This window comes from Flavonifractor sp. DFI.6.63, assembly GCF_024462255.1.
GTDB classification, from domain to species: Bacteria; Bacillota; Clostridia; order Oscillospirales; family Oscillospiraceae; genus Lawsonibacter_A; species Lawsonibacter_A hominis.
In genome coordinates this window covers 1-57,671 of the sequence record NZ_JANGBE010000019.1, presented here as the reverse complement: position 1 = coordinate 57,671, position 57,671 = coordinate 1, and the positions used below count along the sequence as shown (strand labels likewise).

Genomic DNA, 57,671 nt, shown 5'->3' with positions numbered 1-57,671 from the left:
TAGCCGTACACCGGGAACGCGCCGACGAAATCGCCGTTGCGCCGCTTCACATCCAGCGAGGAACGGGTTTTGATGGAAATATCCCGGCAGTAGGCTTCATTCATAATGTTCTTGACCGATACGGTCAGATCATCGCCGCTGTCGTGGGCGGTGTCGATGCTGTCGGTGATGGCGATGAAGCGCACCCCGTAGGCCGGGAATACCCGGCGCAGATACCGGCCGGTTTCAATGTACTCGCGCCCTAAGCGGGAGAGGTCTTTTACGATGACGCAGTTGATGTTGCCATCGGTGACATCCTGCATCATTTTCTTGAATGCGGGACGGTCGAAGATGATGCCGCTGTATCCATCGTCGATCTTTTCGGAAATGACCTCAATATCCGGGTTGTGCTCCACAAAGTTTTCAATGAGCTTGCGCTGATTGGAAACGCTGTCGCTTTCGCTGGAATGATCGTCGGTGTAGGACAGGCGGATGTAAGCGGTAGCTTTGTATTTAGGCATGAAAAAGCACTCCTTTCTCCCGGACTGCTCCCGCATGAAAAGAGTGGTTATCTGGCTATTAGGTTTTCATCCTTTTCCACACCGATCATAGCACTCTCTGCGGGAAAAAGCGAGGATGCCGCTCAGCGCAAAATGCCTTGCAGACATTCCTCTAACGTAACACCGTTCCCGGCAAAGCAGGCGTTTACCACGAAATCGCCGCAGCGGAAGCGGTAGGGATTTTTGATCTGGCGGATAAAGGCGGCGATGCGTTCTTCCTTGGGAAGATTTTTGTCAACAGATACTTCCCGGATGTCCACCAGTTCATCCGTGTGGATTTGGGTTTCGTTTGGCGTCGGCTGCATCATGGCAATCTCCTTTCTCGGTTTGGTGGTTTTCCTCAAGGTCACATGAATGCGCTGACGGGAAAGCCCGTCAGCGCATGGTATCTGACATTGAGAGGCGGCTGCGCGGGCAGAATTGGAGCCACATAACATAATGGTGAATACCGGCGCAGCCGCTCTGCTTGTCTATTTGAGAAGATCCATCCTATTTGCCACGCACCCCGGATAGAGGGCATGATGCAGGCCGCCCTTGGCAGGGCTGTCATAACTCCACGATACCGCTGCCTCAAAGGGCTGGCGCATACCGCAGGGTTCCCCCTCAAGTCTGTGGGAGGGCGTGAGCAAGTTTCATTATCCGCCGCGCTGTCATCGCGCCCGATTTGCCGAATCGGGTCTAAGGCTGCGTAGATCGCTCGGATGGCTTTTCCGGAAGCACCTCCTTGAAGCCATCGTTTTGGCGGCGCGCCTTATGCCGCTATCACGCGGGTTTTGTGCCTGCATCATGGTCTATTCAGTTTTCAACGTTCAACGAAAGGCTTCGTGGAGAATGTCCCTTCACCTATCATCTTTTTTAGGGCATTTTTGCACCCTGTTTTTGAGCTTACGGGGAAAATTTTTTGATTTTCTTCATTGCGGAGCCGATGCTTTTGGAAATGTTCTGGTGTCTGATGCCCTCAATCCGCCCAATTTCATCAACGGTCATTCCGCCAACGTAGTACATCCAAAGTCTGCGGAACTGTGTTTCCGTCAGCTTGTCCCTGATCTGAGAAACCATCGCGGAAGCCACTCTGCGTCGCTCGGATTTCTCGTGCTGGCGCTCCATAACCACATCAATGGCAGGAATGGAAAGTGCGGCTTCGGACAGGTCATCAATGGACGTATTGTGTTTCCCCTCTACCACATCCTGATTGTCCTCAGTGTGGTAGTTTCCATCCGACCAAGATTTCCATTTCAGAAATTCTTCCTCGCTGGCAAAGTCCTCGCGAGTCAGGCGGATGATGACTTCATTGGCATCCATATAAACGATGGCATCGGGGTCTTTCTTATTCAGCGCATAGATGCTTTTTCTATTAAACATTTTGTTCCTCCGTTCAGATCCGAGTGGGTAAAAAGGTCTGAACGAAGGGCGGCGGGGAGCGGCAGCCCACGGCGAAAAAGTGCCGGGAACGACAAAAAGCGCCCACACAGGCATAAAAGCCTGTATGGGCGCTTCGGTGCGGTTCAGTATGGTAGTTGTCGGTAGCTGCCGAAGGGCATAGGTATCCTACTGTGTCTGGGTATCGTCCGGCTATGCTCCCGGCGCGGCTCGTCGCCGCAGCATTAGCGGCACCTCCTGTGCTCTCCTGTCATACGCATAGGTCCCTTTCATCTGAAAAATGTTGGGACAGCAAAAACAACGGCCGCCCCGTACAGAGCAGCCGCCGTTTTCCCTATGCCATACGCTGCTTTTCAGTACCGCAAGGATGGGTATTTCATCATATCTTGTTTCAGGGCATTTCTGGCTTCTTCACCGGCTTGACGGTAAATGCCTGTTCCGTGGCACCCTCCGGCAGCAGCTTTGCCATGACCACAAGCCGCTGATTACCGCTGTTGGCCTTGTCATACTTCCGGCAGCAGGTGGAGAGGGTCAGGAAGGTATCCCCCTCGGAGAAGGTCACACCGTCAATATCCAGCCAGTTTTTCTTCTCCACGGTCTGGAAGAACTCGGTGAGCTTGCTTCCCATGGGATTGGGATTGATATAGTCGAACTCAATATCCGTAATGAACAGGGTGGTGATCTGGAAAATCAGGTCGTCCCCGTCCACGGAGAGGTAGATGTAGGGGTTCTCCTTCACGAAGTCCGCGTCCATATAGCGGTGCAGCTTGGTAAACCGCACACCGTCCGGGTCGCAGTCATTGGAGGAGTGGCCATAGATAACGGTGTTGGTATCCAGAGCCTCCCGGCTACTCAAGTGATCCCGGCAGTCGGCGTAGTAGCAGCCCCATGTGCTGTACTCCCGCAGCTCGTCACGGTTCAGGTAATAACCGTTGTCCTCCGCCTGCATCACGGGGTCGTCCACCTCCGCGCCGGGGATATACAACCACGCCACGGCGTCGGGATTCTTGCTTTTGGCATCGGCAAGCTCCGCCTGCCGGTTGACGGTGGGGATTGCCTTGCCTGCGGGGGTAGAGGTGGGATCCGTCTGTTGTTCGGAGGTGCCGGAGGGTGTTTTGCCGGGAATGTCAACGGTGTCAGGGTCTTTCTGATAGCAGCCCATGACCGCAGTGGTCATGGCAAAGAGGATAACTGCCATACAGAGCATGAAACGGATGCTTTTTCTGATTCTTTTCATAATGCTGTCTCCTGCCGCGCTGGAATAGCGGCACGGCTCAAAGTGTTGTGTGTTCGGGTAATTTGTTTCGTATGGCGAAAAAGGGACAGCGCAGCTTCGGGGCGAATGCCCGTCCGCTGCGCTGTCCGATGTTCGCTTATGGGTTTTTGCCAGCGGCTTTGCTATTCAGCCATGTGGGTCATTGGGTTTTCCTTTACTCCGCCAGTGCGCGCCAGATAAAGGTGACAATCTGTGCGCGGGTGCAGTTGTCATCGGGGCTGAACGTGGTGGCGGTGGTGCCCTTGGTGACGTCCTCCTTGACGGCCCACAGCACCGCGTCAGCGTAGTAGGCGTCAGACTTCACGTCGGTAAAGGGATTGACCGTACCGGCTGCCGGGGATTTCTCGGAGCGCCACAGGAAGGTGACGATCTGAGCGCGGGAGCAATTCTGATCCGGGCTGAATGTGGTCGCGCTGGTGCCCTTGGTGATGCCGTTCTCCACGGCCCACAGCACCGCGTCATAGTAGTAGCTGCCAGCCTTCACATCGGCAAAGGGCATGGCGCTGGACTTTGCGGCGGGGCTGCCGGCTGCGCGCCACAGGAAGGTCACAGCCTGCGCGCGGGTGCAGATGCCGTCCGGGGTGAAGTGGGTCGCATCGGTTCCGGTGGTGATGCCCTTGTCAACCGCCCAGTTGACAGCTTCCTCATAGTAGCTGCCCTCCGGCACATCCACGAACACGCCGGTCTGGGGGTTGCCGTTGGCTTTCATAAAGACGACCTCGATGGTGTGGGATTTCTTAACATTCTCGAAGGTGTAGGACTTCACCGCGCCCACGTTCTTGCTGTCGATCAGCACCTTGGCGACGGCGTAGCCCTTATCCGGGGTGATGGTGAAGGTCTGATCCCTGCCCTCGCGGACGCTGACGTTGCCGGTGGGAGAGATGGAGCCGTTCACGCCTGCGGTGGCCTTGATGGTGTAGTAGGTGTAACCACCACCGCCGCTGCTGCCGTTATAGGTCCAGTTAGCCTTGACGATCACATCCTTATCCGGCATGACGAAGCTGGCGTTCTTGCTGCTGGCACTGAGGATAGTCACATCGTCGGAGGTCCAGCCGTTGAAGGTGTAGCCGGACTTGGTTCCTGCGTAGATATTGACCGTGGTTCCTGCGGCATGGCTGCCAGCTCCGGTTGCGTTGGTGCCCGCGCCGGTCAGGGTGACGTTGTGATACTTTGCAGTTTCCGCGTCGGCGATCTTGATGGTAAGCTCCTTCGTGTCAGAGCCGCCGCCGTTGGTGGCCTTGACAGTGAACTTGAACTCGCCAGCCTTGGAGGGCGTACCCTTGATGGTGTCGCCCACCAGCGTCAGGCCGTCAGGCAGAGCGCCGGTCTCGATGCTCCAAGTGATGGGGTTGGTGCCGGTGGCAGCCAAGGTCTGGTTGTACGCCTCACCCACCTTGCCGTCCGGCAGGGTCGTGGTGGTGATGGAATTGGTGTCGAGTGCCTTTTCGGGAATATAGGAGGCCATGATGACCACGTTGCTCTCCGGCATGGTGAAGGTGTTGTCGCTGTTGATGGTCACGCTGCCGCTGACCACGACCCACTCCTTGAACTTCATGCCATCAGCGGGTTTGTCAGCAGTCAGGGTGACGGTAGTTCCCTTGGTGGCGGAGGCGGGAGTGGCGCTGCCGTCGATGACGGTGACGGTGTAAGTTTTTTCGGAACGGTCATAGCCGCAGGTATCGCAGATATTATCACCGCCGAAGTCGTGGGCCTCCGCAGCCGCCTTGGGCTTGCCGCAGTTCTGGCAGAACGCCCGGTGGGTATCAGCGGTGATCTCCCACACATTAGCGCCGCTGTGGTTGTCGGGGGCCAGTTCTCCGTATGCCTCACCGCAGTCCTCGCAGATCGCCTGATGGGTGCAGGTGGCGGTGCCGCCGGAATGGTCCTCCCAAATCTCAGCAATACAGATTCCTTCAGAGTATCCCGTTTGTTCGGCCTCCGTGGGCATGGTGAAGCTGACGGAGCCGTCTGCGTTCTCAGTCAGACCGACAACGTAATAGCCCGCGCCGTTCCAGGATTCCCAGCCGGCAAAGTGCTTACCTTTCAGCAGATTCAGAGTACCGGTCAGGCCGTTTTCGCGACAGATGTCCAGATCAGTAGGAGTCAGGGTAACGTTGGTGCCCTCCGGCACGCCGCCGATGGGGCTTTCATTTTTCAGTTCTCCGTCAATGGAGTAGCCGCCAGAGAAATGAATATACGTTACAGATGCAGGAGATGCCTTGCACTCAAGGGTCGCAATATATTTGCGAACGCCGTTGGGGCGGATGCTGGCTTTGCTGTAGGAGATGCTGCAGCCAGCGCTTGCGGACAGAACATAGCCATCCTTGATGGAGAAGGGAACTTCAAACTTGTACTTGTCGTCGGCGTTGGCTTCCAAGGTGCCGGTCACTTCCGTCCAGGTGGCTCCGTCGTTGGTGCTGTAATACCAGACTCCGTTTGCGCTGTTCACCTCAATGCCAGCGGTCTCCGACTTGGCACCGGCAGCGGAAAGCGCAACGCCAACTTTGGGAAGGGTGACCTCGGTGATCTTAACAGTGGAAATCACCTTATCCCAGTGGGCGTAAAGGGTGGTGTTCGCCTCAAACTCGGCGTCCTGAGACTTTTGAATACCGCCGTTTGCTTTGGTATACCAGCCGATGAACTGATAGCCCTCCTTAGTGGGGTTGGTGGGCCAGCTGGTGACCTTGTTGGTGGTGGTATCGACCGTTTTCTTGGCGATGGTATTCTCACCATCCATGAAGGTGACAGCCTTGCTGTATACGGCCTCCATCTTCAGGTTCGCACCGGGCATGACGTACTGGAGGGCGAACTGGGTCGCGCCATCCACAACAGTCGGTTCTCCGTCGCCCACGGTCACCACCCACTTGGAGAGTACGCCGCCGTCTCCATACGTGTCGCTGGGGGAGACAAAGGTGAGCTTCGTGCCAGCGGTGGCCGTGGTCTTATCGTTCAACACGCGGCAGTTGACACAAGTGATGTTATACGCGGTCGTCTCCGCCTCATTGGGGACGGTGAAGGGGACTACATAAGACCGTTTGCCGTCCACGGTGGCCGAGGTGTAAACAGCAGTGTTGCCGTCCACGGTGGCGGTTGCGTTGGTGCTGATGAGGTTGCCGTCCACGGGGACGATCATCACCTCGGCGAAGTAGGTTTCCCCGGCCTCAAACGTGTTGCTTGTGGTCATCACGGAATAGCCCTGTCTGTCGCCCAGCGTGGTCTTGCGCAGCCAGCCCGTAAAGGTGGCGGTGTAGCCGGGATCAGTGACGGTCAGAGGCACATTCACTACCCCTTCACCCTTCGTCCCGGCCTCAGGCAGAGTCGGCAGGCCCGTGGCGCTGAGGGAGGTGATCAGGCTCTTGTTGCAGGTCAGCGCCACGCGGTAGTTACCTGCGCCGGTGATTCCGTCCCGATAAAAGGCTTTGTCGGTGGATACGCCGTTGATGGTCACGGTGCAGCCATTACGAATAACATAACCGCTATCCTTGGTGGGCTTCACACGAACGTCTACGATGTAGGTCTGTCCGGCCTCAAATGTGTCACTGGAAGTCATTTTGGTCCCGGGATTATCCACGGTGCCGCCGTTGTACCAGGTGATCTTATCCACGGTGTAGGTACTGCCGCCCACCGTGAAAGATGTAGTATTGGGCGCCTGACCGCTCATGGGGTCGGTGACCGTGACGGTGGCCGCGTCGATGAACTGCGTGAAGCTCATCTTCACGTTCGTGCCCTCCAGGATGCTGACAGGCTGAGTACGATCTGACTGCTCCACCCACTCACTTCCGGACATGGTATAAACTCTTGAACCGACAAAATAAGCACTTCCGCTAATGGTCAGTGTATTCGGAACAACCACGATGCCCGCTTCAAGAATCTCGCCCTCGCGGAGATTGACTTGTCCGATGGTGTTGAGATAGAGCGCGCTTTCGCACTGCTTATCTTCTTCTCTCGTGGTGGAAATATAGCCGCCGTTGACGATGAGATTGGCGTGGCCGGTGATGCTCACAGCGCTGGTAAAAATCTTATCCGCATCCGTGGTCAGGGCATCCTCACCGTAGAGGATTCCGCCGTTGATGATCACAGTGCTGTTGCTTTTGGCGTAAATCGCTCTGCCATGGGTGTTGCCCACCTCTGCAAAGCCTCTCAGACGCACACCGTCCTCTACCGTAAGCTTGGCGCTATCTCCCTCCAGATTCACCACCGCGCTTTCCACGTGGAAATAATGAGGACAATAAGCCAGAGTGCCGTTGCCGGTGATCGTCAGCCCATTATTAACAGACAGGTTGATCAGGCTGTTGCAGGTGGGCGGTCCTTCAAATTTCGTGTTGCCCTCCAGAATCAGGACCTTGTTTCGGCCGTCGCACAGCACGGCGTCCCGGAGCACGCCATCTTCGGTGACGGGGATCGTGTCTTTCTTGTAGAAGCCGGGGGTGCTATCGCCCACCAGCTTCACATACTGAATGCTGGGGTTCTCCATGGCGGCTTTGAAACCGGCAAAAGTAGAGCAGACCGCCGGGTCGTTATAGGTGCCGGTGCCGCTGTACATCTTCGACGAACAGATAAAGCCCACGCGGTAGTAAACCGCGCCGGTGCTACCCTGAGAGCCGCAGAAAACAGCATCCAAGCCGTTGATGGTCACACTTCTGTCGGAACGAATGAGGTATCCCTCTTTCGGCGTGAAGATTACTTCAACAACATAGGGATTTCCGGCAATAAATGTGTCGCTGGCGCTCATGGTATTCGAAATATTGGGGTTATTAGCTGTTCCGCCGTTATACCATTTATTGACTGTCACCGTATAGCTGTCATCTCCGGCGGTCGCGGAAAACACCGGAGAAGCGCCGTCCGCAGGCTTGGTAACCGTCGCGGAGAGGTTTCTGATGCTGGCGATATTCGAAACCTCGACGTTCTGACCTCTCAGGGCTTCAGTGCTTTCGGACGCTGCGATCACACTGCCGTTGACACTGATCTCTTTTGCTTCATTGAAGTAACCGCAGGTCTCAATGGTTTTCCCGGTTGCACGAATGTCAATGCCCTGACTGAATGTTCCCGCTTTGATGCGGATATTCCCTGTTGCGGTCTTAAGAATGGCTAAGCCATGCGCTTCCTTGCTTCCAGTAGCATCGTAGAATGAAGCGGAAAAATTGCCGCCGTTGATCGTTACTTTTGCAGAATAATCAATTATGACTGCATCGGTATCGGTATAGTCGTTATTGAGCGCACTATAACCAATAAAACTGCCGCCATTAATCACAGTAGTTCCGGCGTGGGCAGCAATTGCACGGCCATGGGCTGTACCATTAGCGCCGCCCTCAAGCGTCACATTGCCGTCAATGGTAAGTAAATTATCTGAAGACATATTGATAACCGCACCCATGCCGCCGGTATTTCCATGCTCATATTTCAGCGTACCGGTGCCGTTAATGGTCAATTCGCTTTTCGGCCAGATCAGGCAGTCATTGTTGCCGTTTAAGGGAGACCAAAACTTATTCTCACCCTCAATGGTCAGTACCTTGTATGTTGTATTGCTGATTGCGGCGCCGAGAGTTTCCCGTGACGGCATAGCGCCGCTGGCACCGGTCAGCTTGACACAAATGATTTCTGTGTTTTCCATGGCCGCTTTGAACTCGGCAAATGTGTCGCAGACAACGGGATCCTCCACCGTACCTGTGCCGGTGGTACCTTCGATATCGCCCGCGGTGTACGCAAACGCCGTAGTCGGCATCAGTCCCAAAACCATGACCAGACAGAGCAAGAGACTCAGCAGTCTTTTGGATGATTTCATTTTTTGACTCATAATAGGTTCACCTCGTTTTCTTATTTTTTCGCCTTTTTGATTGGCGGAATGACCGGCGGCTCGTTTCCGCATCTTGGGAAATCGTCCACTCTGGGCGGTAGTTTGATTTTCGGCGGCTCATTTCCGCAACCGTGATTAGGATCAAAGGCCGCTGTGCCGTTCAGCCTGTCTTTCTGTTTGATTTCCACTGACGAGACTGCGGCTTCTTTTTTCAGCTTCTCTTTTTTCCCGATTTCAGGTTTTTCTGCCATACTCTTTTCCTCCTCTCCGTCAGATAATGTTCGGTGCGATTTCCTGTTTGAGAATGGGGAATCATTCGGTTTTTACAGTGTATCCATCAGCGCCACAAGGTAGCTGGCACTGATAGAGCCGTAAATGAACTGGTCGATCCTCCCGGCTTTTTTCGCCCGTCGCACCTCCTCGGCTACTTTTTTCTCCGAGTTTTCGTCCACGACAAGAACGATCTTGCAGTCGGGATTGACCTTCTTCACGGCGTCGCGGATCTTCAGCCGTTCCTCCAGCACATAGGGCGGATAACCGTTGACCTCCATCAGCACGGCATACGGATCGCACGTCACGCCGTACTCCAGCGCTTCTTCCGAAGTGGTTGTCGGGACCACATAAAACTCACCCTGCTCATCAGCCCGTAATGTATTTGCCACAGCATCCGCAAAAATGCGATCCTTCATGTTCAGGATTACTCTACGCACATGTCATCACCTTCTTTCTGGTCTAACTCGATGGCACTTTTCATACTCCCAAATATAATTATAAGGATTTTTCAGAAAAGCACCCTATCAGAAATGATAGTTTTTCGGAGAAAATGAAAAAATCCGCACCCGATTTTTGAAATCCGGGTGCGGATCGTGGGAAGAACATTATTCTGTTACAGACCGGGGACAACAAAATCCTTATTGATTAAATCTGAAATCAACTGGACGCGGTTATCATAGCCCGTCTTTTGCAAAAGCTGCGTCACATGATAGCGCACGGCAGGCAGGCTCATGTGCAGCGTTTCGGCAACGGCGGCGTCGGTGCTGCCATTTGCCACCAGACGCAGCACCTCCAGCTCCCTTTCGGATATTTCGGTGGAGGGCATATTGCCGAAATGCACCAGCGGCGTTTTGTCGGGGTAAATATGCTCCCCGTTCATGGTGCGATCCATCACATCCAAAAGCTCGTCGCCCTCGATTTCCTTATACCAAAAGCTGTCTGCTTTTGCTGCTCTTGCCCGGTCGATCAGGTCAATGGTCGTCATGCCGGTGACGATAATGACCTTGATATTCGGGAAATGCCGCTTGATGGCGGCGGTGGCCTCGATGCCGTCCTCGTTATTCGCCGTGCAGACATCCATGAGGATTAAATCAATTTTGTTCTGCATACACAGTATTTCAGCCATGCCCGCGTTTTGGGTATGCGCCGCAAGCTGATAGCGGTCAGAGCTTTTTATATAGCCGGTCATGCAGTCCCGCGACATTTTTCTGTCCTCTACAAGCAATACATTGATCATACTGTATTCCCCCTTTCAGGCAGCGTGATGTTGAGCCGGAATACCGGCGCACTTTCCACCGCCATCGTTCCTCCGGCGCTTTCGATCCGGCGGCGCAGAGCGCCAAGCCCGCCGCCCTCGGTTACTTCTTGCTCCGGCTGCTTGCCGTTATTGGTGATAGACGCGCAAACATAGCCGTCTGCATCGGAAATATCCACCGTCATTTCGCTGCCCTCCGCGTGACGCACCGTATTGGTGGCGCACTCCCGGATGGCAACAGTCAGCAGATAGGCAAGATTGCCGCTTTGGGGCAGCTCGCCCCGCACGGTCAGCTTTACGCCGATACCGGCAATGACGCTTGCCAGCTCACCCAGCGCCGCGTCCGAAAGTCCTGCGCCGCTTTCGCCCGCCTCCTGTTCGGCAATGCCCAGCGTTTCGCTGACGCGGCTCCATGCTTTGCCCAGCTCCCGCATAGCCGCAAGATCGTCCTCCTGCTGCTTAAACAGCTTGCGCGACAGGGAGAGCAGTAGCCCCACTTCATCGTGAACATGGGTCTTTACGGCAAAGTTTTCTTCCTCCCGCACGATTTTATCCAGCTCCGTATAGAGCTTTTTGGCACGGGCATTGGCCTCGTTCAGCGCACGGTTTTTCTCTTGCAGCTCGGCTTCCTTTTCATAGAGCGCAGTTACCTCCGCAGCCTGCATCTGTGTATAGGCCGCCCCCTCCGCGTCAGTAATGGCGGTTTCTGAAAACTGCCATGCCGCGCCGTTTGGGAAACGATAGATCAACGCCTCGGCGTCGATGGGGATAATCTCTTTGCAGGGATTTTTGAGTGCGCCCCGCAATTCGGAAATGTGCTGCAAGTCCATTCCCATCAGCGCATGGCAAAGCCGGTGCATTTGCCGGTTGCAGAGAATGATCGTGCCGTTTTGGTCGGCAAAGCAGATGCCGGAGGGCAGATTGTCCAAGCCCTCTTTGATCGACGCTCTGCCTATTTTCTCTTTATGGAATACGCTCATAGCCGCGCACCTCCCTCCGGGATCGACAGCTCACAGTACCAAACGCCGTCCTCCTGCGTGACGGACGCATGGGAAAACTGCGCTGTAAGCCGCGCCATATCGGTATCGCATTGGAGGATCATGCTCAAACGGAACATGGCGGCCTCATGCCGGATAAACGCCGTAAAGCCGGTGAGCGTATCAAAGGCAACCTCAACGGCGGCTTCGTAAAAATCGTACAGCACACCGGCGGCGTAGGCGCTCATATCGTCCTCAAAATCAAATCGGACGGCACAGGTGATCCCGTTCATGCGCAGATTGGACACGGTTTCCTTTAGGCACAAATCCAGCTCCGCAGACGGAATGCTGCCCGTGCTGTCGGCAAGGATAATCAGATTGCTGCGCCGTTTCAGATAAGCGCCGATGACCGCAATTTTGCCCAGCAGCCTTTTAGCGTCGGCGCTTGACGGCGCTGCTTGCAGTTCACGGGAAAGCGCGGAGAGCAGCGCAAGGTGCGGCGCAGTCTTTTCCTGCACGGCGTTATAAAGGCGTTGCTGTTCCTCAAACTTTTTGCGGCGCTTCTTCTGCTTGTTTTCTTCGTCCAAAAGGGAATGGTAGTCCTCCAGCTCCGCCTGTATGCCGGAAAGCTCACTTAAGACGGAGAGCAGCTTTGACACATCCTCCCGCCAAAAGATATACCCGCTGTGAATCGGTGCGCAGGAAAGACGGGTACCGCCGTCCAGCATGACCGGCGCGACCTCGGCCTCATGCAGCACTTCGGCAGAAACCGGCTGCGCGGCGTCAGAGGACAGGCAGACCGCATAATCCTTGTCCGTGATCTGCGCGGCAAGCGTGGTAGCCTTGAACAATTCGGCATAACGGCTGTTGGATTGGATCAGCCCGCACCCGATACAGCTTTCAAAAATCAGCACGATCAAAACGCAATAAACCGACGTCATATCTCCGGCGAAGGGAGCAATCACCGAATGTGCCGTAATGTAGAGGAGCCCATATACGATCATCAGCGCAAACGGGATTACCGGAAGCCACAGGAATGTTCGGCTGCGCGGAATACGGCACTTATACAGGATCATGCCAAGCGCAAGGAGTGTGTTTATCACAAACCACGCAAACACGATCCAGTACATGCCCCCGTAGCTGTAATGGTCGTCTGTCCAGGGCGTATTCTCTGCAGGGAAGGAAAACACCGTCTGATGAAGGTCGTTTGTCAGAACGGTCAAGGTAAGAAGCACTGTCGGTATCCACAGCAGCCGCAAAGGAAGCGGAGTTCGGTATTGCTCCGGCTTTCCCAGCGACACGGTGGCAAACAGCGCAAGCACAGGGAGCATAAGCATCGGAATATAGTAGGCGTACCAAATATATCGGGTAACGTCGGGCAGGGCTTCTGCCGGAATGAGGTGGTGTTTCCATGTTCGCAGCAGAAACCAGAACACCATTACTCCCGAAATGCCGATCATATACCGGCGAATCTGCGTCTGTATGATCCTCCTGTCAATCAAAACGCCCCATGCGACAATCAGGAAAATGTAAATGCCCGAACGGACAAGCCCCAGCGCCTTTGGATAAAAGCCGTTGTTACCGAGCATGCGACAGGTAACGGCAAGTGCAATTAACACCGCAGCAATAATCGCTGCCTGTTTGCCTTGTTTATTCAGCTTTGTCATTTTGCCGCACCTCCCGCCATAATTTGTGCGCAGGCAGGCGAGCCGCTTCTGAGCACAGATATACAAAATAAATTGTACTACAAATTCATTCAGAAGTCCACAGACGAAATGTAAATCGCCTGCATCTTATTTCTGAACGGAACGTTCTGAAATGTAAGAAAATCCCCCCGAACAAAACATTTCTCCGAAAATCTGGCCAAAACGCCCCTTTCGGATTGTAGTATGGGTAGAGGGGAAAACGGGGGTACGAACGGGAGCAAGAAAGCGGCAAGCAATGCAAAGCGGTACCCACTTTGCGAAAACAAGCGGATTCCGTTTACACGGAACCCGTCTGTTTCATGCTTGTTGGGGCGCTGCCCCAATCCCCGCAGAACACAAAAACTGTGTTCTGGAACGATGGATAAATCCATCGGCTGCGCGATTTTTCAAATCGCTTGTGGGCGGGCAGCTCAGCGCTGCTCCGCCTCTTTTTCCCGTCGTTCATTCGCTTCCTCCTGCTCCTTATCCAACTCCAGAATACGGTCGATATTGGCCTTGGCCGTCAGCAGCTCTTTCATTTCCTCACGGGCTTTTCGGTAGTCGGCGTAGGCCGCTTTCTTCTCCGCCAGCAGCTCGGCGTACTCGGTATTCAGCGCCTTGATGGTGGGTAGCTTCTTGAAGCCCAGTCCATCAAAATAGTCCTTTGCGGCCTTGTGGATCGTGATCTCGCTTTCATGCTCTGCAAGAAATTTCTTGGAGTACCCGGCCTTGCGATAGGCAACGTAGGTATCGCGGGTCTTGGCATAACCCACGATATGCTCCCGCAGCACGGCAATCTCGGCCATGCGTGTTTCCGCAGATTTGATCCTTGCGGAAAGCTCGTTGAAGTGAGCGGACGCTGCCGCCGCTTTCTCCGAGAGAATGGCGTAATCTAACAGCTCATGGTCTTGCAGATAGGCCACCGTCTGTGCCATCTGCTTCAAATTGAACAACGTCGCCCAACGCGCATAACCGGCACCTTTGCCAGCGCGTAATTTGGCCTGAATGTCCACCAGCAGATTCCCGCTGCTCTTTTGCGGTTTGACCGGTGCGGCGGCGCTCTTTCGCGGCGTATGCGCCTTTTCACCTGCAATCACCGCGCGGAGATCTGCGGGAGTATAGCCGTCACCGAGGGTATCCATGCGAATGGACTTTTTCTGTTCGCCGCCTAACAGGGACGGGACTTTCTTGCCCTTGACCTCATACCCGGCCTGCCGCAGCAGCTCCAGCAGCGTTTCAAAGCTATCGGGCTTTTGTGCCAGCGCATCGTCAATGGCCGCGCAGATTCGCTCCCGGTGGGAGGGCTTCTTTTTGTCGCCCAGCCACTTGTTGTAGCTCTTGCCGTGGCGCTTCGGATTCTCCACGATGGAGTAGCCGTTCTCGATGCAGATGGTATCGTTGAGCCGCCGCACGGCGCGGCTGCTACCCCAAAAGTTTCTGAATTTCCGGGTCTGGCTGAGTGCGGTGGAGTTCCAGATCACATGATTGTGAATATGGGCTTTGTCGATATGGGTGCAGACGATATAGGCGTGATTGCCCTTGGTGAAGCGCTTGGCCAGCTCACAGCCCAAACGGTTCGCTTCCTCCGCTGTGATCTCTCCGGGAACAAAGGATTGCCGCAGATGGTAGGCGATCACATCATCCTCGCCGCGCACTCTGCCGGTCTTTTGGGTGTATTGATTTTTGGCGAAAAGGAACTCGGCGTCGGCGATTCTGCTGTCGCACTGCCAGCTTGTAATCAGTCTGCCACCGTCCGTCTTTTGCGGATTTTCGGTGTAGTCGATGATGGCGCTGATGGCCTGCCCCACCGTGCGGCCTTTGCCGGTGTGCAGGGGCATCAGGCGTGTGGTTGCCATGTTGGACACCTCCTTGAAAAGTAAAACGGCCTGCCGTAGCAGACCGTTTGAAATGTGTTAATTTGCAAGAGGTAAAAGCAAACTGATAGTTCGACAAACTGGAATTTTCAAATTAGTCTTTGCAAATAACCTTTGAACCTTCACCATCAATTACAATTCCCTGACGGTTGTTAATTGGGCATAGATTCAAATCCGAAAACTCAGTCATTATTTTCTCGGTAACTTTCTTAAATGGTGCTGTAAGATAATGCGGAAGAACATAGAAATCAATTAAATCAAGCCCTGCATCATCTTCTTGTGAGTAGTCCTCCGGCTTTTCATCCATTTGCTCGATATATTGGATGCTTGGAGCGCATATAATCGCACCTGCCGATTCACCAATCATCAGTTTTCCCTTTGCCAATTCTTTCTTCAACAGCTCATCCGTTCCCGTTTTACGGAGCTGGTCTATAAGGAAAAAAGAATTTCCGCCGGTAAAATATATCACATCCGCATCTTCAAAAACAGACTGTATCGTTGAATAAGCCTCCGTTGAAATATCAATTTCAGTTACGATTGCTCCCAACTTTTTGAATAATTTTCGAGCCGAGCCGACATAACCGGTGTAGCCTTCACGCAGCGAAGCTGTTGGAATAAATGCGACTTTTTTATTTTCAATTTCTTCCTTTATCAGACTTCCTACACTTGAAAAGTGCGAACATAAAAACAGTTTCATCAATATTCTCCTTTATATATAAATTCCGATTTGCTGCTCTCTATTACTCCCGTGCCAGTTCATATAGGCTGCGGATGGATTCCATGACCGTATGCCACGACAGGTCGGCGGCATAGGAAAACTTCTTCTGATAAGCCCGCCACAGCTTTTCCATGTTTGGGTCGGCCTCAACTTCATCAAAGGCCGCAGGCGCGTCGGCAAGATACTTCTCTGTACCGCGTTTCCTGGCCGTTGCAATGAGCGCCGCACGGAGATCGGCTGGGACGATGCTCTGGCCGTGGAGCTGGCTCAGAATGTGCAGATCATAGAAATCTCTCATGCGGGTGTTGGTGGTGGCGCGGGACACGACAGTTTCCAGCTTCTCAGCCAGAACAGTTTCCAGATTGTACGCCAAAATTTCAATGGAACGATCCTCCAGCATCAGCTTGAAGCTGTAACGCACTTCGCGGGGCGTGATGGCGTCGCCGGTGGAAATGTCGATCTTGAGCGGCGTTATCACGCCGTCAAACTCCGTTTCCATGCTGACACGGATGCCCGGATACTCGGCCTCGTCCATGATCTCGGAAATGCGCTTCACCCGGAACCCCACGCCATCGTCCACCGGTACGGAGATGATGGAGGCAATCATGTTCTCCACGTCCTCGATGCCGACCGTCGCACCCTTTACGGTCGCGTCAATGTCCATCGTGGAGCGGGCGTCAAGGCCGACCATTGCAGCCACCAGCATCCCGCCTTTAAGGATGAACTTGTCCCGATATTCCGAAAGAGAAATGCGCTCCAGAAAGCGCTCCATCATGTAATTGCGCATCAGGATTTGCGCATCTGCGGATTTGTCCTTGGAGAGATTGCGTATCAGGTCTTTGAGCTGCCGTGCAGTCTTAATCATAAGAGTACCTCCAAATACTGCCGAAGCAGTTTTTCAACACGGAACATCTGCGCATAGCGCATCAGCTTCCGCAAGTCCTTGTCTTTTCGTTTTGCGTATTGCTTGAGTGCATCCTGAAAGGTCTGCATCTCGATTCCACTACGGCTGCGGATCAGATCGCAGATGGTACGCTCCATATCATAGACGGGAACCGGGTTGCCAAAGGGCGTGTTCATCGTGACGATCCCCACATCATGCAATTCTTTCTTGATGGTGTAGACCTTGATGCCGTCTGCTTGCAGGCTGGCAGGATTGTAGCCGGTCTTGACCGTGATGGAATACGGATTCGGCTCCCGGTCGGTCAGGTCATGGAAAAACAGCGCGCTCTCATGGGAGAATACAGCCTGCGCACAACGAAGGTGTAGCAGGTACATGGCGTCCGTCCATGCATCTGGCGAAACATAAACGCCATGCGCGGCCTGCTCTACGCCGCGCTGCTTGGCGTAGGCGTAAAACGTGGACTTGGCAATACCGATTTCCAAAACCTGCGCGGTTTTGACGATCCCATTGTTTTGCTGAAAAAGCAGATCAAGCCGGTCGTAGGCGGTCATGTTATCACTTCCTTCTTGCTAATATTATATCCGAGATTAGCAAGAAAGTAAACAACGATTTTAGAAAAGCAAGCCGAGGCGTTCGCCCCGGCTTGCGCTTTAACTATGGATGAAGTTTTTCATGGCAGCGTTCACGTCTTGCAGCTTGCCAAGTCCCTGCACCGCCAGCAGCGGAAGTCCCATCGGGCTGATTAGAAACGCCAGCACAAGGAGGATAATGCCGTTTTTTACAGAGTAGGTAATCATCACGGCGATGGCCAACAGGGAGAGCAGGCCACTTGCCAGCTTGAACACGAAGCCGGAGCAAGACAGCAGCCCCGCGCACAGCCAGACGAACAGGGACAGGATAAGCGATAGCGGCACAAGGATAATTTTCAGAATAGACATTTGACGGCCTCCTTTTCAAAGACGTTATGCTTTTCTAATATCAGAATACCATGACAGCGCGCGCTTTGCAACGATGCGGGGCTTTTGCGCGGACAGGGGCGGCGGTTATTCCGCCGCCCCTGCGACTTATTTCAGCGCCGCCAGCGAGGAAACGATTTTCTCCGCCGCCGTCCATATCCGTTCCTGACTTTGCTGAATGTCCTCCAGATCGGCCTCATAGATACGTCCCGTCTCGTGAGCGCGGCGGGTAAGCTGGTTGAGGTTGTTGCTGGAATACCGAAGCAGGGACACCAGCTCCCGCAGCTCCGGAAGGTCGAGCTTCACCACATATCCGTCAATCGCCATCTTGCGGAGATACGCGGCCATGTTGGTGGTGCCGAACTGCGCCATCTTCGTTTCAATCATTTCCCGCTCCTGCGGCGTGACGCGGAATTTGAGCTGAATGTCCCGTTTGCGCTTTGCCATCGCTCAGCGCTCCGGGGCTTTGGACTTCGCCGAAATTTTCGGCGAAGTTGTTTCAGGCAGCTTTTTCAGCATATCCCGGACAGAGGTTTTCTGCCGCTCCTGCGCGTAGGCTTTGCGGGTCTGGCTGAGAAACAGATTGACCAGACCGGGATGACTGTTGACGGCCAGATAGCAGTTGCGGTCAGTACCCCATGCGTCAGGATTGGCGGGGATGGACATGGCGTTGGCCCAAGCCCTGTTGTCGGGAGAATAGCGCCTGTCCCAGTCCGCTTGACAGACGGTGATGGCGAGGATATAAAATGCGCGGTCATAGCCGAACTGCTGCACCACCTGATCGACCGCCGCTGCATCCAGCCGGTTATCCCGGTAGTGGTCACGGATGGCGGCTTCAATCGCTTCCTTGCAGGCCGTGTTCGCTTGATTGGAAGCGCGGTAGACTGCAAGCTCGTCATGCTCTCTGGCGTAGGCTGCCGGGTGCTTGTAAACGGGGAGATTTTTCATTATCGTGCCTCCATTTCTTTTTTGTGGGGCTTTTCCGGTGCGCCATGAACAGGCGGCGCTTTCAGCCTGTCCAGAACGGAAGGCCGCGTCGATTTTGCAATCGCCTGCTCAGGCTGCGGCTGTCCCTTGCCGTCCAGATTCAGCTCCATATCCAACTCAATCAGCCGCGCAGTTTTTGCGGCCAGCTCCTGCTCCTGCGGGAACGGCTTACCGACCTCGGCCTTTGCCGCCGCCTGCTGGTTATAGAGGTTTTCAAGCTGCTCCTGAACGCTGCGCAAACGCTCCGGCATTTTATCCAGCGCGTTCTCAATGCGGACAAGGTTGCCTCTGGCATCCGAACCGAGTTCAACGCGATGGGTCATTTGGCCTTTCAGCGTCAGCGTGTACGTTTTCCACATGGAATCAAAAGCAACGGACATGGCAAAGCCACGATAGCTGCCGATCTGTACCGGGTCTTTGCCCTTGACCTCCTTGCAGGTGTCCAGCAGCGCGGCACCGGCGTTTTCCTTATCAGTGAGCCGGTCGCCGCGAATCTCCATGCCGACAAAGCCCTCTGCCGGGAGCGGATGCGCCGCGAGGGTCTGCATATCCGCCTCCAGCCCACGAACAAAGCCCTTGTGTTCCTCTATCTTTTCCGGGAAGTATTTCAGCAGACTGTCCTCCAAGCGGAATTGCTTGCTGTTGTGGTCTGCTTTCATAATTTTGAGCTTGGACACCTCAATGTCCAAATCCATGCGCTCTTTGATGCGGGGATCACCGGCGCATAGCGCTTTGATCTCCGCAAAGGACAGCGCTGTAGCGTCCACGTCCTCACAGGAGCGAACCGGGGATTTTGAGGTCATGATCTGAGAGATGAATTTCTGCTTGTTCTCAACGGTCTGCCAGAGGTAGGCGTCAAACGTCCCTTCGGTCACATAGCGGCATACATGAACGATCTTGTTCTGATTGCCCTGACGCTCAATGCGGCCTTTTCGCTGCGTGAGATCACGGGGACGCCACGGGCAATCCAAATCGTGAAGTGCGACCAAACGATCCTGCACGTTGGTGCCCGCGCCCATCTTGGCCGTGCTGCCCATCAGGACGCGCACCTGACCGCTGCGTACCTTTGCGAACAGTTCCCGCTTTTTGACCTCCGTATTGGCATCGTGGATGAACGCGATCTGTTCCGGGGGCATACCGGCGTCAATGAGCTTTTGGCGCACATCCTCATAGACCGTGAACGGCGTTTCCGCGCTTTCCTCCAATGAAATCGCGCTCTCCAGCGCATGGATTTCCGGGCTGTCCAGCGTACCGGGGGAAGCCTTTGCCGCCCGCTGCGAGGGCGTGGCCTTTGGCGTAGAAATGTCGCAGAACACAAGCTGTGTCAGTTTTTCCTCCTCGCCGTCGCGCCAGTATTGGAGAATGTTCGCCACGCACTGATTGACCTTGGTGGTTTCCTCGTCGGGGAGCATGGGATTGATGATACGCTGGTCAAGCCCCAGCTTGCGGCCGTCCGAGGTGATTTTGAGCATATTGTCCACATCCGGGCTGACCGCACCGCTGTGTACCTTGGACGCTCGTTCCGAGAGGGCTGTCACCATGTCCTGCTGGATCTGTGTGGGTTTGGTGGCGATGGTGTGATACGCAACCTCCGGCGTGGGCAAGTGGAGCTGATCCGCCGTTTTGATGTCGGCAACCTCTTTGAACAGATTCATCAATTCGGGTAAGTTGAAAAACTTTGCAAAGCGTGTCCTTGCCCGGTAGCCTGTCCCCTCCGGGGCAAGCTCCAGCGCAGTGGTGGTTTCACCAAAGCGGCTTGCCCAGCAATCGAAGTGGCCCATACCCATCTCTTGCAGCCGGTCATGCTGCAAATAGCGCTGAATGGTGTAAAGCTCTGTCATGGAGTTGGAAACCGGGGTGCCGGTGGCAAACACCACGCCGCGCCCGCCGGTCAGCTCATCCATGTAGCGGCACTTTGAGAACATATCCGAGGATTTCTGCGCATCGGTGGTGGAAAGCCCTGCCACGTTGCGCATCTTCGTATAGAGGAAAAGGTTTTTGTAATTGTCCGACTCGTCCACGAACATCCTGTCTACGCCGAGCTGTTCAAAGTAAATCACATCATCCTTGCGGTCGCTGGCTTGCAGCTTTTTCAGCCGCGCCTCCAGCCCCTTTTTCGTGCGCTCCAAGCTCTTGATGGTAAAGCTATTGCCGCCTGCGAGCTTGGTATTCTGAATGCCATCGGTGATTTCCTCAATCTGCTGATGAAGGAGCCGCTCCTGCCGCTCCGGGCTGATGGGAATACGCTCAAACTGCGAGTGGCCGATGATAACAGCGTCATAGTCGCCGGTGGCGATACGGGCGCAGAATTTCTTGCGGTTGTGGGTTTCAAAGTCCTTCTTGGTAGTGACAAGGATGTTGGCCGAAGGGTAGAGCCGCAGAAACTCGGATGCCCACTGTTCCGTCAGATGGTTCGGCACGACAAAAATGGATTTCTGGCACAGTCCCAACCTCTTGGATTCCATCGCAGAGGCTACCATTTCAAAGGTTTTTCCCGCGCCAACTTCGTGTGCCAGCAGCGTATTCCCGCCGTACAGCACATGGGCGATGGCGTTTTTCTGATGCTCTCGGAGGGTAATTTCCGGGTTCATACCGGAGAAAACGATGTGGCTGCCGTCATACTCGCGGGGACGAGTGCTGTTCATTTCCTCGTTGTACTGCCGTACCAGCGTTTCGCGGCGCTCCGGGTCTTTCCAAATCCAGTCCTTGAACGCATCCCGGATAAGCTGCTGCTTCTGCGCGGCAAGGGTGGTTTCCTTGGCGTTGAGGACACGGCGCTCCCGTCCGTCTGCATCCTCAATGGTATCGTAGATACGAATGTCGCGGAGATTCAGCGCATCCTCCAGCAGCCGGTAGGCGCTGGCACGGTCTGTGCCGTAGGTGGTGAATGCCGCCACGTCGTTGTAGCGCACCATGCTCTTGCGGGAAACCTGCCATTCTGCGGTGTACGGGACATAGCTGATCTCGATCTGTCCGCGCAGATAGCGGGGCGTTTCAAAGGTTTCATACATGAATTGCTCGATGTACTTCTTGTCAAGCCATGTCGCACCCAGCCGCACCTCAATCTCGCTGGCTTCAAGGTCTTTCGGCTGTGCGGCAATCAGGGCATCCACATTTCCGGCAAAGAATGGGTCGTGCGCTGCCACGCGCTGCGCGGTGCGGAGCTTCTGCCGGACGTTGCCGGAGAGATATTCGTCCGCCGTCTGCCAGCCCTTCGCCCAATGCTCGCCGCCGTCCTGCAAGTCAAATGGGCCGCTGTTGGGTTCCTTGTAAATGACGCCCTTCAAATCCTCAACGATCTGCGGGATTTTCTCGCTGCCGCCCATGAGGGAGGCCATAAAGTCGAGATCGACGCAGGCTTTTTCTCCGATGCAGACAGCAAGAGCTTCGCTGGCGGTATCCACAGAATCTACGCTGCGCTGCTGCTTGATGGTGCGCTTGTGGAACATATCCGCCTTGCGCTCCAGCTTTCCGTCGTCGTCCAGCACTTCCAGTGAACACAGGAGATAGTATGAGGAATCGTCAGAGAACGCAAGACGGTTCGCACGGTCATTGATTAGGCCGTGTTTTGCGGAGAACGCATCATAGAGGCGGTTTAGCTCGGTCTGCGCTTCCTGAATCCGGCTTTCTGCGCTGTACTCGTCCATTTGCAGGGCAATCAGCTCATTCACGCAATCCCGCAGCGCGACCATGCCCTTGACACGCTCGGCGGCGGTGGCGTTCAGCTCCGGTTTGACCATGCGGCTGTTTTCCCGGTAGTACACCTCGCCGTCCACCACGGTGTAGGAGTAGTTTTTCACATTGGGGTCTGCGGGGATGGACGTGTCGATCTGTTCGCCCTCGCCCAGCTCTGGCAGTTCCGCCTCCTGATAGGTGCCGCGAATGTTTTTCACGGCGTCATGAAGCTGATCTGCAAGCGCCAGCCCCTCAATGGGGACAACGGTGAAATCCTGCTTGCCGTATTGGGTGCTTTCGGAGGTCTGCCTGCCTAAAATCATCTCCGGGTGGTCAACAAAATAGCGGTTGATGGCAAAGCCATCCTCGTTCTGGCCGAGGTGTACCCAATCCGGTTCGATCTCAATGGGACGGTCACGCTTTTGGAGAAAGAGAATGTCCGAAACCACATCCGTACCGGCGTTGGCGCGGAACGCATTGTTGGGCAGACGAATGGCACCCAGCAGCTCCGCCCGCTGCGCGATGTACCTGCGGACTTCGGGCGATTGCTTGTCCATCGTGTAACGGGAGGTCACAAACGCGATCACGCCGCCCGGACGCACTTGGTCGAGGGTTTTGGCAAAGAAGTAGTCGTGAATGGAAAAACCGAGCTTGTTATAAGCCCGGTCATCTACCTGATATTGTCCGAACGGGACGTTGCCCACGGCGAGGTCGTAAAAGTCTTTTCTGTCCGTTGTTTCAAAGCCCGCGATGGTAATGTCCGCCTTGGGATAAAGCTGCTTGGCAATACGTCCGGTGATGCTGTCCAGCTCCACGCCGTAGAGCTTGCTGCCCTGCATCTGCTCCGGCAGCAGGCCAAAAAAGTTGCCGACGCCCATAGACGGCTCCAGAATGTTACCGCTCTGGAAGCCCATATTGCCGACCGCTTCATAGATCGCCTTGATGACGGTGGGGCTGGTGTAGTGGGCGTTCAGCGTGGACGCTCTGGCCGCAGCGTATTCCTCCGGGGAGAGTGTGGCGTACAGCTCTGCAAACTCGTCCGACCAGTTTGGCTTATTCTCGTCGAAGGCATCCGCAAGACCGCCCCAGCCCACATAGTGGGAGAGGATTTCCTGCTGCTCCGGGCTGGCCTGTAAGCCCTCAAACTCCAGCTCTTGCAGGAGTTGGATAGCCGCCATATTTGCCCGAAACTTTGCTTTTGCGCCGCCGACGCCGAGGGCATCATCGGTGATGTGGAAATTCTGCGCGTCGCGGTGGCTTGCCGCCTTGAAGTCAGCGTAAGCGGCCTGCTCCGCAGCGGCAACGCTGTGAAAGTCCTGCCACTCGCCGTCAATGGGGATGGATACCGCAGGACGGTGTACGGGAGGCTCGTCGATCTCGGCCTGAGAGATGGCATCATCAAAATCAGGCACAAACTCGCCCATTTCCGAAAGCGCCGCGCGCCCTTCCTGCTCCAGAATCAGAGTTTCTTCCTCGCTCATGGCGGGCGGTTCAGGCTCGACAGGTTCCGCAGAGGGCGGGTCATGCTCCGGTTCCGGGATGTGCAGCGTTTGGATTTCTATGTCGTAGGGCAAGTGCGTTTTCTCGGCAGGATAGAACGCGACGGGTTTGGTGACAGGCTGCGGCTGCTCCCGTTCCTGCTCTTCAACAAACGAGCGTATAAACGCAATGTGTTCAGCGCGGAAGATGGGAAAGCCCTGCCTGTTTTGAAAAGTCACATCGCGCAGAGATACTTCATCCGTGCCGAAATTTACGCTGTCAATGACAAACTTCCGTCCGTCGATCTCCAGCTCCATGCCAATGGGGATATACTCCTTGGCATCTGCCTCGTTAAAAATTTCATAGCCGCCGGTTTCATCCGGCTGCGCAAGCACGAAGCTGTGCCCATGCTCCAGCAGCCGTTTCGCGGCGCTTGCCCATTGTCCAAAATCATAGCCGGTCACAGCGGTTTCGCCCATACCGGGAATATCGCGTTGCAGCAGGCGGCGATTCAAAGCGCTGGCGGCTCGCTCTGCGTCTGCGCCATAAAAAAGCAGCCGTTCTCCGACGCGGACACCGACGAGCTTTTCGGGATGTTCTGCACAAAGCGCCTGGTATGCCGAAACATTCGGCGCAAGCTCGCGCCCCTGATCTGTGATTCGTGTGAGGACAGCGGAAAGCGGCTCGGTTCTGTGTTCCGGCTCGTGATTGTTCTCGCTGGATGATGGAACGTTGCTGAGATGCGCGACAGTTTCATCTGCGGAATCAATAGTATAGAGCGTACCGTCAATTTCTACGCGCTGACCCACAAGGTTTTGAACCGCTTGCAGCGTCTCCGGGGTTGGCTGTTCTGTGTGCTGCGCCGCAATGACGCGCTGCGGCTCCGGTTCAGAAACCTCGAAATATCTGGTGTCGAGGTAGCGTTCAAAGGAATTGCGGTCGATGCTGACAGGTTCCTGTCCGGGTACGTTCGGTAACGTGTGCCAGACGTGATCTTCATCTACACGCGCGATAACGCCGACTGCTGCTATGTGGTCTAACTCTATGGATGAAATGCGATCTCCAATATGATAGGTATAGCCAAGCGGTGTTGTAAACGCCGGAGGGGATAGCTCAATTCCCATATCCCGTTTGATGCCATCCAAGTAAGCAATGGCGTTATTCTGTTCTGCAAAGCGGAGCGTTTGTTCCCCATCTCCGCAGAACCGTTCCAACACCTCATCCCAAATGCCGGTAATTCCGCCCTCGCCGGGATGCAGACGAATGGAGTATCGGTCAGGTGAAAATAACCGCAGTCGCTCATTCTCATCATAAAATTTATTCTCGCGGATGAGCTGTGCCAACCGCCGCTGTACCTGCGCCCATGTGAGCGTCACCGGCTCGGCGTTTCCTACATGGATATACATGGGGGTTTTGCTATCTTCCCAGCCATATTTTGCAGCCAGCCATGCGGCGGTGCTGCGTTCTCGCCCATGCGCCTGCATATATAGTGCGACTTCCTGCTTGCCCTTTAGGTTGTCGTGCCAATCCAGAAGCGCGTTGTCAATGTCCTCCTGTGTAATCTGATAGGGAGATGGTGCGACCGTCGCTGCCAGCGTGGGATACAGTTCCTCCAAAAGCTCCTGATGCAGCCGGTTATGGAACGCAGGCATATCAAAGTACAGGCGGACAAGCTGGAGATCATCAGATGCCGTGACAATACGACGGATAGCGTCCGCACCCTCCAGATAAGCGTTCTGGCGGTCTGAATTGCGGCAGGCATTGACAAAAGCCGTATCTTTGGAAAGCGCGCTGCCAACGGTCAGCTTGTACCCGTCAAACAGCTCTCGCGCGGTAGGCTGTGGTGGCAGCTCGGCGGCGGGGTCGCGGAACACCCGCGTCCCATCCGCGCCGAACTCCGCTTCATAGGCATTGATGGCCTGTTCTGCCTCGTGGTCGATGGACGGAAGCGTATATGCCGTGTGTTCATGGCTGGAATCGCCAATGCGCGAAATTGTTACATCATGCTTTTCCCGCAGCTTTTCAACGTATTTCTCCAAATCCTTTGCAGGGAAGCCGCACATGGTAACACGGCCTACTCCCTCCAAATTGCGGCGCGTCAGCTCAAGGCTGAGATCATCTGCAACTGCCCGCGCATCCTCGCCATACAGCTCGAAGAAGTCCCCAACCTGATACAGCACAATTTCATCGGGGTACGCCGCCTTTACGTCGTTATAGTCGTTATAAACCGCGTTCCGCATGGCGTCCTGCGCCATTTCCTTGTCATAGGCTGCCTGCTCATCCGGCGTAAGGTAGCGGTTCAACCGAACCAGCTCCGAGATGCGCGAAGCGACCTTGTTCCAATTCATCTGAACATCCGCGCAGCCCGCTTTTTTCAGCGTGATGCCTTTGCTGCCGTGATCTTCATAGCTGCCGCTTTCTCTGGATACGGCATGGGTATGCCCGCCGATGCCGTACTCCTTTTTCAGAAAATCGGCATTCTCCTTGGGGGTGTGCGAAGTCTGGAAAAACGCATAGATGCGGGTCTTTCCACCCTCAAAACTGCTCCCGTTTGCAAGAGAAGCCGCAATTTCATCTTCGGTGATAAACCTGCCGGTTGCTGGAATAGCCGCCATATCGGAACGGAATTCCTTTCGTGGAAGGGACAGATCTTCCAAACGTGTGAGAAGTGTCTGCGACTTGTGGTAATGGAAGCGCAGCAGCGCACGGTTTTCGCGGTAGGCGTCCATGAATACCTTGTATTCTGACAGGAGACTATCCCGGAACGCCGGATTCAGCAGATCGTCCGTCAGACGCTCCGTTTCCTCTGGAAAGCTGGTGCTATGGATATTACCCAAGCAGGACAGATACCCCAGCGACTTTGCTTCATCCGAGAAATCGTGATAAAGGTTCCAGACATCCACAGCAATACCCAGCCGCTCATAGCGCGGGGCTTCCGTGACCTCAAGATTGGTGGCAAATGCGCCGCCGTCCAGAAGTTCCTCAATACGCTCCGCCGCATCTGCCCAGCCTATCACTTGGGCAGAACGAAGATAGCGAGAGGTATCTCCGGTTGCAATATGGATACCATCGTCCCCGTACCATGCGGAAAACCTGCCGTTATCCGTAATCAGGCCGTTGCCGCCGTAGTAAAGAGCTTTCAGAAATGCCGCGCGATCCTCTAAAGGTTTTTGCTTGGAGAATTCCGCAGCAATTTTCATCCGCGCTGCATCCGCATTACCGCCCGCGCGCAGGATGTGGTCAATATCATCCTGAGAAATGAACATAGAAAAAGCGGAGGGTGTTACACTCTCCGCTTCTGCGATGGATTGAATTTGTTCTGCCTCTGAGGGAAAGAAGGACATCTGCGCCCCAGCAGGGGCATCGAACATATTTAGCTGAACACCAGTTCCGTGAGGATCGTTTCCTCGGCCTGCGCTTTCAGCGTGTTCATCAGCCCTACCCACTTCATCGGGTCGCTGGCTTTCAGCGATTCCGTCACGCCCGCCGACTTCATCAGCTCCGGCATCATCTGTTCCAGCCGGTTGTTCGCCGCCTCGTCGATCTCCCGCAGATGGGGGTACAGCTTCTCGGACAGCAGCAGGCTGTTCCACAGCACCGGACGATGCTCCTTCAGGTAATCCTTCCGCATCCTGCCGTACTTGCCCAGCGGGGCTTGCGGCTGCTCGGTCAGGCTCAGGTCGGGAATCAGATAATCCCCGCTGCGGGTGTAGGTCAGTTCGCTCATGGCTTTCGCTCCTTTCCGCGAGTTTCTCGCGCTCGTAATTCTTGATGGTGATTTCGATCTGCCGCAGCACCAGCTCGCTGGACTGGCTGATGGCCGTTCCAAGGGCGGAGACGGTCTGAGGGGTGTTGAAATCAAAGACGTTCAGAAAATCCTCATGCTCGAAGTAATCTCCCGGCTGCATCCCGCAGCGGGACAGCAACGCATAGGTGGTGCTGACAACGGCGGCGTTCCGAAAAGCGGCTCCGATGTTGAAATCATCATAACCTTCCAGAAAGGAACCGTCAACGATGCCGACAATATCGCGCCAGTTGTCGTGCCAGTATTCATCTACAAGCTGCGCCGCCACACGCTCCATCTGATCGGCAAGTCCGTTTTCACCGGAAACGTCAAAGCGCTGTTCCAGCGCCGCAGATACCACCTCACGATGCTCTTGCCGGTATTCCCAAAGATAAGGGCGGCGAGAGTTCTCGCCGCCGCTGGTGTCGGAAACATCAAATACATATCGGAGTTTGGGTTGGTCGCTGCTGGTATCCACAAGGGCGATGCCCTTGCTGCCTCGCCGCACATAGCGGCGCATCTGCTTATTCCAAAGGTCGTATTCCGCGCAGGCCGTGGCTTCCGGGCGCTGGGCGAAAATCATGAGCTGTTCATTGTAGGGGTACTTATACAGCCTTGCGGCGGTGGTCAGAAATGCCGTCCACTTCTGGTAGCTTCCCGTGATCTGCTCCGCCGTGCGGTCTGCCATCTGCGCATAGAGCTGTACTTTACTCGGCATCCATATCCTCCTTTTCAAAATCGGGGAACAGGTCGAGCGCGTCATATTCCGCGTCGCTCATCCTGCGCAGCTTTGCGATGGCGCTGTCCGTCAGCTCCCGCAGCTCCGTTTCATCCGCAGCGAGGTAGCCGCGCATTTCCTCCAGCGCCGCGATCAAGCCCGTGCGGGTGCCGGTGTTGTAGAGGCTCATAAGCTGGCGTTCTTCAAAGGTGATGTTCATATCAAAGCTCCTTTTCCGCGCTCTTTTTGGGCGCTGTTTTGTGTGGACGTTCTTGGGCCGGTTGGCTTTTGAGCTGCTCCAGCACAGATTTCTTCTTTTCCCGGTGTGCCGCCTCTGCCAAATCCATCAAGGAGATGGACATACCGGCCTTGACCTGTGCTTCAAGGTCGGCGACGGTGGGCTGTTTGGGGCCGTTGTTGATAATGCCGTCGATCATGCCGTAATCATCTTCCATCGACATCTCGGCGGCTTTCAGATAATTCTCCGGTTTCTGAAAGGCGGGCAGCTCCTGAAATCCCATGCTGTCACAGTAGTGATAGGATACCTTGCCGTCCTGTTTCAGCGCAACGATGTCACTGACGGAGAGGCTGTGTCCCACAAAATCGCCGGGGCGCTCGTCGTTAAAAATGTAGTAGAAGTTTTCAAGGATTCTGCCGGTATCATCGTCCGGGTACACCTCACGGGTATAGACAGCTTCATAGTTGGCAGGGTCAGGCGGCGCGGCCAGACTGCCGAGATTGGCAAAACGAAGCTCCACCGGCGCATCCCGGCGCAGTTGGTAGATCGCCATAGAATCGGTGGGACTGTTCAAAAAACGCTGCTCCACATCGCGGGGAGGAATATGGCCATTGACCGCATCCCAATCCGGTCTTGTGACGCCGAACATTCCGTCGTGCTTGATGATGTCCTCGGCTTCAAAGACCATTTCCTCGGCGTTGTCGGGATAGAGCATATAAACCGTGATGTCATGCTCCAGCAGCTCCATCGCCCGATCCTTGGAAAGCGGAAGCATATCGCCGTCCAGATACCCATAGCTGCGCATATCGTCCACCGTCAGCGTGGGGTCAGGCATCGGGACGGCCTGTTCCAGCTCCGGGAGCATATTATCTGCCGCATCGGTGGGAACAGCGACTGCTCCGGTGATCTGTTCCCCAGCACTGAGGGGCAGCTCGTTTGCCTCCTGCAAGTCTTTCAACAGCTCCAGCGACGCAAGGCGGATCGGCGCAGCACCGCCAATGTTGTGGAGCTTGCAAATTTCAAGAGCCGCTGTGGGCAGTTGCTGTTCGGTGCCGTCGAGTACGCCGCCATCCAACACTTTTGCGGAACCGGCGTCATAGATGGTGTAATCAATGCCTGTGTCGCTGCGCTGAACGTGAATGTATTTGTCGTTGTCCACCATGTAGAGCTTTTCCGCCTCTGGCGCTTCCACGCTTGGCTGCTCCGCAGCGGCCAAATTCTCCCGGTCTATGCCGCGCTCCTTGCAAATCTCCGCAAAGTGCCGGTCAATGTCCGTAATCAGCTCGGAAGCCGTCTTGTTGATGGTTTCCAGACTGGCGCGAAGCTCTTTCAGCTCCTTGCCCTTTGACCATGTGGCGATATAGCCGAAGCTGTTTTCGCCCGTTTCAATGCCGTAATACTGGCAGACCGCATAGGAGATGCTTTCGGCCTCGACCTCCTCGGTGTTGCGGCTCTTTTCGCCGGGGACAAGGATCGTCTCACCATCGTCCGCAAACTCCGTCATGTGTTCGTAGTCGTGGAGCTTGGCGTGGGCAATCTCATGGACGGCGGCGCATACCGTCTGCACCTCACTCATACCGGCGCGGATGGTGATGCTCTGCGCCTTAATGCTGAAAAAGCCGTCCGTATCCCGCGCAACGGGCTTTATCTCCATCGGAACGGGAGAAGCACGGCGCAGCGCCTCCATGAAAACCTCATACTGCTGCACATTGCCGCTCAGATCGGCGGCAAGCTGGGGCAAGGGCTTTCCCGCAGTCTGCGACACGTCAAAGACGGATACCACCTTGAACATGGGAATACGGATTTCCTTTTCCTCAATGATGGCCTTGCCGTCTGCATCCAGTATCGGCGCGTTGGTTTCCGGGTCGGTCTTGATTTCCTCGACCTTTTTCTTATAGGGAGTAGGAGCGATGATGCGGATGCCTTTTTCGCCTTTCAGGACGTTCCTGCCGAACTGATCGCGCCACTTGTTGAAGCCCGCCACATGGGTGGCGTCGGGGCGCTGCATATAGATGAGCATGGTATTATTGACCGAGTAGCGGTGAAAGCGGCTCATGGTGGCAAGGTACTTCCGGTACTTATCGCTCTCGAACAGCTCCTTGATGCCATTTTCGATGCTGTCAACGATCTCCCGCATCCGGTCTTTGTTGGTTTGTTTTTCAGCCATGATGATCTCCTTTCAGAAAAAATAGCGCCCCTGCGCAGAAGAAAACACATCCTGCACAGGGGCAATTCTCCGCAGATAGAGGCCGTTTTTGCGCTTGCGGATAGAATGACGCAGCCACTTGCAATCCGGCATGGAAAAAGCCTTGCGGCACGGGGCTTTCCCAGTCTCTATTTGCGGAGGTTCCAGTATTGTTTACGCTTCCGTTTGGCGTCCTGCTTTCGACGCTCTTGCTTGGCGCAGGCGGGGCAATATTTGGTGCGATTGGAGGAAGAATAGACCGGCTTACCGCAGACGGCGCAGCGCTTTCCCGGCCTTTCCCGCATCAAGTCGGCCAGCAGCTCATGGTCGGCGGGAAGTACCGCGTTTCGGAACCAGTTGCACAGCAGCGAGTAGGAAATACCCTGTACGCAGACGCAAGGCTCTCCATCATCCAGCGCGAGGCAGTTGCCGTGATCGTAATTACAGCAGAGCTTCCGAATGAGCTTCTTGGCGCGGCGGAGCTGCTTGTGATCCATACGCGGCGCATCAGCCATTGTCGAACACCAGCTTATAGCCCGCGCGTTGCCCATCATCCTCCAAAAGAACGCTGGCATCATAGGTTTTCCCTGTCTTTTCGGAGTAGCAGCCTTTCAGCGGGGCGCGGCCATTTTTCAAAAGCGCAGCGGCAAGAGATTTCGTCAGCACCTTTTTCTTGGCGGTGAAAAAGCGGCTGTTTTTCCAGAGAACAAAGGAACAGGTGCGGTTCTCACAGAAAAAGCCTTTCTGCGATTCCGTCACTTCGGCTCCGCAGCGGGGACACCTGCCGACTACCTCACGCCCGGAGGGGAACAGGACTTCCGTACCGGGGATGGGTTTGTAGGTCTGCACCAGCTCATGTAGCATGGCGGCGATCCCATCCATGAAGCTGTCCGGGGCGATTTCGCCGCGCTCGATCTCTTTCAGGCGGTGTTCCCATTCAGCGGTGAGCTGCGGAGACTGGAGCTGTTCGGGCAGAACGGTGATAAGCGCCGTGCCGGTGGAGGTGGGCAGCAGATTTGTGATCTTCTTGGACTTCCTGCGCTCCACAAAACCGGAGGACACCAGCTTTTCAATGATACCGGAACGGGTCGCCGGGGTGCCAATGCCCTTGCGCTCGGCATCATCTGGCATATCCTCCTTGCCCGCGTTCTCCATCGCAGCCAGCAGCGTATCCTCGGTGAAATGCTTGGGCGGCGTGGTTTTTCCGGTCTTGACCGATGCGGCAGATACGGAAAGCGTCTGTTGCTCCGTCACCACTGGCAGCGCGGGCGCTGCCTCTGCCTGCTCCTGCTCATAGCGCTTCCAGCCGGGAGCAAGGACGGTTTTGCCCTTGGCGGTGAAGCTCTGACCGGCACAGTCCACCGTAATGACCGTTTCTGCGTAGCGATGTGGTTCATCCACCGCACGAAGCAAGCCCCTTGCCGCCAGCTTCAGCACCTCGCGTTCGCCCAGCGGCAGAGAGGCTATATCTACCTTTTCCGCGCTGATGGTGGGAACAATGGCGTGGTGATCGGTGACTTTTTTACTGCTGCATACCTGCTTGGCGCAGATGGTCGGCGGCTTCTCCATGCCGCAGACAGCGGCAGCGGCGGCGACAAGGCCGGGGACGCTGCCCTCCATATCGTCGGTCAGATAGCGGCTGTCGGTGCGCGGGTAGGTACAGAGCTTCTTTTCATAGAGCGCTTGGAGATAGTCGAGGGTCTGCTGAGAGGTGTAGCCGAGAACGCGGTTGGCGTCGCGCTGGAGGGAGGTCAAATCGTAGAGCGCGGGCGCTTTCTCAGACTTTTCCTTGCGCTCCACGCTTTTGACGGTTACTGTCTTGCCCTTGCAGGCGTTGGCGATGGCGTCGGCGTCCTTCCTGTCCTTCATTCGGCCTGTCGTGGCGGGAAAGCCGCAATCGAGCTGAACGGTGTAGAACGGTTCTGCCACAAATGCGGAGATCTCCGCCACGCGCTGTACCAGCAGCGCCAGCGTGGGCGACATGACGCGCCCAATATTCAATGTGCGGCCATACGTCAGGGAGAAATACCGCGTGGCGTTGATACCAACCAGCCAATCGGCCTTGGCGCGGCACAGGGCGGATTGATGCAGGCCGTCATAGTCGCGCCCAGACTTAAGCTGCTGGAAGCCGCTGCGGATGGCATCATCCTCCATTGAAGAAATCCAAAGCCGCAGAATCGGCTTGGAGCATCCCGCAAGGCAGTAAACCGTGCGGAAGATCAGCTCACCCTCGCGCCCAGCGTCGCAGGCGTTGACCACCTCTGCCACATCCTCCCGGCGCATCAGCTCCCGCAGAATGTCAAACTGCTGCTGCTTTTCAGAGCGGACGATGAAGCGGAACGAGGTAGGAATGATGGGCAGCGCCGCCAGCGTCCATTTGGCATCATCGGCATTGTAAACGGCGGCGTCGGCCAGCTCTGCCAGATGCCCGAAACACCACGACACGATGTACCCGCCGCCCTCCAGATACCCGTCATGCCGTGATTTAGCACCCAGCACGGCGGCGATGCTCTGCGCCACGGAGGGTTTTTCGGCGATCACAAGGCGCATGGTGCAGCCTCCATTCTCTTTACGTCACGGTAGCAGGGGCGAACGCAGCTCTGTCCGAAACGCTTGCAGCCGTAGCAGAAGTGTTCCTTGGCAGCGTCGGGAGGGCTGTCCTCCCGCGCTGCTTTCGGCTTCTGCACCATCAGGCGTTCCAGCGGATTGTTGGTGAAATATCTCATGCGTCTGTGTCCTCCGTAGTATCCTGTTCCGGTTCGTCCTCATACGGCTCAAACTCGTATTCGTCCTCATCCTCACCGTAGTCATAATCGTCCAGATCGGCGCTGCCCTTGGTCTGCGGCTTGGCCTTTTTCTGCTTGAAGATGTAGAACGCTGCACCGCCGCCCAGCGCGACGATCAGCAGGACGACGAGGATGCCGCCCACGCCGCTCTTTTTCTCCGGTTCCTCGGCGGCGGGTTCTGTCGGGTCAGCGGGGACTTCGGGCTTTGCCTCCTTGTCCACGCACTCGGTCATGTTGACCGCACAGACGGGGCAGGATGTATTGACCGTACCGGCCACGCATTTGGTGGTGCAGGAGCAGACGGAAGGCGTTTCTTCCTCGCCGGTCAGCGCCATCAGGTCGGCCTCATCCACCTGATTCAAGAAGTGGACGGTTTCTTCGCCCTCATCGTCACGGTCAATAATCAGGTAAAATGTATTGCCGTTCTTGCTTTCCAGCGTAATGAACTGTTTTCCTGCCTTGGTGCTGGTGCCAATATCGTCGATCAGCGTCAGATTGCCGTCCGGTGTCAGCGCATCGCTGCCGTCTGCCATGCCGCCGAGAAGAAGCTGCCAGAGGTCGGCCAGTTCCTTTTCATCAAACGGAAGCGTAATGCCGCCGATGCTCACGGTACTGTCGGCGGCGTCGGTGACGGTCAGATAGCTGCCGTACACATAGCCCGCGCGGGCGGGCAGCAGGATTTTTACCCAATCGCCGTCCCTGCCAATCACATCGACCACCGTGCCGTTGGGGAGCTGCGCAAACGCGGTATTGTCCAGTCCCGCGCCGGTGCGGACGTTCAGGTTGCCGCCGTTGGTCGTGACCGTGCCGATCTGTTTTGTTTCCTGTGCGTCTGCGGCGCTGCTTTCGGCGGTGGGCAGCGCATCATCAGGATAATCACCGTCGCTGGCAAAGGCAGAAACGGGGAGAATCCCGATGCACAGGAGCATCAGCAGCAGGCTGATAAAAATGCGTGGTGTGTTCTTAGTCATGGTTCAACGCCTCCTTTTCCGAAGTGGCCGGTGCAGGCGCGGCCTGCATACGGCGGAACAGCTCGGCAAACTGCTCCATCGTCATGCCGTTCTCACGCACCATGCCGATGATGTCGGTGTCCTCCAGCTCACGAATCTGCTTTTCCAGCTCGCGGTTGCGGCCTTGCAGATCAGAGATTTTGCCTTTGTTCTTCTCCAGCTCTCCACGGAGCTTCATAATTTTCGGGTTCATATCGTTCACTCTCCTTTACGGCAAGCGCCCATAGCGGTAGAAATGGGACTGCCAATAGTTTGAATTTAAGTTTGCATAAGAGATCGGATCTCCGCAGTGGATCATCATATTGTTGCCGACGTAGATACCCACATGGCTGACACCGGGGGTATCATACGTTCCGGTGAAAAACACCAGATCGCCCGGTTTGACATTGGCAGAGGGTACGGGCGTACAGATATTGTATAGCCCCTGCGCTCCCAGCCTGCCCACATCCCAACCGGAATGATTGATGACCCAACTGACGAAGCCCGAACAGTCAAATGAGGTAGAGGGACTGCTGCCGCCCCAAATGTAGGGGTAGCCGAGATATTTTTCCGCTTCCTTGATAATGGCGGCGAATACCTCATCGTCCAGCGCCTCCGGGGGAATGTCGTAGTCGGTATAGCTGCCCTCCACATACTTGCCGATGTAGCCTGAACCGGGGAACAGGTCGGGACGGTTGCCGAGGGTGGCCATGTAGGTGGCGTACATTCCGAGCTGTTCTTCGCTCATAATGTAGACGGGAACATGAGAGAGATTGAAGTTTTCCAGCGTGACCGTGCAGATGTAGTAGTCATACGGAACCTGATAGGTGTCCGTATGGGTGTTGCCGTCCGCGTCCGTCCATGTGTCGGTTTCTGTGCGGTAGTGGGTTTCCACCACCACATCTTCGGTCAAAATGTACTGGCGGTCAAAGAGCATCTGGAGCGTACCCTGCACCTCATCCAGCGTCCATTCCCCTTGATGCAGCGCCGTAATTATGGAAATGAGTACATAGGGGTCATGCTCGATGGTGTCCAGATCAAAGTGGTACTCATCGTAGTCATGGGTGCTTTCGTAGGTGTCGAGGTAGTGCTGAAGCTCGGCTTCCATCGCGCAATACTGCGCCTCCGCGCTCAGCATATCGGCGTCCTGCGATGGATAGGTACTGGCCGCGATCCCGGAGCCGACGCCATCCATTATCACCGAGCAGGAGGACAGGCCGTTGAGCAGAAATGCCAGCATCAGCAGAATTGCGGCGGCAATGGCAAAGCCGCGCCGGTGTTCCCACACATATTTGCCCGCTTTCTCAGCCTTTTCAGCGGCCTTTTTCGCGGCCTTGGCGGTATTCTCTGCCGCCTTTGCCGTAGTCTGCGCCGCCTGATTGTGCTTGGCAGCGGCATACTGCTTCTTAATTGCCTGCTTCTGCTGCCATTTGGAAACGGGATTGCTGGTGGGACTGTCGATCTCTGCTTTCTTCTGGAGCGCGTCAAGATTGACTCGTTCCAGCTTTTTCTCTGCACGGATGGCAGCACGATAAGGCTTGAGCTGATGGGCGCGGTGGGCAGACTGCACCAGCCGCCCGCCGCTCTCCACGGCTTGCTCTACCTTGTGCGCGGCCTCTACGCCTACATTGTCATCCTCGCTCTGCCGCACCTCCCGGTGAACCTGAGAGAGAACAAGGTTGGCGGGGGCATCCCGCACGGCATGGGTCAGCTTTGAGGGAGGCTTTTTCTTATCCACTTCCTCAAAACGGAGCTGCGTTTTGACCTTGCCGGTGGCAGGATCAAAGCCGCGTTCCTTTTTGACCACGGTTTTCTTGGGGATTTTTGCCTGAGCCTTATCCGCCTTGGCCGCAGCTTTTTTTACCCGCTTGATGGGCTTTTCCAGCTTCGGCTCGGCAAGATCGGCGTCGGAAAACTGCAAACGCGGTTCTCTTTTCATGCCGACGCCACCTCTTGCGGTTTGGTGGTCATGACGCGGTACAGCTCGGTGTCCTTCGGGAAGTGGTCAATGAAGGGCAGGATCGTGTTGCCGTAGAACAGCAGCCCCTCGCCCTCGCCGGAGTGGGTCACATAAGAAAGCTGATGCGGCGAAATGTTGAGCTGCTTTGCGAGAATCTGCCGGTCGCCAGCGGCCTGATTGAGCATATAGATGAAATCGCTGTTCTCAAAAATGTTCTCAACCTCGCGGCTGGATAACAGGTCTTTGACATTTTGCGTGATCCCGGTGGGGATGCCGCCCCATTTGCGATAGCGCTTCCAAATCTCCACGCTGTACGAAGCCGTCTGTTCCTCCTTCAAAAGAAGATGGAACTCGTCAAGATAGTAGCGGGTCGTTTTATGGGCGGCGCGGTTGATGGTCACACGGTTCCAGACCTGATCCTGCACCACCAGCATCCCGATTTTTTTGAGCTGCTTGCCCAGCTCCTTGATGTCATAGCAGACGATGCGGCTGTTCACATCCACGTTCGTGTGATGGTTGAACACATTCAGAGAGCCGGTGACGTAGATTTCCAAAGCGGTGGCGATGTACTGCGCTTCCTTTTCATCCTGCGTACGGAGAGCGTTATACAAGTCCTCCAGCAGCGGCATATTCTCCGGTTTCGGGTCATTGAGGTAGTCCCGGTAGACGATGCGCACGCAGCGGTCGATGATGGTCTTTTCCACAGGGGCAAGCCCGTCCTTGCCGCCGACAATCAACTCGCACAGCGACAGAATGAAGTCGGATTTCAGGCTCAGCGGGTTATCATCGTCGCTGTAATCCAGATTCAAGTCCATCGGATTGATGTAGCAGGGCGAACCGTCGTAGCCCTTGCCGGTGGGCGACAGCTTAATGACCTGACCATGCAAACGCTCCACCAGCGGTGTATATTCGCCCTCCGGGTCACAGATGATGATGTCATCCTTGGGGCAGATGAGAAACGCATTGGTGATCTCACGTTTTGCCGAAAACGACTTACCGCTGCCGGGAGTGCCTAAAATCAGGCCGTTGGGATTTTTCAGCAGCTTCCGGTCTACCATGATAAGGTTGTTGGACAGGGCGTTGATGCCGTAATACAGCGCCTCCGAACCGTTCTGGAACAGCTCCTGCGTGGTGAAGGGGACGAAGATCGCCACGCTGGAGGTGGTCAAGCCCCGCTGAATCTCGATCTGATTCAGTCCCAGCGGGAGGCTGCTCATCAGTCCTTCCTCCTGCTGGAAGTCCAGCCGGGTCAGCGCACAGTTATACTTCTGCGCGATACTGGAGGTCTGGAAGATGTTGTTGTCAAGCTGCCGGGGCGTGTCCGCCGTGTTGAGAATGAGGAAGGTCAGCAGGAACATTCGCTCATTGCGGGACTGCAAATCCTGCAACAGCTTCTTGGCCTCCGCGCCGTAGGTGGCAAGGTCGCTTGGAATGATGTCCATGTCGTACCCTGCACGGACGGCTTTCTTCTGTTCCTCGATTTTGGATTTGTCGAGATCGGTGATCTTGCGCTTGACGGTCTTGATGGCGTTGACCTGATCCACGGACTGCACATGGAGATTGACAAGGACGCTGCTCTCCATATCCAGAAAATCGGCCAGCATCCGGTCATTCAGCTCCGGTGCCAGAATCTGCACGAAGCTGATTGCACCCAGCTTTTTACCCATACGAAACTGCCTGCCGGTCTTGAACTCAAAGGAGCTGGGCGCGATAAAGTCCTTAGTGGACAGCCCAGAGGGAGCCAGCCAGTCCCACGAAAAGCGGAACGGCTCCTGCTCGTCCATCCGCAGAATGTCGTGCATGACGTGCAGGCGCTCAAAGCCGTTCAGCGGCGCAGCCACAACGCCCAGCCGCTTGAAGTTGTTCAGAAGGTCGGTTTCGATGCGCTCCAAACGGGGCTTGGCAGCGCGGAGGTTGTCGGCCTCAACGCCGAACGTGAGATACTTGGTCTTAATGAGGCCGTTGTTGCCGCGGGCAAGCTGATTTTGCAGCATACCGGCGTACTCGGCGCGGATGCCGTCAAACTCGTCCCCGCAGGGCGGAATGGAAATGCTCCGTGCAAAGGTTTCCTGCGAAGCCGAGAGGTTCACAAAGGAAAGCTGGAATTGCACGGAGCTGTCAAAGTAGTTCAGGAAATCGCACCACGCCTCGAAGATGGCGGTCTTGTCCTCGTTCTGTGAGAGCTGGTAGTTGATGTCCTGATACTGGATCGTTTTGGTGTAGCGCGTGTCGGTCACACGGCAGATGCCGTCCGGCCACATACGCTGATACGGGATGCTGTCCTGCGCCGATTTTTCTTTCTTATCCGTTCGGTTCGCTCTTGCGATGGCGGCTTCGATCTGTTTTCGTTCGGTGCGGGTCAGCTTTTTCTTTTCGGACAATTTGATACACCTCCCGGTCTAACTGGTTTTGCCGCTCCAGAACGGCATAAAAATTGTTGGTCTTATACGGGCGCTGCTTTGGCCTCTGGAAGCACACGCGGTAGATGTTGCGGATGACAACCTCCAGCGGCTGACCGTTCTTTTCATACATGGCGAACAGCATGGCCGGGATCATCACCACCATCATCACCATTGCGGCGGGGCTGGTACCGATGCTGCCCTTGAGCAAGAAGAAAAGCGGTACGCCGATGAGCGCGCCGCTTCCGAAGCAAATGAGCTGTCGTTTCGTGAGGTTGAACAGCACCTTGGTTTTTACTTTGGTTAAGTCCTTTGGGACGTTGACATAGGCCATAGAAATCCCCCTTTATAAGAGCTTTTCATATCGAAGTTTCATCTGCGCCGGGTACAAAGCGGAGGCGGGCTTGCGGCTGCCTGTCCAGCATTTGCCGCCTGCCATGCCTGCACAGCTCCAGCCAGCGGCGCGGAGGCTGCTGCCATTCTCGCTATCCAGCGTATAGGTGATGATCTTGCGGTATCCCATTGCCTTTGCCGCCCGCGCAGATGCGGCATAGAGAATACTGCAAGCGTTTCTCTCGCCGGTGGTACAAAGACGATTGACTTCCAATGTCCAGCCATCATCCAGATACCGGCTTACCGGACGGCCTACGATTGCAACACCGACAAGCTCTCCATCCTTGGCACAGCCGATGGAAAACTTATGTCCAGCAGTTGCCTTGTGGTGCCGGTGATGCGCATTAACAAAAGCGTTCGCTGTTGCAAGGGTAACGGGCGTGAGCGTCAGCATAGTATCACCCCCGTTAATGTGCATTGAACACGGACTTGGCAAGGCTGCTCGTTTTGAACAGGCAGAAGCACAGCAGCACCGTGTAGCCCATGCAAGTCCAGATGGCGTAGATGATGTCACCCACAAGCGCGATGTTCTGTACCAAAACCGCGTAAATGGCAACGCAGACGATAATCAAAAACGCTTGGAAGCCCAGCGCCAGCAGAGAACGGATGTAGTTCTGTCCCATGCCGCCCCATTCCTTGCCCATCATGGTCGCCATCGGAATGGGGGCAACAGAGGTGACGAGATATATTTCAATCATTCTTCCGAATGTGATAATGAAAATGCAGATGGTCAGCGCCCACATGGTAATGCCAACGAACAGAGACTGGAACCATAGGCCGAAGAGCGGCCCCAGCTCCATTTCCATCAGCCGATCCTCAATGCCCACCATGACGCTTGAAATGTTGATGCTGGTGTCGCCGATAATCAGCCCGGAGGCGCTGGCAACGACGCTTTGGGCAGCGTCAAACACGCCCATCACAATCGTCCATGTGTTTGTCACGATCAGGACAGCGGCAGCGGACTTGAACGCCCACTTGAAGAATATCCATGTGTCCATGTCATTGAGGTTATTTTTGTCGGTAATGAGCTGGATCAGCTCCAGCGTCATCACAAAGGCGAGAATTGCGCCTGCGATGGGGACGATCACGGTTTCCGACAGGTTTTGTATCATGCTGAAAATGCTGCCGTTCCATGCCTGCGGCGATAAGCCCACCTGACCGGAGATCTCGGCAACCTTTTGATTGGTTGCATCGAACATCCCGGACAGATTGCTCACGATACCGCCGATGAGCATTTCTTTCAGCCATTCCGTGATCTTATCCCATAAGAAATCCATAGGGTTGCCCTCCTTTCGGGAGGATGCCGCCCGAAAGCGGCACCCTCCGTGGATTTACGGGAAGCAAACGAACTGCCGATTAGCCGAACAGACCGGACAGCAGCGGCACGAGGGTAATGCCGATCAGCGCCACGCCGCCGCCCGCCATAAGCTGTTTTATCCCCAATTAGGTGTAAAACTCTGCTCGATGGCGGGCGGCGGCGTACAAAAAATCTATATGGTGTTTTTAAGAGAACCGTCCCGGCGGGACAGGTCAGGCAGTGACCTGTTCCACCTCTGGGATGGGTTTGAGATTAAAATGAATTTCGATAGAAATGTGTCTTGTTTTATCTTCGTCAATGCGCTCATGCACGACGATTTCTTTGATTAAGCGGTTGAGGGTGGCTGCGTCCAGCTCTGTGATATTGGCGTATTCCTGAATGGCTTCCACCCATTGTTTTGCGTCATTGGCAAGCTGGACTTCATCGGACAGCCGCTTTCTGCCCTCGGACACTTTTGCTTTAAGCTCCGCTTGCTCGGTCTGTGTCTTTTCCAGCATGGTGTTGAAATTCTGCTCACTGATACGCCCTGCAATCATATCCTCATAAAGCCGCATGACCATTTTATCCAGAACCTCAATCCGTTCCTCGTCCCTTGTAAGGGAGCGTTCCATTGCTTCCCGCTGTTCCCGCTGCTCGGCTTCACAGGTATTAGTCAGGCGGTCGGCAACCGCTTTCCCGTCCATCAGGGCAGCTCTGGCACATTCCCGGATTTTCCGCAGCACATGGCTGTAAAGGGTGTCATAGTCAATCCGGTGCTGGGTGCAGTGGTTCTTTCCAAAGGCATTGTAGGTCTTGCAGGAATAAATCTGCTGGGGATGTTTTGCGTTTGTGTAGCGTATCGTCAGCGACTTCCCACACTCGCCGCATTTTATCAGTCCGGCAAACAGGCTGATTTCATTGGTCTGCCCCGGACGCTGGCGGGATTTCAGCTTGTTCTGCACAATGTCAAAGCTCATGCGGTCAATCAGCGGTTCATGCTGTCCCTCCACCACAATCCAGTCCTCCGGCTTCTTTTCTCCAATCGTGCCGATTTTGAAACGGTAGTCTTTTTTCTGGGAAGCAATCGCCCCGGTGTAGACGGGATTCATCAAGAGGTCTTTGATAACGGAGAAGTCCCACATATACCGTCCGTTTTCTGGGTCTTTCTTTTCCCATTTGGTGCGGGTATTGCGAAGCCCCCGTTCCCGGTTCCACCATGTGGGGCAGGGGATTTTTTCTTCCTCCAGCCGTCTGCGGATATAGTTCGGACCATGACCGTTCAGGGCATATCCGAAAATCAGCCGCACAATCGGGGCGGTTTCCTCGTCAATGAGCAGATGGTTTCTGTCCTCTGGGTCTTTCCGATACCCAAAGGGGGCAAGACACCCGGTAAACTGTCCTTTCTGCGCTTTCAGAAGATAAGAGGAATGGACTTTCTTGGAAATATCCTTGCTGTACATCTCGTTCAGGATATTCTTGAACGGGGCAATATCGTTGTTATCCCGCAGGGTGTCGATACCGTCATTCATGGCGATATAGCGGACACCGTTTCTTGGGAAAAAGTCCTCAATCAAATGCCCGGTTTGCAGATAGTTACGCCCCAGTCGGCTGAGGTCTTTCGTGATGACAAGGTTGATTTGCCTGCGCTCAATGGCTCTCAACATTCTCTGTAAATCAGGACGCTCCATATTAAGACCTGTGAAGCCATCGTCCTGATAGACTGCCACAACCTCCCATCCCTGCTTTTCGCAGTATTTTTCCAGCATATCACGCTGGTTTGCGATACTGGCACTTTCGCCTTGCAGGTCATCGTCCTTTGACAGCCTGCAATAGACCGCTGCACGATACCCTCCGGCAAGTGCCGAACCGATTGTTCTGTATTCCATTTCGTTCATCATAGCCATTTACCCACACAATCCAGACGGTATCTGGCTCTTTTGAACCTCATCTTCATTATAGCTCATATCTTTCCTTTTAGCAAGATATTCTTTCGTATTTGTCTTACCGTATTTCTGGGAAATCAGGCTGACGAACACATCGGTTGCGTCCAGTTCCCCGTCAAATACCGTTGTAACATGAATCTCTGTTTTGTTTTTTGCCATAGGCAGTTATCCTCCATACATGAAAATAGCCAGACAGAGGGTGTCGGCAACGAAGTCCGGCAACGGGCTTCAAAAGACCTTGCAAACAATCTCAATCTGGCGATGGTTACTATTTATACTTTTCTTTTATTTTTCTGTTGTTTTGGTTGTCATAGGGGAGAAAAGCCGATAGTTTCGGGATTTTCCCCGGCAACCGGCTCGGCAACGGGATAGCAACAGGGGGTGCAACGGGCTGCCATTTTCAGAACGGAAGCTCCATCTGTTCTGTGACCTCCACAAAACCGTCCATCGTTTTTTCAGACGGGTTGCCGGAGTCCGTTGCCGGGTTTTCACGCTCCCAGCCCTTTTGTCTGCCATATTCGGAAAACATTCTTGGGTTCGGGAAGTACCGCCAGCCAGAAATGCACTGGTTCATAATCTCGTTGATTTCCCGGATTTCCCATTGCTTCGGCTCGTCAAAGGCATGGTTCAAGGCTTCCTTATAGAGCTGCTTGGAGCAGACCATGCTCCCGGTGTACTTATCAAGATACGCCTGTATCATCCCGGCTTTGGTGTCCTCCGGCATAAAATCCCGCTGGTGTTCTTTGAGATACCGCTGCATGGCAGGGCTGAAAGCCAGCTTGAACCTGCCGCTTCTGTAAATTTCCATCGCTTCTGCCCACATCTGCTCGATATAGGCTCTGGAAGCGGCTTCGTCCTCCAAAATGTGAACCTCGGCTTGCTCCGGGTACACCATGACGGGGATAAAGCGGCGGTTGCCGGAACGGTCAAGGGGCAGGAAGTCAAGGGCATTGGAAGTGCCGCCAAACACGCACTGACGGGGGCGGTCTGCTGGGTGGGTTTCATAGGGTATCTTGTAAACCTCTTTCTGTCGGCTTAAAAATGACTTGATTTCCTCAATGCTCTTGGCGTTTGCGGTTGCCATCATTTCCGACATTTCGATAATCCAGTGACCTTGCAGCTTACGGTACACATTGTCATCGTCCAGCTTCCGCAAATCATCGGAGAACCACTCGTCCCGGACTGCCAGCAGACGGAAGAAGGTGGACTTTCCAGCCCCCTGACCGCCTACCAGACAAAGCATGATTTCAAACTTGCACCCCGGCTGAAAGGCTCGTGAGATTGCACCCAGCAGGAACAGCTTCAACGCTTCATAGGTGTAATCGTCTGCGTCAGCCCCCAGAAAGTGCCGCAGACAGAAACGGATTCGTTCTGTCCCGTCCCACACAAGGGCACTTAGGTAGTCCCGGATGGGATGGTACTTGTTTTCATTCGCCACAATCCCGACGGCATTATCAATCTTTTTCTCATTGGTAAGCCCATAGGTTTCTTCCAGATAGAGAAGCAGATACTTCATATCCGTATCGTTCAGGGCTGTGCTTTCTCTGTGAAAACCGATGGGCTTTATGATGTCCTTGCGGTCGGTCAGGATGTTGTATGCGATAGCCCCGGAAAGCAGAGGGTCACGCTGGAATACGGTCAGGCAGTTCCGTATGCTCTGGCGGACACCGCCTTTCTCGGTGGTTTCCAGCCCCGCCTTGATTTCCTCAATGCTCTGGGGCGGCTGCATGGCGTTCATGGTGTTTTTTAGTTCTTGCTGCGTCTGCGGCTGCAAGCTCTGCCATTCGCTGTTCAAGCTGTATCACATCCTTTCCGTAGTCCGCAATCAAAGCCGCTTTTTCCTCTGTCTCCCCGAACAGCAGCACATCCAGCAGATATTCCACATGGGCTTGCTTTTGTAAGGCTTCCACAAACCGGGGATGAAAGGCTTCCTCTGGGGAGTGCGGGGCATATTCCGTTCTCCATGCCCGAAGCAGGTGGAGATAATCGGCAAGGATACGGAAGCAGCGGTTCTTTGCTTCCTGAAACTGTTCCTCCGGGGATTTCTGCCGGGGTTTGGGCTTTTTTGCCTTTCCCGGCGGTTTCCAGTCCTCATAGGAAAGCCCAAAGTCATTTGCCAGTTGTACGGCGGCTTCTTTCTTTGCCAGCCCATACAGGGCGGCGGCAAAATCAATCACATCCCCATCCGCACCGCAGCCGAAGCAGTGGTAACGCCGATCCAGCTTCATGCTTGGGGTTTTATCATTATGGAACGGGCAGCAAGCCATCCCGTTCCGACCTACATGGATTCCATAATGCTCCGCAGCCTGTCTTGTTGTGACGGACTGCTTCACAGCTTCAAATACATTCAAATCTATCCCTCCTTGAAAATAAGAAAAGCACCTGACATTCTCTGATTGAAAATGGCAAGTGCCTGTTAAAGTTCCATATCCTGTTGTCTGTGTTTCGCCTGTGCCGGGGCGGTTCTTTGAGCCTTTTTCTCGTCTGCCTTATCCTGCAAGACTTCCTTGATGGGCTGCTTCTTAGGCGGCTCTTTACTTTCCTCTGTGCCGGGTGTGGCTTTCCGTACCCAGTAGCGGATGTCCCGCAGCTTCTTCAAATCCTCCTGTACCTCGGTCAGTGGTACTTTCAACTCTGCGATTTCTTCCAGAAGCGTTTCCTGCTCCTCTTGCAGCTCCTTTTGGGTACTGTCCTTATCATCTGGGTGCTTGGCAAGGTAGGCGGCGGCTTTTTCATACCGGGCAACCTCCGAGTGTTCCTGTTTGAATTTCTCCTTTGTTTTCTTAAAAAATATCTTCTGGTACTTCTCATAGACAGGCTTACATTCCTTGCAGTCTGTCCGGCTGGCAAGAATCCCGTCAATCACTTTGCTTCGGGCTTCCTTTGGCTTCATCTGATTGCGGTAATCTGCGGCTGATTTCCCGGAAGATTCCAGAAACGCTTCTAAGTCCTCCACAGTGGAAAGCCCCTTTTGCCGGAGATAGGACAGGGCTTCGCTGACTGCCTTTAAGTCCTGTGAAGTCCCCCGGTTCTGTCCAGCCCTCGTCCAGTCCTTCCGTTCTTCCTTTCGTATCTCCATGTACTTCATCAGCAGATTGGGAAGAAGTGTCGCTTCCTCCGCCGCTTTTTGTGCAAGCAGCTCTTTCCGTTTTTCTCCCAGCTCGGTAATCCAGCCTTTGAGGTTTTGGATAAGCTGCCGGATGGACTTCATCAGGCGGTTGGCGGCTCTGATTTCCCGGTTCAGGTTTCCGATATTCGTCTGGATACCACGCTTTTCCATCTGCCGGACAGCAGCCCCCTCATGGACAGTGGGGACAATATCAAGCCCCTGTCTGGCATAGGAACGCAAGTCCACACGCTCCGGACGGTCATTGGCTTCCAGATAGCGGTTCTGGATGACCTCCCATTCATGCCGCCAGATTTCGCAATACTTCTGGTCGTTCCAATCCACCGTATCCTCCTTGTGGCTTTTCCATCTGCCGGACGGAAGTTTTATCCGTTCCCCGTTTTCGTCAAGGTCATAAACCTTGCGGCTCTTGGGAAGCCATTTTCCATGTTCGTCCATTGCCCTCATAGTGAGCATGACATGGGCGTGGGGATTGTGTCCCGGCGGATGGGGGTCATGGATTGCAAAATCAGCAATCATGCCTTTGGAAACAAACTGCTGCTCACAAAACTCCCGGACAAGGACAGCATACTGGTCGGGTGGTATCTCTCTTGGGATGGTAAGCACCCACCGCCTTGCAAGCTGGGAGTTCCATTGCTTTTCCACCGCTTCGGCGGCGTTCCATAAGGTATTGCGGTCTGCATACGACCGTGGGGCGTTTGCCGGGAGCAGAATTTCATTGTGGATAATACCACGCTTTTCCGGGTAGTGCTTCACTTGCTGGTCGTATTCACAGAACAGCTTTTCGCCGCTTTGGTAAGCAGCGGCGGCAACCGCAGACTGCCGCTGGCTGCGCTGAACAATCGTGATTTCGTTGTGTGGGCAGGGCATTTCGTGTCCCTCCTTTCGGTAATTGGTGGATGGGGTGGCGTTTTACCACCTCATTTTGGCAGAAAAAAAGCAGGAGACCTTTTTCAGATTTCCTGCTCGGTGTGCCGCTGTGAGGGCGGCGGATATTTAGCTGTAAAAGTTCGGGACAAGTTGACCCGATGGGTAGATGGTACACTTAAAAATTATGGTTCTCTTGTCATTAGCTCATTAGCATAATGATTAAGAGCTTCACAAGGTTCATATTTGCATTTATAACCAATACCGTCAATTATAATAAATGGATTGTATGCTATAATCTCCACTTGAGAACCATCTGCCAAAGACAGAGTGAAAATAACTGCTTGTCCGTCATATTCTGTATATGAGTTGTCCTTATTGTAAATAACTACCTCATTGAGATATGATACTAATTCCTCTGTTTCTACTATCTGAATTGTTGTATCAGGTGGCGATAACCGAACACTTGCCGAAGTAATATCTGCTGCCTCTAAATTTTTGAATGGTCTATGAGCAGAAAACAAAAGAAAGCTAATACCTATACCGATTAAACATATCAGTGCAATTAACAAAAACTTTTTATGCTTCATTTGATTCTCCTTTACACACTACTATGAAATTTCTTTTTCATCATCTCTTGGTAGTCGGACATAACACACCATTTCTTTTTCACAAGCTCCGAATGTTGAGAAATTTAATTTTGCTTCTTTTAGTGTTATTCCATGATTAGAGTCGCTTGGTTCGTTATCAGAAGCAATGAACGGGTCATTCTCCCAAAAACAAACGGGACAGATATACCCACAATCTTCATTTGCCGGAACATTATAGGTAAAATATCCGCAGCAAGGACATTGGTATTTTTTCATATAAACCTCCCGTTTAAGCCTTGACCTCAAATTCCTGATTTATTTCTGACTTTATTATACTTCATCGATTATCGAAAAGATAGCATATTTTATGAAACTTGTCAGATGGGAACAGCTTGCAGCGCAAGGTGTCCCCAGATGGCAAGTCCACAAAAGGGTAGCTGGCGGCAGCCAGCGCAGGGGAAGCGTAGCGTCCCCTGTATGATTTGGAGCAGACCATGACTGCGGAAAATCACAGCCCTCCGGCGAGGAGCCTTCGGAGAACGCAATGCACCAACCTCTGGGTGGTGTATAATTGCGCCCTTAGTAAACTAAGGGGTTTCCGGTTTCTCCCGTTCCAGCAGTTTTTTCAATAGTTCCTGCGTGTCCTGCCTGTGAAAAATGAGTTTCAACAACAGCATGACATCATCATCTGTCAGGCGTTCCGGCTCTTGCAGAAAACTTTCCAGCATACCGCCACGAGTACAGAGCCGGTGCGTCCGTTCCTTTCGGGTAAGCTGCTTTAACTGGTGCTGCAATGCCTTTTCATCATTGATGGCTTTCCGCAGTTTCTTTTCGCTTTTCTCCAACTCCCGATTGAGTTTTTCCAGCTTTGAGGTATCAGGCAAGGGCAGCGTCCTCCTTTCCCGGTATCAGCACATAAATCCTGTTTGGTTCTCCAACGCCCTGACGCACCCGCATGATAAGTCCGGCGTTTTCCAGTTCATTCAAAGAACGCTTGACCGTCATAGGACTGCGGGACAGGACTGCGGCAATGGCTGTGACAGGGAAGCAGACAAACAGGATTCCGTTCTCGTCCTCCTGCCCATTGGAGAGCATAGCGTCCAACATCCGGCAGTACATGACCTTTGCGGTGCTGCTGACTGGAAACCCTGTCAACGCTCTTGGAAAAGCCATACAGGGCGGCAATGGTGTGTCTATCGTCATAAATTCAAAATTCATTCGGTGTGTTCCTCCTTTTTCTTTGCTCGTTTGGATAAATAACGGGGGCAGTCAATCACAACCGCCCGGAAGCTCTGCTTGCACCCATGCTGGCATTTCCGGCATAATTCGTTGTAAGTGACACGCCCCCGGTCATTGAGGTAAAAAGAAAGCTCATGCTTCCTCTTTTTGCTCATTCTCGGCATATTGCGCTTCCTCCCGTTTTCGTGTATGGTTTCGGGGCGATTTTCTGCAAAATTACAGCCATAGAGCCGCCTAAAATCTCCCGAAGTATCAGCGATAGGGTAGACTATCCCCCTATCAGATTGTCGTGTTTCGGTATCATTTCGGTGTCAGTTCGCCAGTTCTCCCCGGTGTCGTTCCTCCCCTGAATCTCACAGCGGCGTATCGCTCCCTTTGGTATGCTCGTTTTGGTAAGGGTTCCTCCATATCCCTGCCAAAAGTCATGGCACTACATCGCCGGGGAAGCATATCCCACACAGGCTGGTCATTCGATTGGAATAATCCATCGATGAACTACCTGTATCATAGAACATTTTTGTGCCCTGTGCCGTATGTCCACAAAGTAGGAATTCGGGGTAAAAATCAGAAATTTCCACGATTGCGGAATTGATATGGTATAATCAATTCAACGGTTATAAATGTCGTTAGAAAGGGGGAACTGCTTCAATGAACGGAGCTACTACAATACAGGAACGGCTAAAAGATTTACGATTAAACAAAGGATTAAAACTGGAAGAACTGGCAGAGCAAACAGGTATTTCAAAATCGGCTCTTGGCAGTTATGAAAAAGATGACTATAAGGAAATCAATCATGGCAACCTTATCCTGCTGGCAGATTTTTATGGGGTGTCCCTCGATTATCTCTTTTGCCGGACAGAGAACCGGGCGGAGATCAACACGCCATTAAGGGAGCTGCATTTGAGTGATGAGATGGTAGCACTTCTGAAAAGCGGTCGGATTAACAACCGTCTGCTCTGCGAACTTGCCACCCATAAGGACTTTATCAAGTTTCTTGCGGACATTGAGATTTATGTGGATGGAATTGCCACCATGCAGATTCAGAACCTCAACGCCCTTGTCGATACCGTCCGGCATGAAATCATTGAACGGTATCGCCCCGGCGAAGACGACCCCCATTTGAAAGTGTTGCAAGCCGCCCATATCAGTGATGATGAATATTTCAGCCACATGGTTCTGGATGACCTCAACCTCATTATCCGGGATATTCGGGAAGCCCACAAAAAGGACAGTGAAAGTGCACCCCAGACCACTGTTGCCAATGAACTGAAAGAAAATCTGGAAGCGGTCGAAAACTTCAAGGGTAGCCGGGATGAAAAGCTCGTTGTCCTTTACTGCAAACAGCTCGGCATCAACTATAAAAATCTGTCAGATGAAGAATTTCGCTGGCTGATTCGGATTCTCAAAAAGTCAAAGAAAATGGGAACGCCTATCAGCCAGAGGAAAAAACGATAAAGAAAAACCGCTGTTGCATGGTTTGTTGACTTCCATGTAGCAGCGGTTTTTGCTGGGATTATTCAGTTGAATTTTTAGCACGACAAACTGGAATTTGTCAAAGAGGATTATTCCAATATTCCACAGTATTTCTATTTACATCATAAAAAGTAATATTACCCGCATTTATAGGCAAGACAATCGCAAAAGGTTTATTGCGGTCAATATCAACCACTTGAATTGTGTTGCCATCATCTATTTCAAGTTGTTGCACCTGCTGTTGATTCATAGAAATAAATGCTCGTTCATTATATCCCTCTACAGTAAACTCCACAATTCCTCTTTGAATCCCCGAAAGAGTTCCACCTCCACGGAAAAAATATCCGAAGGAAAGTCCTGGACGATTGACATAGACGGAAAAAGAATGGTCACTCAAATCCTGAGGGTAAGAAATATATGCAGCCATCGTGCTGGAAACGCTTCCATCGACCGTCCAATCATCCTTAATCTTCTGCGACGAACGAATATCTGCCTCCAGCTTAGATGAAGTCACGCCGATCTCATTGTTCGTATAAAGAAAACAAACAAATAAAATACAAGCAAGAACAACCCCTATCACAATTTTAAGAAATATTTTTTTCACGCTATCAAAACTCCTTGTCAACTTTCGATTTGTCATAATCATTCTACCATACCGTTATGAATAAATCATCTCTTGCAAAATAATTTCTTCTGCCCGGTTGTGAATGTTATTGCAACGCTGCACCCATTCCATTTGATGGGTACGCTTCAATTCCTCGGTCACACCATCGGCAGCCTTCATCTGCTCCATGATGGTGTCTAACCGTTCCTGTGCCTGTTCGTTCAGGTCTGCAAGATATGTCCATAACTCCCCGGTCAGTGTCAATGTGTTCAATCTGGCTGGGTGGGCTTCTCTTAAATATTCCCGGTGCATCCGTCCGTACTTTCCGATAGGGCGGTGTTCCTCCGGCAGCTTCAAATCTGGGATATAGTAATCTCCGACAAGGATATAATCAATTCCGTTTTCCGTTATTCTTGGTTTCAATTCGCTCATGTTCCTTACCTCCTGTGGAAGCAGGCTCGTCTGGTACTAACTCAATCACATCGGTAATCTCACAATTCAGCGTTTCGCAGATACGGGCCAATGTATCCATGCTGATGTGCTTTCCCTCTTTGCTCATGTTGGCAATCATATTCGTTGTCATACCGGCGGCAAGCCTTAAATCTTCTTTTCTCATATCACGCTCTAACAGTGTATGCCAGAGTGGTTTATAGCTGATGTGCATATTGTTTTCCTGCCTTTCTATCCATACCACCGGGGCGGCTGCCCCGGCAGGAACTTTTCTCTTATTATAACACCAATCTTGTGTAATCACAATTTATTCTTGTATCCTGCCGCTGATACCGTCTGGATTGTGCTTTTCCTTTCTTTTTGTTCCCTTTAATTAGCCATAAACTGCTTCATGCCCTGAGATTTTACCGATGTGCGATAAAGAAGTAATAGAAGTGTAAAAAATTATGCCGTTCCTATCCGGCACTTGCGCATTGTGTCGGATAGGTCGGGCGGTTATTCGGGCAAGTCCACCTTGCCAACAAAAGAATAATAAATCTCAATGTCCTGTCTGCGGGTCTTGTTCTCGTCATAGCTGCACTCATGCACAACGATTTTCTCTACAAACTCCCGCAGCAGAGTAGGGGTAAGTTCTTCAAAGCTGGTATGCCGCCGGACAACATTCATAAACTTTTCTGCGTTCACGGTGGCTTCCTGTGCTTTGGAAAGCTCCGCTTGAATAGCAGCGGCTCTTTCTTTCAGCTCCCGTTGCTCTGCTTCATAGTCTGCCGACAGCTCTGTGAAACGCTCGTCTGATATGCGCCCGGTCACGCTGTCCTCATACAGCCGCTTGAAGATAGCGGATAACTCGGCTATGCGTTTCTCGGAGGCTTCCAGTTCCTTTTTCTTGGCGGCGTTCCTGCGTTTGCCCCCGTCCTCGTTCTGCTCAATCAAGAGTTTCATAAACCGGGCTTCATGCTTTGCCGCATAGCTGGTCACTTTCCGCAGATTGGAGAGTACACCAGCGGTCAAGAGGTCGGTGCGGATAAAGTGCGCCGTACAGTCATGGGTGCGTTTCTTGTAGTTGCCGCAGATATAACAGTCCTGCTTGCGCTTGTCCGTCTGGTATCGCTGCTGATACATCACGCTGCCGCAGTCCGCACAGAACAGTATGCCGGAGAACAAACCCACTTCATCATAGCGGTTTGGGCGTTTGCGCTGTTTGCGAAGCTCCTGCACCCGTTCCCATGTTTGGGTGTCTATGATAGGCTCGTGGTGGTTCTCGAAAATCACTTGCTTTTCCGGGGGATTTTCTACACTGTGCTTGACTTTGTAAGAAAGTTTTTCTGTCTTGAAATTTACCAGACAGCCTGTGTATTCCCGGTTTTCAAGGATATGCACTACGGTATTGGTCGCCCACTTGCACTCATAGCCGGGGTGGTAGCGGCGGGTGCTGCCCGTCCTGCGGTATTCAAGCGTTCCCGGCGTGGGGATTTGCTGCTCTGTGAGCATACGGGCTATCTTGGTCGGACCGTTCCCGGCAAGGCAGAGGTTGTATATCTGCTTGACTACGGGTGCGGCTTCCTCGTCAATAATGAAATTTTCGTCCTCGTCCATGAGGTAGCCATACACAGGCTTGCTTGTGATGGGCTTGCCACTCATGCCTTTTGAGCGTTTTACCGCCCGTATTTTCTTGCTCGTATCTCTCACCAGCCATTCGTTAAAGATATTCCGCAGCGGGGCAAAGTCATTGTCGCCCTGTGCGCTGTCCACTCCATCATTGATAGCGATGAAGCGGACACCTTTCTGTGGGAAAATCATTTCCGTGTACATTCCCACTTGCAGGTAGTTTCGCCCTAACCTCGACATATCCTTTACGATAACTGTCCCGACTTTTCCGGCTTCAATGTCCGCAAGCATGGCTTGAAAACCGGGTCTTTGAAAGTTCGCACCAGAATAACCGTCGTCCGTGTACCAGCGCAGATTGGAAAAGCCGTTCTGCTTTGCATAGGTTTCAAGGATACGCTTCTGATTGGAAATGGAATTGCTTTCGCCTTGCAGCTCGTCCTCATGGGATAGTCTTGGGTAAAGGGCGGTAATTGGTTGTTGGTTGGTCTGTCTTAACATAAAATCCTCCGTTTCCGACAGCCAGCCCCACTATTCCGTACCTTGATTGTACCACATGGGGCGGCTGTCTGTATAGCGGCAAAAGCGTCAAATCTGCTTCTTTATGGTCGGTCAAATCGCCGTTTTTTGTGTAGCAGCTTCCGCTTCCAGCACTTTCATCATCTTGTCGGCTGCGGTGTCGGTTGCGCCCTGCTTGAAGAAGCCGGAAACGGTAAGGACGGAGTTGCCCATGCGGATTTCCGTCACACAGTCCGGGCGGCGGTCTGTTTTGGTGGTGCTTGTCTGTTTGGTTTCTGTCATAGGCTCTCCTTTCGCTGCTTCATCAGTTGCTTTAAGCGTTCCAGCTTTTCCTGTGCGGTTTCCTTTCGGAAGTTGCTGCCCGTGAAGCGGACGGGGGCGCACATGGAAGTCAGCCTGTCATAGATACGGGCGTGGGGCGTGTCCTGCGGGTGCTGCAATTCCTCCAGCGTGAGGTTGGTCGTGGCGATCAGCGGCTTGCCGCTTCGGTAACGGCTGTCAATCACGCTGTAAACCTGTTCCAGCCCGTATTCTGTTCCTCGCTCCATACCAAAATCATCAAGTATCAGCAGGGGGTAGCTGCAAAGGCGGGAAATATATTCGTTCCTGCCCTCAAAGCTGGCGGCAAGGTCACCCAGTATCGTTGCAAAGTTTGTCATGCACACCGGGACTTCCTGCTCCATAAGGGCGTTGGCGATACAGGCGGCAAGGTAGCTTTTTCCCGTCCCCACGCCTCCCCAAAACAGGTAGCCGATATTTTCAGCCTGCATGGTTTCCCAGCTCTCCACATAAAAGCGGGCGGTTTCGGTCTGTGGGTTTCTGCCGTTGTCATGCTCAAATGTCCAGTTCCGCATAGCAGGGTCAGTAAAGCCCCGGCGTTTCAAGTCCTCCACTTTTTCAAGGTGCTTCTGTCGGCTTTCGGCGGCTTGCTGCTTTTCACGGGCTGCCCGCTGGCAGTCGCAGTCTGTTGGGTGGCGGTCACGCCCGAAACAAGTCTTTCCCTCTGCAAAATAGGCTTCTTTGGGCGTATGGCACTTACCGCAGTATAAAAGCCCGTCCTCGCCTGTGTAATCCTCCGCTTCGGTGGTAGTGGTTGTAATGTCCGTAATCATAGCTTCAATCTCGTTTTTCATAAGCTCTCGCCCTCCTTGCATGAATAATCGGGTATGCCCTGTTTCGGGGCAGCCTTGCCTTTGGCAGCGTCTTCCTGCGCCCACTTGTAAATGGTGGCTGCATGGCTGTGGTACTGCTTCCCAGTGGAAGCGATATGGCAGGAAAGCCGGTCAAGGTAATACTCCCACTTGTCGGGCAGCTCTGTTTTCAGCCCGGAAAGCTCTGTATCGGTCAGTATCACATTGTTGTATCTGCCATAAGCGGCGGGGGCGGGGTGTCCCGTTTCTCCCTCTCTCTCTTTTTCTATCTCTATCTCTTTCTCTAACTCTATCTCTTTCTCTGGTGGACGAATGTCGGACAAATGTCCGCCTTTTGTCCGGGGCGGTAAAAGTGCCTTGTTTTCCAGCCTTGCAGCCCGTTTTCGCTCGGCTTCGGTAGAGGACTGTCCTATCATCAACTCAATGTCGGTCATATAGAAAGCCCCGCTGTCAAGCTGCTCCACAAGCCCCAACTGCCGGAAAATCTCCAAAGCCCTCTCAACCGTTCCTATCTGGTGGCGGGTCAGTGTCGCTATCATCTGCGCTGTGTAGGGGATATGCTCGTCAAGCTGCAATTTCCCGCCGTTTTTCAGCGATTTTAAGTACAGCTTCAAGAGGATATTGGAGTATAAAATCCCGTCTTTCATATCTTCCAGCAGCACAATGGAGTCGCTGTCAAAAAAGTTCTCTTTCAGCTTGAGGTAGTAATATTTGCGGTTATCTGCCATTGTCCCTGTCCTCCTTTTTCCGGCGTTTGGAGTAGTAGTGGGGGCAGAGTATGATAATCGCCCGGAAGCTCTGCTTGCAGCTATGGGTACAGCCCCGGCAGAGGTCATTGTATGTGATACGGTCGCAGGTGGAATTCCCGACTTTCACTTGCCGCAGGAAAAAAGACCATTCCAGCCGCCGTTTCTTGCTCATTCTTGGCATGGGTGCGCTCCTTTCTGCCGTTTCCGCTGGTGTGACGGTATCGGCGGTAATTCTGTATCATCTCGGTATCATTTTCGGGGTTTTTCTGCCCTGTAAGCCCGTCAAAAAATCCTTTGGTATTTGCGGATAGGGTACGGGGCAGCCCCCTTGTTCTGTATAGGTTCGGGTACATTTTGGGGCGGTTTTTATCGTTCCTGTTCCTGCCTTTTCACAGGCTTGCGCTCCCGGTGTAAAATCTGGTCGATATTGCCCTTGACAGTCTGTAAGCGGCGGTATTCCTCCCGTTTTGCCCGGTAATCGTTGTAGCCGCTGTTTTTCTCTTGGATAAGGGTTTCAATCTCTGCTTGCAGGGCTTTATAGCTCGGCAGCTTGGAAATGCCGTTCTCCCTGAAATAGCGGGCGGCTGCGTCTGCTATGATAAAGTCGCTTTCGTACTTCTGACGGTAGGCTGCTTTTGCTTTGGCGTTTTTCTGCTGTTTCAGCCCGTCCCGGACAGGGCGGGTCTTGGAATAGGCAAGCACCTGTCGTTGCAGCTCCTTTTTCCCGTTCAGCGTCTTTTCCACCTGCTTCAGCTCTGCAAGGCTTTCCTGCATGGCGGCATAGGCGGCAGAACAGGCTTCGTCCAGTTCCTCCGGGGAAGAAAAGCCGTACTGCTGATAGGCGGTAACGGTAGCCGCCATCTGCTTTAGGTTGTGCTTTGCCGCCCAACGGTCATAGCCCACGCCTTTGCCCTCGGCTCGTTTGGCTTCCCGGTCAACCATGCGCTGCAAGGTGTTGTCTGCCGGGGTGGTTTTTGCGGTTTTTTCCCCTTGTGACGGCTTTTTAGCTGCGGCAGGGTATTCGGGTATGGCTTTGGTCTGTTCGGCGGCTCTGTTGGCGTTCTGCGTAAGCAGGGCAAGGACAGCAGCCTTGTCAAAATCGTCCCCCAGCTTCCGGGCTGTGATAGGCTTCGTCCTGTCCGGCGTGAGGTAGGAAAGCCGCCCCCGGCTCTCCTTGACGGTCACACCCTCCCGCAGCAAAAGGGAAGAAAACTCGTCAAAGCTGGCAGCTTGGGAAAGTGCCTGCCGTATCGTCCGGCGCAGCTTCGCCTTGTCCGTTTCAAACTTGGTGGGCTTGGTCGGCTGTCCGGCGGCTTCTCTGGCGGCGTTCTCTTTATCAAGGGCAAGCTGCCCTTTCTTTGCCGCCCAGTATTCCCGTTCGGTTATCCGTTCCTTGCTGCCGTTCAAGAGGTCGATTTGGTAAAGCCCCTCCCGGTGGCACATCTCCATGACTTCACTCTTGAAATATTCCATAGCGGCATTGGTACAGCGGTGCTTGCAGCCCTCCCTTGTGTCGGCTGGTCTGTCCATGTAGGGCAGAAGCGGGACTTCGTAAATCCGCAGGGAGTTGATGACGATATGCACATGGATATTCCCGCTGTGGTTATGCCCGTCCGGGTGGGTGCAGATTAGGGCTTGGTGTCCGGGGAAATGTGCCTTGCAGAACTGTTCCCCCAGTTCCTGCGCCCGGTCTGTGGTCAAGCCGTTGTCTGTCCCGTCCCGTGGGTCAAAGCTGATGATATAGTGGTGGCTTTTCACATCTTCCCGTTTTTGGTTTTTCTCATAGCGGAGATTAGCCCGCATACAGGCAACAGCGAAATCCTCGCCCCCGCAGTTAAGGGAAGAAATGCGGTAATCCTCCCTCGGTATCAGCCGCCCGTTTTCATCAAGGGTGGGCTTCATGGTAAACTCGTCATGCTCAAATGTGAGGTAGGCTTCCGCTGCGCCATAGTCCGCATTTTTAGAGCTGATATGTTTGAATGTTGCCAACAGCGTCACCCACTTTCTGCAAGACTTCAAACTTTAGGGCAGCAAGGTCGGAAACCGCCGCCCGTACCTCCCCGGCAAGCTGCGGGTAGGGGCTGTGCCACTCGTTCAGCGTCCGGGCTATCTGGTTTAAGTTGCCGCCGATCCTGCCGTATTCGGCGGTCAGCTTCCCAACAGCGGCAAGCAGCTCATCATTGACGGGAGAAACGGTTATGATGGGGCGTATGGCTGCCCCGGTTATAGCTTGCCGGATAAACTCGGCTTGGCTCATATTGCAAGCAGAAAGCCGCTGGGCAAACTCGGCGTATTCTTCCTCGGTCATGCGTGTTTTGACTACCCGGCTGCGGTGCGGTGTGTTGTATCGTTTTCGCATGGTAAAACCTCCTTTCGACTGCCGCATGGCTGCGGCGGGATAAGCGGCGTAAGCCGCATGGCAGGGTTTGGGGAAGGCACTCCCCAACAAGATTCCCGCAGGGGCAAAATGAGCGATAAGCGAATTTTGGTACTGCGGTAGAATCTTGCTCTAAGAAACTGCCGGACTGCCGCTCACTTCCTACTGCCACTTTTTCGGGAAATCGCAACCAGTTTTTTCATAAAAGGCTGCGGGCTGGCGTTCTCCCTCTCTTTCTGGCAAAGACTTTTCCGGCGGCTTGGTCTTTCCCAACAATAAGGCGTTTCAGAAGCTGTGTTTTGCCCGCTGCTTGATAGAAAACGGGAATTTCGGTCGTGTCAAGATTTTTTCGCACTTTAGTTTGCAAGCTCTGGCATGAATGGAGTCAGCCGGCAATGGAGGCATCCTCAATGGCGGCCTCCAGGTGCTTCATATTCATGTACTTTTTGTTGCCCC

The 57,671-nt window shown here is 53.8% G+C and carries 52 protein-coding genes and 2 pseudogenes (1 of these 54 running past the window's edge); 1 reads left to right on the top strand and 53 read right to left on the bottom strand.

Annotated features, from left to right (window positions below; translation table 11 throughout):
- The 43 genes and pseudogenes from NE547_RS11080 to NE547_RS10870 all read right to left on the bottom strand — a co-directional run.
- Window positions 1-500: the beginning of a recombinase family protein gene (locus NE547_RS11080; protein ID WP_256175950.1), read on the bottom strand. 1,135 nt of this gene lie to the left of the window's left edge; the window shows 500 of its 1,635 coding nt (coding positions 1-500); it begins with the start codon at window positions 498-500; the stop codon falls past the left edge of the window.
- 122 nt (window positions 501-622) lie between these two features.
- Window positions 623-844, bottom strand: a complete 222-nt coding sequence (locus NE547_RS11075; RefSeq protein WP_118625776.1) for a DUF6870 family protein — start codon at window positions 842-844, stop codon at window positions 623-625.
- A gap of 580 nt (window positions 845-1,424) precedes the next feature.
- Window positions 1,425-1,901, bottom strand: coding sequence for a sigma-70 family RNA polymerase sigma factor (locus tag NE547_RS11070; RefSeq protein ID WP_256175949.1), 477 nt, complete (start codon window positions 1,899-1,901; stop codon window positions 1,425-1,427).
- A 409-nt stretch (window positions 1,902-2,310) separates the two neighbouring features.
- Entirely contained in the window at window positions 2,311-3,156 is an 846-nt protein-coding gene (locus NE547_RS11065; RefSeq protein WP_256175948.1) for a class B sortase, read from the bottom strand.
- Window positions 3,157-3,349: 193 nt separating this feature from the next.
- Complete coding sequence (locus NE547_RS11060) at window positions 3,350-8,977, bottom strand: S-layer homology domain-containing protein (protein ID WP_256175947.1); 5,628 nt, start codon at window positions 8,975-8,977, stop codon at window positions 3,350-3,352.
- Between the two features lie 32 nt (window positions 8,978-9,009).
- Entirely contained in the window at window positions 9,010-9,240 is a 231-nt protein-coding gene (locus NE547_RS11055; protein WP_256175946.1) for a hypothetical protein, read from the bottom strand.
- A gap of 72 nt (window positions 9,241-9,312) precedes the next feature.
- A complete protein-coding gene (locus NE547_RS11050; RefSeq protein ID WP_256175945.1) occupies window positions 9,313-9,699 on the bottom strand; it encodes a hypothetical protein in 387 nt (128 codons plus the stop codon).
- A gap of 176 nt (window positions 9,700-9,875) precedes the next feature.
- A complete protein-coding gene (locus NE547_RS11045) occupies window positions 9,876-10,499 on the bottom strand; it encodes a response regulator transcription factor (protein ID WP_256175944.1) in 624 nt (207 codons plus the stop codon).
- A complete protein-coding gene (locus NE547_RS11040; RefSeq protein ID WP_256175943.1) occupies window positions 10,496-11,497 on the bottom strand; it encodes a hypothetical protein in 1,002 nt (333 codons plus the stop codon). Before NE547_RS11040 ends, NE547_RS11045 begins: the two co-directional genes overlap by 4 nt.
- Entirely contained in the window at window positions 11,494-13,161 is a 1,668-nt protein-coding gene (locus NE547_RS11035; RefSeq protein WP_256175942.1) for a hypothetical protein, read from the bottom strand. Before NE547_RS11035 ends, NE547_RS11040 begins: the two co-directional genes overlap by 4 nt.
- 449 nt (window positions 13,162-13,610) lie before the next feature.
- On the bottom strand, window positions 13,611-15,035 hold the full coding sequence (locus tag NE547_RS11030; protein WP_256175941.1) for a relaxase/mobilization nuclease domain-containing protein: 1,425 nt from the start codon (window positions 15,033-15,035) through the stop codon (window positions 13,611-13,613).
- 112 nt (window positions 15,036-15,147) lie between these two features.
- Window positions 15,148-15,750, bottom strand: a complete 603-nt coding sequence (locus NE547_RS11025; protein WP_015563755.1) for a Type 1 glutamine amidotransferase-like domain-containing protein — start codon at window positions 15,748-15,750, stop codon at window positions 15,148-15,150.
- A gap of 43 nt (window positions 15,751-15,793) precedes the next feature.
- Window positions 15,794-16,636: a nucleotidyl transferase AbiEii/AbiGii toxin family protein gene (locus NE547_RS11020; RefSeq protein ID WP_136890932.1), complete on the bottom strand. Its 843-nt coding sequence runs from the start codon at window positions 16,634-16,636 to the stop codon at window positions 15,794-15,796.
- Window positions 16,633-17,226, bottom strand: a complete 594-nt coding sequence (locus tag NE547_RS11015) for a type IV toxin-antitoxin system AbiEi family antitoxin domain-containing protein (protein ID WP_118739833.1) — start codon at window positions 17,224-17,226, stop codon at window positions 16,633-16,635. Before NE547_RS11015 ends, NE547_RS11020 begins: the two co-directional genes overlap by 4 nt.
- 99 nt (window positions 17,227-17,325) lie before the next feature.
- Complete coding sequence (locus NE547_RS11010) at window positions 17,326-17,613, bottom strand: CD1845 family protein (protein ID WP_101069706.1); 288 nt, start codon at window positions 17,611-17,613, stop codon at window positions 17,326-17,328.
- 126 nt (window positions 17,614-17,739) lie between these two features.
- Window positions 17,740-18,078: a plasmid mobilization relaxosome protein MobC gene (gene mobC, locus NE547_RS11005; protein ID WP_101069705.1), complete on the bottom strand. Its 339-nt coding sequence runs from the start codon at window positions 18,076-18,078 to the stop codon at window positions 17,740-17,742.
- Window positions 18,079-18,081: 3 nt separating this feature from the next.
- Window positions 18,082-18,579, bottom strand: a complete 498-nt coding sequence (locus NE547_RS11000; RefSeq protein ID WP_256175940.1) for a DUF3849 domain-containing protein — start codon at window positions 18,577-18,579, stop codon at window positions 18,082-18,084.
- Window positions 18,579-24,251, bottom strand: a complete 5,673-nt coding sequence (locus NE547_RS10995; protein WP_370866845.1) for an SNF2-related protein — start codon at window positions 24,249-24,251, stop codon at window positions 18,579-18,581. The genes NE547_RS11000 and NE547_RS10995 overlap by 1 nt, the downstream gene beginning before the upstream one ends.
- A 1,494-nt stretch (window positions 24,252-25,745) precedes the next feature.
- Window positions 25,746-26,012 (bottom strand): annotated as a pseudogene (locus tag NE547_RS10990) (hypothetical protein); the annotation flags it as partial.
- A gap of 1,133 nt (window positions 26,013-27,145) precedes the next feature.
- Window positions 27,146-27,499, bottom strand: a complete 354-nt coding sequence (locus tag NE547_RS10985; RefSeq protein WP_138374217.1) for a TnpV protein — start codon at window positions 27,497-27,499, stop codon at window positions 27,146-27,148.
- 764 nt (window positions 27,500-28,263) lie between these two features.
- Complete coding sequence (locus NE547_RS10980) at window positions 28,264-28,494, bottom strand: transposon-transfer assisting family protein (RefSeq protein WP_055270739.1); 231 nt, start codon at window positions 28,492-28,494, stop codon at window positions 28,264-28,266.
- A 1-nt stretch (window position 28,495) separates the two neighbouring features.
- Window positions 28,496-30,679 carry a YodL domain-containing protein gene (locus NE547_RS10975; RefSeq protein WP_256175939.1) on the bottom strand — a complete coding sequence of 728 codons (2,184 nt, stop codon included), beginning with the start codon at window positions 30,677-30,679 and terminating at the stop codon, window positions 28,496-28,498.
- A gap of 167 nt (window positions 30,680-30,846) precedes the next feature.
- Entirely contained in the window at window positions 30,847-31,212 is a 366-nt protein-coding gene (locus NE547_RS10970) for a cysteine-rich VLP domain-containing protein (protein ID WP_256175938.1), read from the bottom strand.
- Window positions 31,205-33,247: a DNA topoisomerase 3 gene (locus NE547_RS10965; RefSeq protein ID WP_256175937.1), complete on the bottom strand. Its 2,043-nt coding sequence runs from the start codon at window positions 33,245-33,247 to the stop codon at window positions 31,205-31,207. Before NE547_RS10965 ends, NE547_RS10970 begins: the two co-directional genes overlap by 8 nt.
- The gene (locus NE547_RS10960) at window positions 33,235-33,423 is read right to left on the bottom strand and encodes a hypothetical protein (protein ID WP_256175936.1); all 189 of its coding nucleotides are present in this window, start codon (window positions 33,421-33,423) and stop codon (window positions 33,235-33,237) included. The genes NE547_RS10965 and NE547_RS10960 overlap by 13 nt, the downstream gene beginning before the upstream one ends.
- On the bottom strand, window positions 33,420-34,454 hold the full coding sequence (locus tag NE547_RS10955; protein WP_256175935.1) for a CD1107 family mobile element protein: 1,035 nt from the start codon (window positions 34,452-34,454) through the stop codon (window positions 33,420-33,422). The genes NE547_RS10960 and NE547_RS10955 overlap by 4 nt, the downstream gene beginning before the upstream one ends.
- Window positions 34,447-34,686, bottom strand: a complete 240-nt coding sequence (locus NE547_RS10950; protein WP_007883194.1) for a DUF4315 family protein — start codon at window positions 34,684-34,686, stop codon at window positions 34,447-34,449. Before NE547_RS10950 ends, NE547_RS10955 begins: the two co-directional genes overlap by 8 nt.
- Window positions 34,687-34,701: 15 nt before the next feature.
- Complete coding sequence (locus tag NE547_RS10945; protein ID WP_256175934.1) at window positions 34,702-36,411, bottom strand: C40 family peptidase; 1,710 nt, start codon at window positions 36,409-36,411, stop codon at window positions 34,702-34,704.
- Entirely contained in the window at window positions 36,408-38,813 is a 2,406-nt protein-coding gene (locus NE547_RS10940) for a VirB4-like conjugal transfer ATPase, CD1110 family (RefSeq protein ID WP_256175933.1), read from the bottom strand. Before NE547_RS10940 ends, NE547_RS10945 begins: the two co-directional genes overlap by 4 nt.
- Window positions 38,734-39,165 carry a PrgI family protein gene (locus tag NE547_RS10935; protein WP_055270753.1) on the bottom strand — a complete coding sequence of 144 codons (432 nt, stop codon included), beginning with the start codon at window positions 39,163-39,165 and terminating at the stop codon, window positions 38,734-38,736. The genes NE547_RS10940 and NE547_RS10935 overlap by 80 nt, the downstream gene beginning before the upstream one ends.
- A gap of 12 nt (window positions 39,166-39,177) precedes the next feature.
- A complete protein-coding gene (locus tag NE547_RS10930; protein WP_118739823.1) occupies window positions 39,178-39,618 on the bottom strand; it encodes an XF1762 family protein in 441 nt (146 codons plus the stop codon).
- Window positions 39,619-39,631: 13 nt separating this feature from the next.
- A complete protein-coding gene (locus NE547_RS10925; RefSeq protein ID WP_256175932.1) occupies window positions 39,632-40,501 on the bottom strand; it encodes a VirB6/TrbL-like conjugal transfer protein, CD1112 family in 870 nt (289 codons plus the stop codon).
- 79 nt (window positions 40,502-40,580) lie between these two features.
- Window positions 40,581-40,664 (bottom strand): annotated as a pseudogene (locus NE547_RS10920) (Maff2 family mobile element protein); the annotation flags it as partial.
- Between the two features lie 90 nt (window positions 40,665-40,754).
- The gene (locus NE547_RS10915) at window positions 40,755-42,425 is read right to left on the bottom strand and encodes a recombinase family protein (protein WP_007887864.1); all 1,671 of its coding nucleotides are present in this window, start codon (window positions 42,423-42,425) and stop codon (window positions 40,755-40,757) included.
- A complete protein-coding gene (locus tag NE547_RS10910) occupies window positions 42,426-42,623 on the bottom strand; it encodes a hypothetical protein (protein WP_003020324.1) in 198 nt (65 codons plus the stop codon).
- 241 nt (window positions 42,624-42,864) lie between these two features.
- A complete protein-coding gene (locus NE547_RS10905) occupies window positions 42,865-44,202 on the bottom strand; it encodes a virulence-associated E family protein (protein ID WP_256175956.1) in 1,338 nt (445 codons plus the stop codon).
- Window positions 44,171-44,815, bottom strand: coding sequence for a CHC2 zinc finger domain-containing protein (locus NE547_RS10900; RefSeq protein ID WP_117461919.1), 645 nt, complete (start codon window positions 44,813-44,815; stop codon window positions 44,171-44,173). Before NE547_RS10900 ends, NE547_RS10905 begins: the two co-directional genes overlap by 32 nt.
- Before the next feature lie 65 nt (window positions 44,816-44,880).
- Window positions 44,881-46,461 (bottom strand): MobQ family relaxase, encoded by a 1,581-nt coding sequence (mobQ, locus tag NE547_RS10895; protein WP_156066939.1) that lies wholly within the window; start codon window positions 46,459-46,461, stop codon window positions 44,881-44,883.
- 182 nt (window positions 46,462-46,643) lie between these two features.
- Window positions 46,644-47,048, bottom strand: coding sequence for a hypothetical protein (locus tag NE547_RS10890; protein WP_195371016.1), 405 nt, complete (start codon window positions 47,046-47,048; stop codon window positions 46,644-46,646).
- 21 nt (window positions 47,049-47,069) lie between these two features.
- Window positions 47,070-47,324 carry a CPCC family cysteine-rich protein gene (locus NE547_RS10885; protein ID WP_002594807.1) on the bottom strand — a complete coding sequence of 85 codons (255 nt, stop codon included), beginning with the start codon at window positions 47,322-47,324 and terminating at the stop codon, window positions 47,070-47,072.
- Window positions 47,325-47,635: 311 nt separating this feature from the next.
- A complete protein-coding gene (locus tag NE547_RS10880) occupies window positions 47,636-47,932 on the bottom strand; it encodes a DUF3847 domain-containing protein (protein ID WP_002594808.1) in 297 nt (98 codons plus the stop codon).
- Window positions 47,925-48,266: a DeoR family transcriptional regulator gene (locus tag NE547_RS10875; RefSeq protein ID WP_173772494.1), complete on the bottom strand. Its 342-nt coding sequence runs from the start codon at window positions 48,264-48,266 to the stop codon at window positions 47,925-47,927. Before NE547_RS10875 ends, NE547_RS10880 begins: the two co-directional genes overlap by 8 nt.
- Window positions 48,263-48,451 carry a hypothetical protein gene (locus NE547_RS10870; RefSeq protein WP_002304353.1) on the bottom strand — a complete coding sequence of 63 codons (189 nt, stop codon included), beginning with the start codon at window positions 48,449-48,451 and terminating at the stop codon, window positions 48,263-48,265. Before NE547_RS10870 ends, NE547_RS10875 begins: the two co-directional genes overlap by 4 nt.
- Window positions 48,452-48,935: 484 nt before the next feature.
- Here NE547_RS10870 and NE547_RS10865 point away from each other — a divergent pair, with 484 nt between their 5' ends.
- Window positions 48,936-49,742 (top strand): helix-turn-helix domain-containing protein, encoded by an 807-nt coding sequence (locus NE547_RS10865; RefSeq protein WP_002594811.1) that lies wholly within the window; start codon window positions 48,936-48,938, stop codon window positions 49,740-49,742.
- A 97-nt stretch (window positions 49,743-49,839) separates the two neighbouring features.
- Here the strand turns inward: NE547_RS10865 and NE547_RS10860 are convergent, their stop codons facing one another.
- The 10 genes from NE547_RS10860 to NE547_RS10815 form a co-directional block, all read right to left on the bottom strand.
- Window positions 49,840-50,364, bottom strand: coding sequence for a hypothetical protein (locus NE547_RS10860; RefSeq protein ID WP_040647981.1), 525 nt, complete (start codon window positions 50,362-50,364; stop codon window positions 49,840-49,842).
- A 54-nt stretch (window positions 50,365-50,418) separates the two neighbouring features.
- The gene (locus tag NE547_RS10855; protein ID WP_003533403.1) at window positions 50,419-50,796 is read right to left on the bottom strand and encodes a TnpV protein; all 378 of its coding nucleotides are present in this window, start codon (window positions 50,794-50,796) and stop codon (window positions 50,419-50,421) included.
- Entirely contained in the window at window positions 50,756-51,028 is a 273-nt protein-coding gene (locus NE547_RS10850) for a helix-turn-helix transcriptional regulator (protein WP_002593556.1), read from the bottom strand. The genes NE547_RS10855 and NE547_RS10850 overlap by 41 nt, the downstream gene beginning before the upstream one ends.
- Before the next feature lie 281 nt (window positions 51,029-51,309).
- Window positions 51,310-52,920 (bottom strand): recombinase family protein, encoded by a 1,611-nt coding sequence (locus tag NE547_RS10845; protein WP_256175931.1) that lies wholly within the window; start codon window positions 52,918-52,920, stop codon window positions 51,310-51,312.
- 111 nt (window positions 52,921-53,031) lie between these two features.
- Window positions 53,032-53,220, bottom strand: coding sequence for a transposon-encoded TnpW family protein (locus NE547_RS10840; RefSeq protein ID WP_002569233.1), 189 nt, complete (start codon window positions 53,218-53,220; stop codon window positions 53,032-53,034).
- The gene (locus NE547_RS10835) at window positions 53,217-54,071 is read right to left on the bottom strand and encodes an ATP-binding protein (protein WP_009255551.1); all 855 of its coding nucleotides are present in this window, start codon (window positions 54,069-54,071) and stop codon (window positions 53,217-53,219) included. Before NE547_RS10835 ends, NE547_RS10840 begins: the two co-directional genes overlap by 4 nt.
- Window positions 54,068-54,817, bottom strand: a complete 750-nt coding sequence (locus NE547_RS10830) for a phage replisome organizer N-terminal domain-containing protein (RefSeq protein WP_256175930.1) — start codon at window positions 54,815-54,817, stop codon at window positions 54,068-54,070. Before NE547_RS10830 ends, NE547_RS10835 begins: the two co-directional genes overlap by 4 nt.
- On the bottom strand, window positions 54,807-55,019 hold the full coding sequence (locus NE547_RS10825; protein WP_039891482.1) for a hypothetical protein: 213 nt from the start codon (window positions 55,017-55,019) through the stop codon (window positions 54,807-54,809). The genes NE547_RS10830 and NE547_RS10825 overlap by 11 nt, the downstream gene beginning before the upstream one ends.
- A 185-nt stretch (window positions 55,020-55,204) precedes the next feature.
- Window positions 55,205-56,827 carry a relaxase/mobilization nuclease domain-containing protein gene (locus tag NE547_RS10820; RefSeq protein WP_154251100.1) on the bottom strand — a complete coding sequence of 541 codons (1,623 nt, stop codon included), beginning with the start codon at window positions 56,825-56,827 and terminating at the stop codon, window positions 55,205-55,207.
- Entirely contained in the window at window positions 56,799-57,197 is a 399-nt protein-coding gene (locus NE547_RS10815; protein ID WP_256175929.1) for a plasmid mobilization relaxosome protein MobC, read from the bottom strand. The genes NE547_RS10820 and NE547_RS10815 overlap by 29 nt, the downstream gene beginning before the upstream one ends.
- Window positions 57,198-57,671 lie beyond the last annotated feature (474 nt).

Coding starts and splice junctions, on each gene's coding strand:
- NE547_RS11075 (WP_118625776.1), bottom strand. CDS start 844: ATGCAGCCGACGCCAAACGAAACCCAAATCCACACGGATGAACTGGTG.
- NE547_RS11070 (WP_256175949.1), bottom strand. CDS start 1,901: ATGTTTAATAGAAAAAGCATCTATGCGCTGAATAAGAAAGACCCCGAT.
- NE547_RS11065 (WP_256175948.1), bottom strand. CDS start 3,156: ATGAAAAGAATCAGAAAAAGCATCCGTTTCATGCTCTGTATGGCAGTT.
- NE547_RS11060 (WP_256175947.1), bottom strand. CDS start 8,977: ATGAAATCATCCAAAAGACTGCTGAGTCTCTTGCTCTGTCTGGTCATG.
- NE547_RS11055 (WP_256175946.1), bottom strand. CDS start 9,240: ATGGCAGAAAAACCTGAAATCGGGAAAAAAGAGAAGCTGAAAAAAGAA.
- NE547_RS11045 (WP_256175944.1), bottom strand. CDS start 10,499: ATGATCAATGTATTGCTTGTAGAGGACAGAAAAATGTCGCGGGACTGC.
- NE547_RS11040 (WP_256175943.1), bottom strand. CDS start 11,497: ATGAGCGTATTCCATAAAGAGAAAATAGGCAGAGCGTCGATCAAAGAG.
- NE547_RS11035 (WP_256175942.1), bottom strand. CDS start 13,161: ATGACAAAGCTGAATAAACAAGGCAAACAGGCAGCGATTATTGCTGCG.
- NE547_RS11030 (WP_256175941.1), bottom strand. CDS start 15,035: ATGGCAACCACACGCCTGATGCCCCTGCACACCGGCAAAGGCCGCACG.
- NE547_RS11025 (WP_015563755.1), bottom strand. CDS start 15,750: ATGAAACTGTTTTTATGTTCGCACTTTTCAAGTGTAGGAAGTCTGATA.
- NE547_RS11020 (WP_136890932.1), bottom strand. CDS start 16,636: ATGATTAAGACTGCACGGCAGCTCAAAGACCTGATACGCAATCTCTCC.
- NE547_RS11015 (WP_118739833.1), bottom strand. CDS start 17,226: ATGACCGCCTACGACCGGCTTGATCTGCTTTTTCAGCAAAACAATGGG.
- NE547_RS11010 (WP_101069706.1), bottom strand. CDS start 17,613: ATGTCTATTCTGAAAATTATCCTTGTGCCGCTATCGCTTATCCTGTCC.
- mobC (WP_101069705.1), bottom strand. CDS start 18,078: ATGGCAAAGCGCAAACGGGACATTCAGCTCAAATTCCGCGTCACGCCG.
- NE547_RS11000 (WP_256175940.1), bottom strand. CDS start 18,579: ATGAAAAATCTCCCCGTTTACAAGCACCCGGCAGCCTACGCCAGAGAG.
- NE547_RS10995 (WP_370866845.1), bottom strand. CDS start 24,251: ATGGGCGAAACCGCTGTGACCGGCTATGATTTTGGACAATGGGCAAGC.
- NE547_RS10985 (WP_138374217.1), bottom strand. CDS start 27,499: ATGAGCGAACTGACCTACACCCGCAGCGGGGATTATCTGATTCCCGAC.
- NE547_RS10980 (WP_055270739.1), bottom strand. CDS start 28,494: ATGAACATCACCTTTGAAGAACGCCAGCTTATGAGCCTCTACAACACC.
- NE547_RS10975 (WP_256175939.1), bottom strand. CDS start 30,679: ATGGCTGAAAAACAAACCAACAAAGACCGGATGCGGGAGATCGTTGAC.
- NE547_RS10970 (WP_256175938.1), bottom strand. CDS start 31,212: ATGGCTGATGCGCCGCGTATGGATCACAAGCAGCTCCGCCGCGCCAAG.
- NE547_RS10965 (WP_256175937.1), bottom strand. CDS start 33,247: ATGCGCCTTGTGATCGCCGAAAAACCCTCCGTGGCGCAGAGCATCGCC.
- NE547_RS10960 (WP_256175936.1), bottom strand. CDS start 33,423: ATGAGATATTTCACCAACAATCCGCTGGAACGCCTGATGGTGCAGAAG.
- NE547_RS10955 (WP_256175935.1), bottom strand. CDS start 34,454: ATGACTAAGAACACACCACGCATTTTTATCAGCCTGCTGCTGATGCTC.
- NE547_RS10950 (WP_007883194.1), bottom strand. CDS start 34,686: ATGAACCCGAAAATTATGAAGCTCCGTGGAGAGCTGGAGAAGAACAAA.
- NE547_RS10945 (WP_256175934.1), bottom strand. CDS start 36,411: ATGAAAAGAGAACCGCGTTTGCAGTTTTCCGACGCCGATCTTGCCGAG.
- NE547_RS10935 (WP_055270753.1), bottom strand. CDS start 39,165: ATGGCCTATGTCAACGTCCCAAAGGACTTAACCAAAGTAAAAACCAAG.
- NE547_RS10930 (WP_118739823.1), bottom strand. CDS start 39,618: ATGCTGACGCTCACGCCCGTTACCCTTGCAACAGCGAACGCTTTTGTT.
- NE547_RS10925 (WP_256175932.1), bottom strand. CDS start 40,501: ATGGATTTCTTATGGGATAAGATCACGGAATGGCTGAAAGAAATGCTC.
- NE547_RS10915 (WP_007887864.1), bottom strand. CDS start 42,425: ATGGCTATGATGAACGAAATGGAATACAGAACAATCGGTTCGGCACTT.
- NE547_RS10910 (WP_003020324.1), bottom strand. CDS start 42,623: ATGGCAAAAAACAAAACAGAGATTCATGTTACAACGGTATTTGACGGG.
- NE547_RS10905 (WP_256175956.1), bottom strand. CDS start 44,202: ATGAACGCCATGCAGCCGCCCCAGAGCATTGAGGAAATCAAGGCGGGG.
- mobQ (WP_156066939.1), bottom strand. CDS start 46,461: ATGCCCTGCCCACACAACGAAATCACGATTGTTCAGCGCAGCCAGCGG.
- NE547_RS10890 (WP_195371016.1), bottom strand. CDS start 47,048: ATGAAGCATAAAAAGTTTTTGTTAATTGCACTGATATGTTTAATCGGT.
- NE547_RS10885 (WP_002594807.1), bottom strand. CDS start 47,324: ATGAAAAAATACCAATGTCCTTGCTGCGGATATTTTACCTATAATGTT.
- NE547_RS10875 (WP_173772494.1), bottom strand. CDS start 48,266: ATGAATTTTGAATTTATGACGATAGACACACCATTGCCGCCCTGTATG.
- NE547_RS10870 (WP_002304353.1), bottom strand. CDS start 48,451: ATGCCGAGAATGAGCAAAAAGAGGAAGCATGAGCTTTCTTTTTACCTC.
- NE547_RS10865 (WP_002594811.1), top strand. CDS start 48,936: ATGAACGGAGCTACTACAATACAGGAACGGCTAAAAGATTTACGATTA.
- NE547_RS10855 (WP_003533403.1), bottom strand. CDS start 50,796: ATGAGCGAATTGAAACCAAGAATAACGGAAAACGGAATTGATTATATC.
- NE547_RS10850 (WP_002593556.1), bottom strand. CDS start 51,028: ATGCACATCAGCTATAAACCACTCTGGCATACACTGTTAGAGCGTGAT.
- NE547_RS10845 (WP_256175931.1), bottom strand. CDS start 52,920: ATGTTAAGACAGACCAACCAACAACCAATTACCGCCCTTTACCCAAGA.
- NE547_RS10840 (WP_002569233.1), bottom strand. CDS start 53,220: ATGACAGAAACCAAACAGACAAGCACCACCAAAACAGACCGCCGCCCG.
- NE547_RS10835 (WP_009255551.1), bottom strand. CDS start 54,071: ATGAAAAACGAGATTGAAGCTATGATTACGGACATTACAACCACTACC.
- NE547_RS10830 (WP_256175930.1), bottom strand. CDS start 54,817: ATGGCAGATAACCGCAAATATTACTACCTCAAGCTGAAAGAGAACTTT.
- NE547_RS10825 (WP_039891482.1), bottom strand. CDS start 55,019: ATGCCAAGAATGAGCAAGAAACGGCGGCTGGAATGGTCTTTTTTCCTG.
- NE547_RS10815 (WP_256175929.1), bottom strand. CDS start 57,197: ATGCGAAAACGATACAACACACCGCACCGCAGCCGGGTAGTCAAAACA.